Raw genomic sequence first — 53,426 nt, forward strand, 5'->3', positions numbered from 1 at the left:
TTGGACAGATTCGAGGCCCTAAGGTATTAAGGCAATTGCTTGGGCCTCGGTGAGCGGGCGACAGGAGACGAGCATCCACCGCCCGCAAACATGCTTTTAGAAGCCTTGAGGCTTAGAGCTGCTCGAGAGCCTCGAGAGCGGCGTGGAGCTCAGCCTTGGCGGAGTACTCGACACCCTCGTCGTTGAGCGGAGTGCGCTTGCCCAGGGCGGCAAGGAGAGCACGGATGGAGTGCTTGCGGTTCTCGGCCTCGACCCAGCACAGGGAGCGCTCGGGATCGTCCATGACCTCGTCGACGACTTCCTCGCCACGGGTGGCCGGCAGGCAGTGCATGAACTTGGAGTTGGGGCCGGCGAAGTTCATCATGTCCATGGTGACCTGATACTTGGGATAGAACACGTCCATGTAGTTCTCGCCCGAGACCTCCTCGTCGTACAGGCCATACCACACGTCGGTGTAGATGAAGTCGGCGCCCTTGATGCACTCGATGTCGTCAGAGATGACAACCGAGCCGCCGGAGACCTTGCAGTTCTCCTCGGCGATGGCCATCATCTGCTTGCCGAACTCGGCGCGCTCCTCGACGGTGCCAACGTGCAGGCCGCCGTCGGGAATCTGGTGGCCCTTAGGTCCAAACTGGACAAACTTCATGCCGACCTTGGAGGCGATGAACATGAGGGAGACGCAGACCTGGGTGGCATCGCCGATGAAGGCCAGGGTGCAGTCCTCGATCTTCTTGCCCTCGGGGAGGTTCTCGAGCATGGTCATGAGGTCGCCCATCTCCTGCGTGGGATGGTTGAACTCGGACATGCCGTTGATGACGGGCACAGCGGAGCCCTCGGCGAGGCCGACGACGTCCTTGTGACGGTCAACGCGAGCCATCATGATGTCGAGCAGCGAGCCCATAACGCGAGCGGTGTCGCCCAGGGACTCGTGACCGCCGAGCTGGATGGTGCCAGGGCCATAGAACTGAGCATGGCCGCCGAGGTCGGTCATGGCCGTCTCGAAGGAAAGACGGGTGCGGGTGGAGACCTGCTGGAAGATCATGCCAAGGCTCTGGTTGCGGAGCAGGTGCGGATAATAACCGTCAACCTTGATGGCCTTCTTCATTGCCAGGCCAAGATCCTCGATAGCCAGGATCTGCTCTTTGGTGAAGTCGTTGGTGTCGATGAAATCCTTAGGCAGTGCCATATCGATTTCCTTTCCGCCGGTCTTGCCGACTTATTAACTGTGAGGCGCTCGTACATCACACCTCGTGTTGACAAGACCATCATTCACCCGTGTGCAATTTTTACCTAGTTTATTCGGGATTAAAGACCGTTCACGGAGTTACACCCTCTATAAACCAATATAAACCCGCAGGCAGCGGGCTTGCAGGGGGTTTACCGTCTGGAACCGCGAACGGTATACGGCTATGCTGTATCAGGTCTCTAATCCGCAATGGAACGACCGGCTGAGACAAGTATACCCGTGGGAAATAGCGGGCTCCATAAGAGTTTAAATGAGGCAGGACGGTGACAAATGGACACGCTCATGTTCTTCTATACCTTAGCGATACTCGTAATCTGTATTGTGACGGCAGTGCTTTCGCTTGCCGCCTACGCCTCGTCCCATCGACGCTTCTTTATCTATGGCAGCGGCGTTTTTATTTGCTACGCCATCGAGATGACCGAGATCTTCTTTTTTGAATACACGTTGCAAAACGAGACTTTTCCGGCCAGCGACTATTACGCAATTACCATGCCTGCGTTTCGGACCCTTGTGGCGACCATTTCACAGGCTTTTATTTGGCTGATTGCCATGGACTTGCTCGATAAGCATTCAAAAAAGCAGTTCACTATCCCCGTCTTAATGTTTTTGCTGTTAGAGTCGCTGACTATCGTCGCTGTCCCCTCCGGCCCCATGCGTCAGTGGCTCTACTACACGATGCGTCAGGTATTCCTTCTCTTTGTGGGACTGTATATCTTTTGGACGGCTCATAAAAGTACGGAGGTTGAGCTGAAGGCACGCGTTAACAACCAGCGAAAGCACCTGATTATCGGCGCTATTCTGGTCGGTTGCATCGTTGCCGAAGATTTCTACAACATCCTTGTCATCCCCATGAGTCTGGCACCCTCTTGGCTGCAGCTTTATCTATCTGAGCGCAACTTTAGCGAGAACGTCTTTGCGTGCTACTTTGCGATTCTGCTGATCATCTACTCATACCACGTGCTTTCAATTCGCATGGAGAAGGCGCCCGAGGAAAAGAACGTCAACGATCTTGATCGACACATCGAAGAGCAAATGCCCTTCTATCGCAACGCCTACAGGCTCTCCAACCGCGAGGCCGAGGTTTTGCGTCTGGTTGTGCTGGGCAAGTCGAACCAAGAGATTGCTGACGAGCTATTCCTTGCCGTGGGCACCGTCAAGACCCACATCCACAACATCCTGGTCAAAACCGAGCAGCAAAACCGAACCACGCTCATCCTCCACTTTTGGAAGCGTTAACCTGCCAAAAAGGGACAGGTTTATTTTGGTAGGTTTTATCTGGGCAAACGCCAGCCGCCGCAAGAGAGCTGCCTTCCCTTGTGGCGGTCTTCTAGCAGTAAGACCAAGTGAGTAGACTTTTTGCAGGAGGTCGAGCACGGCCCAAAACGCCGCGGCTCTGACCTGCGATTTTATTGAACATTTGTCGCGATGTGCTCGGCATATCTAAATAAGTCTACTCACTTGCATCCGAGACACACCAGATAGGCAAAAAACCGCCGCGAAGGAAGGGTTACGCGGTTTTACCAAACCGCATAACGGCTCGACGCTGCAAGCGCCCCTGAGCGAGCAATCTGACGTTCAGTCGTCGGTCGCGTACAAAAGTACGCTTCCCTCCTCTTTCACGTCACCTTACTCGCTTAGGGGCGCTTTCGCTGACTTATGCTCAACCTACAATGATTCCAAACTGGATGAGTTACTCGCTGTAGCGGGTGGCTATGGCAGCTCGCACCATTCCGGCGCTCATGAGGTACGTCACCAGGAAGTAGCCACCGTATGCTGCCAGGAAGATTGCACAGGTGAGGCCCACGGTGCCGCCGATGCTCATATTTCCGAATATGCTCACCAGCTCGATAATCACCTTAAGTGCCACAAAGGAGTGCGCCAGACCCACTGCCAGCGGGAACAGGAAGAATACCGCCTGCTGCGCCATCACCGAATGGCGAATCTGGCGGTCGTCGCAGCCGATCTGTGCCAGCACACGATAGCTGCGGCTGCCGTCGGCCACGTTGGAGAGTTGCTGGATCGACAGAATCGCCGCGCATGCAACGACCAATACAAAGCCGATGTAGATGGCTAGGTAGCTAATAAGACCGTTCATTTGCGCTGCTTGCGCGTACATCTCGGAGCGTGTGATGAAGATTCCCCACGATCCCGGCTCCTTGCCGTCAACGAGCAGATTGTCGAGCACAGTGTATTTAATGCTCTCGTCTGCCTCGGTCGTATCCATCCCCTGTTTGTAGTTAACGAGCAGGCTACTGGAATACGGCTGCAGATTAAGTTGGGACAACAGTTCGTCGGCAACGACGACGGTACCCGGATTACTGCCCATCGCCGAGTTGGCGATGGCCGCCGTATCTTCGTCCGACTTATCGGTTGCGGGTTTGAGCGTATGCCCGCCCAAGGTAAGGGCATGGCCGCCGGCCATATACTTGGTGTACAGGTCGATCAGCTCACCGCCCATATCACACGTAAGCAAGTACTGGTCGCGGCCAATGCTCACCGGCTCCTCGCCCATCATCTGACGCAGCTTGTTGTACTGGCTCGCCGGCGTCACAAACAGACCTATCGCATCGGGCTTGCTGCCCCCGAACGCCTTGGGAAGCTTTTCGCCCATGGTCTTGCACATCTCACCCGCAGACACCGAAGGGCTCGAACCGCCAAACGGGTAACTTAGATACGAATCAATCTGCACATGCTCACCGGCAACATCGGCGATATTGACCTTCTTGCCGGTCTCGTCGTTGTTGTCCGCCGACTTGTCCTTACCGTGCCATGCGGGGTACAAATCGACCGTTGTATCGGCCAGCACCATGCGATCGGCCTCAGACGGATTGACATACTCTTTGTAGTAGTCGAGCGTATCGGGCGTGTAATAGACATACGTCTGCGACATATCGGCCGGCGTATAGCGCTCCAGATTCTCGTTCATCACATTGGCAATCGACATACCGCACGTCACCGAGGTGATGGCCAAAAACAGGAGCATCGCGATGACGCCCATCGAAAAGCACACCGTGTTGACCTTGGCCGCAAGCTGGCGCACGATAAACATGTTGAGGCCGCGCCAATACACGCCGCGCAGGCTCTGCAGCAGCTTGATAAGCATGCCCGAGAGTCCCCAAAACAGGGCAAAGGTACCCACGGTAACCATAGCGGTCGTAATGCCAAACTGGTTCATGGCCTCTTGCAGCTTGCTGTCCGTCGCGGTTAGCGGGAACCCATCACGTAGCAGACGGTAATAGGCCACGCCCACAAGCACCACGCCCACGGCAAAGATGGCAATCGCGATCCAGGGGTTGCGTGTCTTGATGCTCTCGTTGCGACGCTCGGCACCCATAAGCTCGATGAGTTTGGTACGACGCACGGCGCGAAGGTTCAGCAGTAGCGTGAGCACAAACATTACGAGCATGCAGGCAAGGGTCAGGTTGAACGCATGCACCGAGAAAAAGAAGTGGAAATTGGCGATCTGTGTCTTAAAGAGCGAGGCCGTAAAGAACGTCATGAGCTGGGAGAGTCCCACACCCAACACAATGCCGGCGACAAAGGCCACAACCGATACTATCACGGTCTCGAGCGCCATGATCGTGGCGACGCGCCCGCGCCCCATGCCGAGTACCTGGTACAGGCCAAACTCCTTCTTGCGGCGTTTCATGATGAAGTTATTGGCATACACCATCAAAAAGGCCATGACACCGGCCAAAAAGTACGTCAGGTAGCCGAGCATGCTGCCCATAACCTGCGCCAAGCCCTCTTCATCGATTCCGGCGATGTCGACCTGCATCGAGATGGTGTTAAAGGCATAGAAGACCGTGACGCCCAGGGTGAGCGTCAAAAGGTAGACGAGGTAGTCGCGGCCGGCGCGGCGGACGTTGCCCCAAGCGAGTTTACAGAGCATCGGAGCCCTCACCGCCCATCATGGCAACGACCTCCATAATGCGGTCGAAGAACTCGCGGCGGTCGGTGTCTCCGCGGCGCAGCTCGGTGAAGATCTTGCCGTCGCGAATAAACAGCACACGGCTCGTGTAGCTGGCGGCAAAGCTGTCGTGCGTGACCATGAGCACGGTGGCGCGCAGGCGGCGGTTAAGGGCCTCCAGGCTCTCGAGCAGCAGGCGAGCGCTCTTGGAATCGAGGGCGCCGGTGGGCTCGTCGGCCATGATCATGGTGGGGTCGGTGACGAGCGCGCGAGCCGCGGCAACGCGCTGCTGCTGACCGCCGGACATTTGGTAGGGATACTTGTCGAGCACCTGACTGATGGACAGGCGCGCTGCCACATCCTGCACGCGGGTCGAGATCTCTGCCGAGCTTGTGCGGGCGATGGTGAGCGGCAGGGCGATGTTCTCGCGTGCCGTGAGCGTATCGAGCAGGTTGGAGTCCTGGAAGATAAAGCCGAGCTCCTCGCGGCGGAACTGCGAAAGCTTAGCCTGCTTCATGCGCGTCACGTCCTGGCCGTTGATGCGGATCGTGCCACTTGTGGCACTATCGATGGTCGACACGCAGTTGAGCAACGTCGACTTGCCCGAGCCCGAAGCGCCCATGATGCCAACGAATTCGCCGCGGTTGACGGTAAAGCTGACGTCGTTGAGCGCGCGGGTCACGTTGCCCAGCGCTCCGTATACCTTTTCGAGATGCACGACTTCCAGTACCGGGGTCGCCATGTGCGTGGTTTGCATACCGAGTCCTTTCTTGCGATTAGTCTACGGCATCTATAGTCGCAAGAAGCCGAGTCGGCTACCATCGATATCGCTTACGCTTGCCTTACCGTTGCGTAAGGTAGGGGTAGTCTTTTTGGGACGGGGCTTTTTTAGCTACCCTATCCGTAGCCTTCGAAGCATGAGGCCGCATTTGACATAGGGCAGCTAAAAAAGCCCCGTCCCAAAAAGACTACCCAAATGAGCTGCCTTGTCATGTGTCGATGTTGAGAGAGGACTCCTGTTGAAGACTGTTCATGTTGCCGCTGGGATTATTCGCAAGGAAGGATCCGATGAGCTGCTTGCCGTGCAGCGCGGCTATGGCGACATGCGGGGACTTTGGGAGTTTCCCGGTGGCAAGCTCATGCGCGGCGAGACGCCCGAGGACGCCGTACGCCGCGAGCTCATAGAAGAGCTGCAGGTAAAAGTCACCAACCTGCGCGATTTCTATACCGTTGAGTACGACTACCCCGATTTTCATCTCTCCATGGAGTGCTACTACTGCTCGCTCGCCGATGACTCCGATGAGCCCCAGAAGCACGACCGCCAGCTCGATATCCGCTGGATTCCGCGCACCTCGCTTGCTACGGTGGAATGGATGCCCGCCGACAAAGGGCTTATCGATGCTCTGATTGAGCTGAAGGAAGACCGGCTTGAGGCTAACGCCGCCAACGATGCCAAGGCCACCACGTCCGACGAATCTGCCGCCAAACCCAAGCGCGCACCTAAGCGCCGCAGCAAAAAGCGTCCCAAACCAGGTCTGCTCGACGGCATCGATACCTCGGACCTCTCCGCTGACGAGCGCGAACTGGTGCGCCGTCGCGCCGCTATAAAAAAGTCCATGAAGGGCAACAAGCGCGCCAACACCAAACCCGAGCTGCTCGTTCGCCAGCGCCTGCGGGCAGCGGGCCTTACGGGATACCGTCTGGAATGGAAGGTACCCGGCAAGCCCGACATCGCCTTTCCCGGGCGCAAGATCGCCATTTTCGTCAACGGCTGCTTTTGGCATCGCTGCCCTAAGTGCAATCCGAGCCAGCCCAAGCGCAATGTTGAGTTTTGGGAGGCAAAGTTTCGCCGCAACGTCGAGCGCGACCGAGCCGCCATCGACGCGCTTACCCAAATGGGCTGGACGCCCATCACCGTCTGGGAATGTGAGCTCAAGAAAGACCGCATCGACGCCACCATGGAAAAGGTCATCGAACAGGTACGCGCCGCCGCACCGCAGCGCTAACAGCGATCAGTCACACGCTCCGCACGTCCGCGCCACATCCGAGCCGCAAACCTTAGAAAGCCCTTAAGCTCAAAACCTTTCAAGAGTGTTATTCGATACCTTTGACCTGCGGTTTCATTGTTGTAACAAACCTGATTAAGCCTTTCTTTAGCGCTTCTTTGCAGCAGCCGCGGCATAATACTGCCAACGAACGGGACCTAGCAGCACACCCCGTGCGCAACCTTTTGGTGGACATCGAGACGGAGGAAGCCCCGCAGCGCGTGCGCGCAGCGGGGCTTCCGACATGTCCGAGGACGTTCTGAGAGATAGGCCCTTTTCCGTTTCCGGACGGCCCGGTGGGATCAGAGTACCCTTGCTGTTACTCTGCTTTGCCCACAGAGTTGAGGTTGGTCATGCGGATCTTAACCAGCTCGGTGATCTCACGCATGCCCTCCTTGGCCGGCTTCTTGGGATCGAAGCAGGCGGGGTTCTCGGCCATGTAGGCCATGAAGCCCTTGGTGTAGGCCTGACGCAGCTCGGTAGCGTAGTTAACCTTGCAGATGCCGTTCTTCACAGCCTCGGCAACCTGCTCATCGGGCACACCGGAAGTGCCGTGCAGAACCAGCGGCACGTCGACGGCGTCGCGGATGGCCTTGACCACGGACTGCTCGATGTGCGGATCGCTCGTGTACACGCCGTGGCTGGTGCCAACGCCAATGGCCAGCGAGGTGCAGCCAGTGCGCTCGACGAACTCCTTGGCCTCGGCAGGATCGGTGTAGGGGCTCTCGCCCTCAACCGCGGGACCGTCGTCCTCCTTGCCGCCAACCTTGCCGAGCTCGGCCTCGACGGGCACGCCCATGGCGCGGCCAGCGTCGGCGACGGACTTGGTCAGGGCAATGTTGTCCTCGAAGGACTCGTGCGAGCCGTCGATCATGACGGAGGTGTAGCCCGTGCGGAAAGCCTGCATGCAGCGGTCATAGCCATCGCCGTGATCGAGGTGCAGAGCGACGGGCACGGAAGCGCGCTCGGCAGCGGCCTTCACCATGCCGTAGAAGTAGTCCAGACCAGCGGTCTTGATGGTGCCCGGGGTGGTCTGCATGATGACGGGGGACTTGGTCTCCTCGGCAGCGGCCAGAACGGCCATAACAAACTCGAGGTTCTCGACGTTGAACGCGCCGACGGCGTAGTGGCCGGCCTGAGCGTCCTTGAGCATCTTTTCGGTGGTAACAAGTGCCATGAGCGTTTGCTCCTCTCCCTCGCCCGCATCTGGACATCGGGCGTAGTTGTTCACAAGGCGTTTTACCTTGCGTTTTACTGCGTTCATTGTATGAAATTCAGCGGCTTTGCACGTGCGAGATATTGAGTCCATGCAGGCCAATACAGTCGTTTTTGAAAAGTAAACGGAAGGAATTGGAACCGAGTGGGCGTGTTCGATATTGTATTTTGAGCGTTTAGCGTCTTTCTTTTATAGAAAAGATAAGTAATCGAAAGGTGTTTTCTTACTCAAAAAGAAAATGAACGAAAATAGAGTCAACACAATTCCTGCAAATATAGCCGAGAATGGAGCAAACATGGCCCAAGCTACCAACCGTGCTTTTGCTGACGAGCGCCGTACCGCCATTATGGAAATACTCGAGCATAACGCCTCGGTGCAGGTAGCAGAAATCGCCCAGACCTTTGGCGTGTCCTCCGTCACCGCCCGCGCCGACCTGGACGCGCTCGCCGAAGCAGGCAAGCTGCGTCGCACACATGGTGGTGCCGTATCGCTCCACAAACGCCTGACCGTCTCCACGCAAGATCGCCGCATCAATGTCAACGTCGCCGCCAAGCAGGCCATCGCGCAAAGCGCCATCGAGCTCGTTAATGACGGCGACACGCTGCTCGTCGACTCGGGCACCACGGCGCTCGAATTCGTCCGGCTCCTCGATCAGCGCGACGGCATCACCGTTATCACGGCCGACATTACCATCGCCGATTATATTGACGAGAGCATGCCCTCGGTCGATGTCGTCATGCTGGGCGGGGCACTGCGCAAAGGTCATCGCTATCTGTACGGCCCACTTACCATGCAGGCGCTCCAAATGGTCCACGCCGACCTTGCCGTCATGTGTCCTGGCGCTTTTGTTCCCGGCTGCGGCTTTACGACCGACTTTCCGCAGATGGCCGAGACCAAAGCGGCTATGGTCGGTGCCGCCCGTCAAAGCGTCGCCCTCATGGACGCCAGTAAGGTCAACGGACGCGGCATGTACCGTTTTGCCGAGCTTGCCGACGTCGACATCATCGTGATGGACAGCGACCCCGACGCCGCCGTCGCCACCTCAATCGCCGAGGCCGCCGACAGCGCACGTCCAGCCCTCATCATCGCCGGCGCTTAAACAAAAACCACCACAAAGGTGCCTGTCCCCTTTGTGGTGGTTTTGCCCGTTAAAAGCGAAATATCGCTACTTGGAAAGCTCGTCGGCGAGGGCCTCGATCTGGGCGCGCGATGTGTCGTTGAGCGAGCCCAGGACAGTCACCTTGTTCTGCGCCAGGGTGATGTCCTTCATGCCCTCGAGCTCCTTGGTCATAACCTTGGCAGCGGCGGGCGTCCAGGAACCGGCCTCGACGAGCGCCACGGTGCGGTTCTGGTAGGCATGCTCGGCGAGCGTGTGGATAAAGGTGCTCATGAACGGGAAGATCTCGCCCTGATAGGTGATGGAGGCGAGCACCAGGCGGTCATAGCGGAACGCATCCTCAACGGCCTCGGCCATGTCGTCGCGAGCCAGGTCAAAGACGGAAACCTTCTGGCCGCGAGCCTCGAGCGCTGCGGCGAGCTCCTCGACGGCAGCCTTCAGATGTCCATACACACTCGCATAGGCAATCGTGATGCCCTCGTCCTCGGGCTGATAGCTCGACCAAGTGTTGTAGGTGTCGAGGTAATAGCCCAGATTCTCGGTAAGGACAGGACCGTGGAGCGGGCAGATGATCTGAATATCCAGATCGGCAGCCTTTTTGAGCACGGCCTGCACAAACTTGCCGAACTTACCGACGATGCCAAAGTAGTAGCGGCGAGCCTCGCAAGCCCAGCCCTCGGGATCCTCGATGTCGTTGGCGCCAAACTTGCCAAAGCCGTCGGCGCTAAAGAGCACCTTGTCGGTGGCCTCATAGGAGAAGAGCACCTCGGGCCAGTGAACATTGGGGGCGCCGATAAAGGTCAGGCTGTGGCCGCCCAGGTCGAGCACATCGCCCTCTTTGACAACCATTTTGCGCTCGGGGAAGTCGGTGCCAAAGTAGTTGACCATCATGCGGAAAGCACCCATGCTGGCCACAATCTGCGCCTGGGGATAGCGCTCCATAAAGGCGGCGATACCGGCGGAGTGATCAGGCTCCATATGATGGATGACCAGGTAGTCGGGCGTACGGCCATCGAGCGCGGCCTCGAGGTTGCCAAGCCACTCGTCGACAAAACCACCGTCGACCGAATCGGCGACAGCGATTTTATCGCCCAAGATAACGTAGCTGTTGTATGCCATACCGTTCTCGGACACATCGTACTGGCCCTCGAACAAGTCAATGTCGTGGTCGTCGACGCCAATGTAGCGGATATCCTTGGTGATCTCCATCAGACAAAGCCTCCTAGATAGACAAAATAACTTGTCTATCATAGCACTTGGCAGCATTCCAACTGTTATCTGCCGGCATCCTTACCGATTGTTATTGAAATACGATAAATCGTCGTTTACCTGCGCAAACTATGAGCGTGACATCGCCGTGCTATGTCGAATAATGAGCTGGCCGGGAATACGGATAGCAACGGTTTTGCCCGCCGTACCCGCCTCGGGAACCGCGTGCTCAAACACCTCGCGTCCACGCTGATGTAAATCAAACCGAACGGTCGTGAGCTCGTTATGCGCGACAAAGTCGTCGAGCGAATCGTCGACGCCCACCACGCTTACGTCCTCGGGCACGCGCAGGCCGCTATCACGCAACGCGGCAATCGCGCCATTTGCCATCTGATCGTTTGCCGCATAAATCGCCGTCATGGTGCGATCGTGCTCGGCCAGGTACCTGCCGGCCTCGTAGCCGCTGTTGGCAGACCAGTCGCCCTCGAGCGGCGCCTGCGGCTTAATGTGCTTATGCTCGAGCGCATCCTGCCAGCCGGCGCGACGAAATTGCTCGTCGACCGAGAACGACGGGCCGCCAATATAGCGAATTTGCTCGTGCCCCAGCTCAAACAGATGATCCATAAGCAAGAGCGAGCAGCCGTAATGGTCGGAATCGACCGTGGTCACCCGCGGGTGCGCGTACATGGTAACAATAACCGTGCCAATGCCCGGCAGCGGATCAAACGTCTCAAAATCGGGCGCCATGCGGCTCATGCCGATGATAATGCCGTCCACCGGCAGCGCAGCCATACGACGCGTGGCCTCGGCAAGCGAAAACTCCTCGGTCTTGGACATCTCGACCAGCGTGATGGCGCAATTATGCTCGCGAGCAGCGCTGGCGATGCCGTCGATCATTGAGAGGTTGCCAAACTTGGTGATATCGTTGACGCACAGACCGACCGAATGGTAACGGCCGTCGCGCAGCGAGCGGCCGGCATAACTCGGACGAAAACCGAGCTCTTGCATAGCGGCCTGCACGCGCTGGCGCGTCTGCTCGTTAACGTTGGGCAAGCCGTTGGCGACGCGCGAAACCGTCTGCTGCGAAACGCCAGCAGCGCGGGCGACGTCGGCCATGGAGACCGGACGCGTACCTGTATCGTTGGACGAGCGCCTTGCCACAGAATCACCTTCACCCTTGCGAGATCTGAATAGCGTGCATGCCGGCCCGGGCAGAAATACACCCCGCGCCGAGGCCCGCTATCGTCGGACGCATGTTAACGTACTCTACTTTTTCTATCTGTATCTCTTCTGCTTTATAAGTCCATACGGCGGTACCGTTCACGGCTGTAATTCTACCGACTACCGGATTCTCAAAAAGTGGCAAGCGATCTGTTATGAGTACGTTAACATAGCCCGTAACGTGCGGCATCGTGAACACTTGGTTCATGCCGCTTCAAGTTGTTAACGTACTCATAGCGACGCAAAACTCACCCGTGCGCGCCAAGGAAAGGACTCCCATGACCACCCCCGACGAAAAGACACTCACCATGCTCACCAAGCTGTTTGAGGAGGAGTTTGGACCCATCGGCGACCGCCAGGTGCTCTACGTGCACGCGCCCGGGCGTTCTGAGATCAGCGGCAATCACACCGATCACGAGGGCGGCCATGTTATCGCCGGCTCGCTCGATGTCGCCGTTGACGGTATCGCCGTGGCAACCGACTCCAACAAGATCCGCGTCGCCGACGAGGGCTATCCTACCTTTGAGATCACGCTCGACACGCTGGATATTCAAGAGCCCGAGAAGGGCACGTCCGCGAGCCTCGTCCGCGGTATGGCCCACGAAATCGCCGCTCTGGGCGTTGAGCCCCAGGGCTTCGACTTCGCCTTCACCTGCTCCGTCCCCTCGGGCGGCGGCCTTTCGAGCTCTGCCGCCGTCGAGGCGGCGTACGGTCGTGCCATGGAGGCGCTCTGGGGCGCACCCGCCATTGAGCCCGTCGCGCTCGCCCAGATGAGCCAGCGCACCGAGAACAACTATTACGGCAAGCCCTGCGGTCTGATGGACCAGGCCGCCGTGTGCCTGGGCGGCCTCGCCTACATGGACTTTGAGGACCAGGCTCAGCCTAAAACCCAGAAGCTCGAACTCAACTTTGAGGATCACGGCTATGCGCTCGTGCTCGTTAAGGTTGGCGCCGACCATGTGGCAGCTACCGACGACTACGCCGCCGTTCCGCGCGAGATGCAGGACATCGCCGCCGAGTTTGGCAAGACACGCCTGTGCGAGGTAAACGTGACGGATTTTGACGCCAAGCTCCCTGAGCTACGCGCCAAGCTGGGCGACCGTGCCTGCCTGCGCGCCGTTCACTACTGGTACGAGAACGGCCTGGTCGATAAGCGCTGGGCAGCCCTTAGCGCCGGCGACATCGACCAGTTCCTGGTCCTGACGCGCGAGTCCGGTGCCAGCTCCGCCATGTACCTGCAGAATGTCGTCGCCAAACTGGGCTCCGAGCAACCTTCCATGTATGCCTTGGCGCTGGCCGAGCATGTGCTCGACGGCCGCGGCGCCGTCCGCATCCACGGTGGCGGCTTTGGTGGCACCATCCAGGCCTTTGTGCCACTCGACCTAGTCGACACCTTCATCACCAAGATGAACGGCTGGCTGGGCGAGGGCTCTGCCCGCCACTACGCAATTTCTGACAAGGGGGCTTACGCGGCATGGCTGTAATGACTGATGTGCGCGAGGCCGCGCAGGGCCTGATTGAGTATGCCATCCATCGATCCATGATCGGACAGGATGACCGCATCTGGGCCTACAACACCATTCTCGAGTGCATCGGCGCCACGGGTCCTGCGCTCGACATGGCTTGGGCGATGCAGAACGAGAAGCTCTCGCTCTTGCACCCCGATACGCTCCCCAATTTTGATCTGGAGGGCACGCTTGCCGCGCTTTCCGAGGACGCCGTTGCCAACGGCGCTGCCGAGGACACGGCGTCGGGCCGTGACCGCATCGCCATGCGCATCATGGGCGCGCTCATGCCGAGGCCTTCGGTTGTAAACGAGGAGTTCAACGGACGCATGGGCGTCAACGAACCCCGCGCCGCGACCGACTGGTTCTATGGTCTGTGCTGTGACGCCGGTTACGTGCGCCGCGCCGCCATCGCGCGCAATATCAAATGGAGCACCCCCACCAACTGGGGCGACCTGGAAATCACCATTAACCTGTCGAAGCCCGAGAAGGACCCGCGCGACATTGCCGCGGCCGGCGCCGCAAAGAACACGGGCGAGAAGTATCCCGCCTGTCAACTGTGCATCGAGAACGAGGGCTACCCTGGACGCTCCGCCGCAGCCGACGGCGGCGCCCATCCCGCTCGCCAGAACCTGCGCGTTATCCCCATCCAGCTCAACGGCGAGCGCTGGGGCTTCCAGTACAGCCCGTACGCGTACTTTAATGAGCACTGCATTGCTATGAGCTCCGAGCATCGCCCGATGCACGTCGACCGTAAGGGACTGACCTGCCTGCTCGATTTTGTGGACCTGTTCCCGCACTACTTTATTGGCTCCAACGCCGACCTGCCCATCGTGGGCGGCTCGATTCTGTCGCACGACCACTTCCAGGGCGGCGCGCACGAGTTCCCCATGATGCATGCCGCCGAGGTCTCGCAGTTTAACGTGCCCGGCTTTGACCAGGTCAGCGGCACCGTGTTGCAGTGGCCGCTTTCGGTGCTGAGACTGCGCTCGCACGACCGCACCCAACTGCTCGACGCCGCCGAGAAGATTATCCTCGCCTGGCGCGAGTGGACCGATGAGTCTGTGGGCGTCATCGCGCACACAGCCGACGGCGTGGCGCATAACACTGTGACGCCCGTCATCCGCCGCGTCGACTCTCGCGGCAATGCCGGCGGCGAGATCTACGAGGCCTACCTGGCGCTTCGCTGCAACATCACAACCGACGAGCATCCGCTGGGCGTATTTCACCCGCATGCCGAGTACCACCATATTAAGAAGGAGAACATCGGCCTGATCGAGGTCATGGGCCTGGCCATTTTGCCGCCGCGCTTGGTTCCCGAGCTCGGCGCTGTCCGCGAGCACTTGCTGGCAGCCAAGGCCGATGTCAGTTACGACCTTGCCGGCGCGCTCGAGGGCGACGACCTTTGCCGCAGCCACGCCGCATGGGCCAAGGATGTCTTTGCCCGCCGTGCCGACGAGCTTACGGCCGACAACGCCATCGACATCCTGCATGAGGAGGTCGGCATGGTGTTTGGCCACGTGCTCGACAACGCCGGCGTCTTTAAATGGGACGAAGCCGGTCGCGCCGCCCAGCAGCGCTTTATCGACTCGCTGTAATGATCCCTTGGGGACGGAGGAAAACGGATCATTTCGTCTTCAAGACAACGGCGCCCGCCGGCAACATCGCCGGCGGGCGCCGTTTTTGGTGCAAGGGCAGCTAATTTGGGACGGGGCTATTTTGACTACTTTGCATCTAGAAGTAGTCAAAATAGCCCCGTCCCAAATTAGCTGCCTCTCATGAGAGTGGAAAATCTCCCACTCTAAGCCCGCTTGCGAGCCCAAAATGGGAGATTATCCACTCTCGTTTTGTTCGGTACGCCGTAACTCTAAAGTTCGGTTACCTCTACGCTGTTGTAGACCTCGTCCCAGCGGTCCATGACCAGGTGGCCGGTCTTGGGATCCATGGCGTTGAGCTTGCCGCAGGTATTGGCGGTCTTGAGCACCGTGACGTCGTCGGCACCAGCAGCAATGGCATGCGCAAAACCGGCGATGGTCGAGTCACCGGAACCCGTCGCGTTCACAGCCGCAATCGCGGGCGTCTTGGCGCGGAACGCGCGACCCTCATGGAAGCCAACCGAACCGGCAGCGCCCATCGAAACGACAACCCAGGGGATACCGGCAAAACGGTCATCGGCGGCAAGCGCCTCGCGCAGGGCATCGACATCATCGGTCGTAAAGGACGTACCCAGCAGGCCGTTAATCTCGGTCAGGTTGGGCTTTACGAGCTCAGGCTTAGCGTCGGACTCCAGCGCGGCCTCCAGCGATGCACCCGAAGTGTCGAGCAGCACCTTGGCACCCGCCTCCTCGGCGATCTTGACGAGCTCGGCATAGTAGCCGGCATCGACGCCACGCGGCAGCGAGCCCGAAAGCGTCACAACGTCCGCCTTCGCTGCAAGCTCGGCAAACTTGGCCGTAAAGGCCTCGAGCTCGGCCGGAGCGATCTGCGGGCCGCTCTCCAGCAGCTCGGTCTGATTACCCTCGTGCAGAATATTCAGGCAAATGCGCGTCTCACCGGCGATGGGCACAAAGTCGTTCTTGACGCCGTCGGCATCCATAAGCTCGGCCATATAGGCACCCATGTGTCCGCCGAGCAGACCGGTCGCGAGCACATCGTCGCCCAACTGCAGCAGCACACGGCTCACGTTGAGGCCCTTGCCGCCAGCGGTCTTTTCGGGCGTCACGCGGTTAACATCGTCGATGATCAGCTTGTCGAGCTGATAGCGCGTATCAATCGACGGGTTCATGGTAACGGTCAGAATCATATTGAACTCCTGTTTCCGGGGCACGACACGCGCGACCCCAAACATACGATAGCTCGTTAAAGGATCTCGATCTCAAAGCCGCGGGTGACGGTCTCCCCCGGCTTGGCCACCAGGCAGCCGCGCTTGTGCTCCAGAATATCGTCCTCGTCGGAGCAGGTGGACAGGCCGCCCCACGGTTCCACGGCCACAAAGTCACCCTCGGGCTTGCTCCACACAATCAGGTACGGCATATCGGGGAACGTCAGGCGCACGCCCTTGTCCTCGGTCTTCTTGGTCAGCGTAACCACGCGGCTCTCGAGCACGTCAAAGATGGTCTCCGCGAAGTCAAAGAGTTCGTGGGTCAGCGGCAGGTCATGGCCAACCATCGGGTTCTTGCTGCGATGCTCAACATCAATCAGGCCCGTCGAGGGAACGGCAGTGCAGAGGTCGGTGGCCTCACGCTGCTCAAAACGAAGCTCGTAGTCGTCATAGGACTCGCCCTCGTCGAGCGGGCACTTAAAGCCGGGGTGACCGCCCACAAAGAACGGCATGTCCTCGGTGCCCTCATTGGTCACCTCGTACGACACGTCAACCTTTTCCGAATCGATCGTGTAACGAGCAACGATCTTAAACGGATACGGGTACTGCTCGAGCAACTCGGCATGGTCGGCAGAGCTTAAGCTCAGCGCAACCATGTTGTCGCTCTGTTCCTCGAGCTTCCACTCCTGCTTGCGCGCAAAGCCGTGGCGGGCGAGCTTTACCTCGCGGCCGCCCATGGTCATTGCGTGGCCGTCACGAAGGCCACCGCAGATCGGGAAGCAAATGGGGGCCTGGCCCGACCAGACTGCCGGATCACCCTGCCACAGGTACTCACGGCCGTTGGCCGCAATAGAAGTGAACGACCCGCCCGCCGTGCTCAGTGCCACGCGGATAGAACCGTTATCAAGAACAAACTCCATAGGAGCCTTCCCTTTCTTACGACAGCCCACCAAGTCAATAGGGCTGATAGAAAACCGGCCCGCGCCCCCTCACAGAAACGCGAGCCGTCAATTGAAAAGCTGCAGAATGCCGGGTACCGCCAAGAGCGAAGCACTCAAGCCAAGCAAGCAAACGTGTTATCGGAGCAGCTTACTGAACCAGAAAGCTTCGCAACAACAGCGGTAACCCCACAGGTGCCCCCAACGTCAGCGAGCGGCGATCAGGTGCCCCAGGTCGCCGCGAAAGAGGAGCGACGCGTACTTCATGTACGCGAGCGACGGTTTGAGTGGCGAGATGGGGTGCCTGGGCGTCGCGCAGCGTCGACCCGTTACGCGGTTTGGCAAAACCGCGTAACCCCACTAGTCGTGGTATTCGCCGCGGTCCCACTTCTCCAGGAACTCATCAAAGAAGTGCGGGTCAGTCTGAGCCTCGGCGTCGGCCTTATTGCAAGCATCGATCTTGGCGATCAGGGCATCGTGCTCGGGGGTCTTCTCGTAAGGCTCCTCCAGGAAGGCAAGCATGATGTCGGCCATCAGGAACTCGCCGGTGATCTTGCCGCCAAAGCCCACGATGTTGGCGTTGAGCTCGCGACGGGCATACAGGGCAGAGGTCATGTCGCGAACCAGGGCACAGCGGGCGCCGGGAACCTTGTTGACGGCGTTGGTGATGCCGATGCCGGTGCCGCACAGGGCCACGCCAAAGTCGGCCTTGCCGCTGGCAACAGCCTCGCCCACGGCCTTGCCGTAGATGGGATAGTGCGTACGGGTGTGGCTGTAGGTGCCGCAGTCGAGCACCTTGTAGCCAGCCTGCTCCAGGCGGTCGGCCAGATAGATCTTCTCGTCCGTAACGATATGGTCGCAACCGATTGCGATGGTCTTCTTCATCAGAACGTCCTTTCGTCTGAATTCACAAGTTGAGATAGAAGTTCGAGTTCTCGGTGGCTCTCGTTAGGCCATCTTGTTGAGCATGTCGACACGGATCTGGTGACGACCGCCGGCGTACTGTGCACGCAGGAACTCGCGGGCGATCTTCTTGGCGACCTCGGTGCCCACAACGCCCGGGCCCATGGTGACCATGCGTGAGCCGTTGTGCTCGCGGGTCATGTAGGCGGAACGCTCGTCGGAAATGTTAGCGACGACCATGCCCTTGATCTTGACGGCGGCCATATAGGAGCCGACACCGTACTTATCGAATGCGAAGCCCTGGGAATCCTTGTGCTCCAGCAGGTCCTTGGCAACGGCGGTCGCGGAATCGACAAAGTCCGCGGCAGGGGTCTCGGAATAGTCGACGACCTCGTGACCATCGGCGATGAGCATCTCCTTGATGGACTCCTTCATCGACATACCGTCGGCATCGGAAGCGATTACAACCCTCATGACATCCTCCTTGAGAGATACGCAGGTGCGTTGTTTCTGTTTGGAAGTGTTGAATCGCGTTCAGGTCCGGGCATCTGAATGTGCGATTCTTCACTGTTCATGTTTATTTGAACACATTCGAACACTAACTGCAACAACTATTTGTTTATCTTTGTTCTTTTTTGAACAAATACCGTTCACGGATGATTGCTGACCGTTTGGACCGGGCGCGGGCGTAGCGACCATGTGTTCAACAAACAAAAGGGCGGCCGAGAACGTGTCTCGGCCGCCCTTCGGCGGTATTCCCCGGTATATACAGCTGTTTTAGCTACTAGGACTGCCCGCCCTTCTTGGCATGCTTGGACGGAGTGCCCAGAAAGCGGCCCGTCAAATAATTCGTCGGACCGGAAATATCAATCCCCAGCAGTGTGTGCCCCAGCCACAAAAACGCCGCGAGCACCAGCAATGGGATAACGCACGAGGTCACTATCATCACAATGACGCCTTCGATCAGATCGGTCACCTGCTGCACAATTTCATCGGTCATCTGCTTGGCGCCGCTGGTCACCGTCGTGACAAGACCCGAGGCACCGTCGGCAAGCTGTTCAAGCACGTTCTTGGACTCTGCGGACTCAGTCTTTTTCTTGTTTGCTTTGGAGCTATCGCTATCTGCCGCACTCGCAGCGTCAGTCGCCTTTTGCTCGGCCGCCTCGATGCTCACTCGATACGTTTCATCAACCTTCTGCGACACCCATACGCTCGCGGGCACCAACACCATGCTAATGATGGCGACCACCAGCACACGCGTTGCCACGCGACGAATGACCGTGCTCGTGCTCCAGCGTCCGTGAATGCCAAGCGACGCTGCAAAGAGCACTAGCGCAAACGGGATCAGGATGCCCAGGCCAACCGACCACAAAATCGTGAGTAAATATTTCTCTAGGTATAGCACGGCAAGCACGATACCAAGATTACCCGAAAGCTGTGCGAGCTGCTCGGCAACCGGCGTTCCCGTATCGCCCGGCAGCGCAGTGATACCCGCAGATAGGGCGACGCACGAGGTCGTGAGCGCCAATACATTGCCCTTCTTTTGATCGATGACCTCGATGGTGGAGTCCCAAGTCTTGGTATCGGCAAAATGCGGACGAGCCACAAACCCCGACAGCAGCGCCAGTACCACAAGCGCAACGATGAGGCCAATCTGCAGTTTTTTGTTTGCGCACACGACATCGGATAGGCTGGGCTGCAGCTCGGTCACCGTTGTTTGCTCGGTTATCTGGACAGGACGCCCATGAGCCATCTCGCTCGCGTCTCTCTTTTGAATCGATCCGTTGTCCGGCATTTGGATACCTCCTCATTCCGGCCTGTATTGCGGATGGAAGTATACCCACCCAGCGAAAAACCGAACGGCAAGAGGCGCAACAGACTGCTGCATGGCCTGCCCGCCATGAAATGGGCCCATCTACTACGTTTAACCGCCTATCTCCGACCATGCCCCGTGGCGTAAAAACAAAACCACAGGTAGAACGCTTGCAGTTTTTCATGAAACGCAGGTGTGTTCGGGGGTATCGGGTTAAACGTAGTAGATGCGCCAGTTTCGTGGCGACGCTGCCAACCGATCCCCTGGGGACGGAGGAGAACGGATCATTTTGGGCCGTCAGCCCCTATTTCACCGCAACTTGGAGGAGGACAGAAAAAGCCCTGCTGCGGGTAGCGGCAGGACTTTTGGAAGGGGCTTGGTTGTGAGGGCTCGTTAGGCGAGCTTGGCCTCGAGCTCGGCGATGCGCTTGTAGGCATCGATGGTAAAGCGGGCCTGCTTCTCCAAGATCATAGTGGTCATGAGGGTGTCCTGAGCGTGAGCCATGATGAAGGTCATCTCCATCTCGCCGCCGCCGGCCTCCTGCGAAAGCAGCTTGGTCTGCGTGTCGTGGGCGCCGATAAGTGCATCGCTGGCATCCTTGTGCAGCTGTTCGGCCTTCTCAAAGTCACCCTCGCGAGCAGCATCGAGCGCTGCAAGCAGATCGGTCTGGGCGTCACCTGCGTATGCGACAATCTCGAATCCAACCATCGAGATTTCTTCTTTGGTTGCCATATTGCGTTCCTTTCACATATGAACCAATGGAGAGCATCGCGTCCGGGCATACGCGCTGCGCTGTGTATGACAGAAACAATAACATTCAAACAAAAAAGAACAATACAAAACGTAATTTCGAGCTATGAACGGTCACTTTTAACCCGCGAACGGTTTCCAAACCATTTCGAACAATATCAAACATGATTAACGGAAACCCAAACAGGACCGCGCCCTAACGCAAATCGCGCACCGTATCGCCCTCTACGAGCACGCCGGGGATCAGCATGTGCTCCACGCCAGACGCAACTCCCTCGGCGCCGGCGATCTTGTCGACTGCCCACATGCCGACACGCTTGTTGTCAAAGCGCACGGTGGTCAGGCGACGATCGGGCACGATGTCGCCCAGACTATCATCAACCCCCACCACGCTCACGTCCTCGGGCACACGCCTTCCGCGCGACTCGAGTCCGCGAATGCAGCCGTAGGCCATGGCGTCATTGGAGGCATAGATGGCAGTACAGGTCGGATCGTCCGCCAGAGCCTGGCCTGCGGCATATCCACTCTGCGCCGTCCAGTCGCCACGGATGAGTCGCGGCAGCTCAATACCATGCGAGCGCAATGTCTCGCGCCAGCCCTCCTCGCGCTGCATGCCCGAAAGCGAGCGTTCGGGACACGAGATAAAGTGCACGGTCTTGTGCCCCTGCCCCAGCAAGTACTCGACAACCTGGCGCGAACAATCGAACTGATCGTTATCGACCGTCGAGCACAGCGGGTGCTCCAGCATGGTAACGAGCACCGTCTGCATACCAGGCAGCGGCTCAAAGGTGCCAAAGTCCGCCGGCATGCGATTCATGATCACGACCATGCCATCCACCGGCAGTGCGCTCATGCGCGACGATGCGCTCTCGAGGGTATACGGATGTCCATCTACTTTAGTGAGGGTAATGGCGTAGCCGTGCTTATCGGCGGCGGCGGCAAAGCCCTCCATACGGTCGAGGTTGCCGGTACCGGTAATGTTGAACATGGCGACGCCGACGGTCTTAAACTTGCCGCGGCGCAGCGATCGACCGGCAAAATTGGGGCGATACCCCAGCTCGCGCATGGCGGCACGCACGCGCTCCTTGGTCTCGGGGCGCACGCTGGGCGAATCGTGGACGGTGCGCGAGACCGTCTGTTCTGAGACGCCCGCGAGGAGCGCCACATCCTTAACGGAAACCGATTTTTTAACAGCGGCCATAGGTCGATCTTTCTATGTCAACGATGCCATTGGTGGCACCCTACGCAGTCAAATGAAACATCTTCAAGTATATCTAACGCCTCCCCCACCATACGCTCACCACCCAAAACCTACCGTTCACCGACATTTTTGCTTCCCCGAACGGCTTTTATCGCCCAAATGTTAACGTTGCCATTGCGCAAACACAGAGCCACCGGGCGGCTCAAACGTTTACGCGCAAGAAATCGACGGTCCGCAGGCACAGGGGCCATCGGTTCGCGTCTTATTTTGTGTCACAAAATGGCAACGTCAACATTTTGGCAACCAAACGTCAAAAGCTACCATCGTTGCTAACCCACCGACTCTTAGGAGCTTTGCATGGAGCAACTCATCGCCACCATCGAAAAGGGCCAGCCCTTTTTCAACGCGATCGCCCGCAACAAGTACCTCAAGGCGATCCGCGACGGTTTTATCTCCGTCATCCCCATCATCATCTTCTCGTCCATCTTTTGCCTGGTAGCCTCGGTCCCCAACATCTGGGGTTTCTACTGGCCCGATGACATCAACAACGCCCTGTGGAAGTGCTACAACTACTCCATGGGCATCCTGGCCATCGCCTGCGCCGCTACCACGGCCAAGCATTTCGCCGACGCCCAGAACCGCGATCTGCCCAAGAATAACCAGATCAACTTTATCTCGTGCATGTGCGCGGCCATCATCGGCTTCTTGCTCCTTTCGAGCGACACCATCGCCACGGATGCCGCCAGTGGCTTCAACACCACCTACCTTGGTTCCAAGGGCCTGCTGACCGCCTTCATCGCTGCGTTTGTGACCGGCATCATCTACAAGTTCTTTATCAAGCGCAACATCACCGTCAAGATGCCCGAGCAGGTTCCGCCCAACATCTCGCAGACCTTTAAGGACATCATCCCCTTCTCCGTCTGCATCACCGTCTTTTGGGTCTTTGACATCGTCTTCCGCGCTGCCTTTGGCTTCTGCTTTGCCCAGGGCGTCATCCAGGTGTTCCAGCCCCTGTTCACCGCTGCCGACGGCTACATCGGCCTTGCTGTGATTTACGGCGCCATGAGCCTGTTCTGGTTCGTGGGCGTCCACGGCCCCTCGATCGTCGAGCCCGCCATCGCCGCCGCCCTCGTTGCCAACATGACCGACAACCTGGCTGCGTTCCAGGCCGGCCAGCACGCTTCCGCTGTCCTGACCCAGGGTGCCCAGTACTTCGTCGTCTGCATGGGCGGCACCGGCGCCACGCTCGTCCTGGTCTTTATGTTCTGCTTCCTGGCCAAGTCCCAGGAGATGCGCGCTGTCGGTAAGGCCGCCATCGTCCCCGTGTGCTTTGCCGTCAACGAGCCGCTGCTGTTCGCCGCGCCTATCGTGCTCAACCCCGTCTTCTTTGTCCCGTTTGTCTTTGCCCCGATCGCCAACATCTGGATCCTCAAGATCTTTATCGACTTCTTGGGCATGAACGGCTTTATGTACACCCTGCCTTGGACCGTCCCCGGCCCCATCGGCACCATCATGGGCCTGGGCTTCCAGCCGCTCGCCTTTGTGATGCTCGCCCTTATCCTGGTCGTCGACTTCGTTCTGTACTATCCGTTCTTCCGTGCCTATGACGCCCAGAAGTGCGCCGAGGAGGCCGAGATTTCCCAGGAGGAGCTCGCCGCCAAGAACGCCGAGAAGGCCGCCAAGCTCAACGATGCCTTCCAGGGCAAGGCCGACGCCAAGAGCGTTGCCGCCGGCGCTGCTGCCGAGGCCGTGGAAGCCGGCGCTCCCGCCGCTTCCGCAGCACCCGCTGCCGAGGCAACGGCCACCAGCGACCTCAACGGCAAACGCGTGCTCGTGCTCTGCCAGGGTGGCGGTACCTCGGGCCTGCTCGCCAACGCGCTGGCCAAGGCCGCCAAGGAGCGCGGCATCAATCTTGAAACCGCTGCCGAGGCCTATGGCAACCACGTGGACATGCTCCCCGACTTCGATCTGGTCGTCCTGGCCCCGCAAGCCGCAAGCTACCTGGCCGACCTGCAGAAGGACTGCGAGCGCGTGGGCAACAAGTGCGTCGCCTGCCGCGGTAAGCAGTACATTGAGCTTTCCCAGAACGGCGATAAGTCTCTCGCCTTCGTAAGCGAGCAACTCTCGAAGTAAGTAACGCACAGGGCCAGCCGACCATCCAAGACCGGCTGGCCCTTCGCTTTAGACGATTGGATCATCATGTCCGTTAACCCTGCTAGCGTCACCAACCCGCCTGCGCAGTTTCCCGAGGACTTTGTCTTTGGCGGCGCCACTGCTGCCTACCAGGTAGAGGGCGAGACCCGCACCCACGGTAAAGGCAAGGTTGCCTGGGACGACTTCCTGGAGGCCCAGGGGCGCTTTTCCCCCGATCCCGCTTCGGACTTCTACAACCAGTACCCCGTCGATCTGGAGCTGTGCGAGGAGTTCGGCATCAACGGCATTCGCCTCTCCATTGCCTGGAGCCGCATCTTCCCCAACGGCACCGGCGAGATCAACCCTGAGGGCGTGCAGTTCTACCACGATCTCTTCGCCGAGTGCCACAAGCACCACGTTGAGCCGTTTGTCACGCTGCATCACTTCGACACGCCGCTTGCCCTCTTTGAGAAGGGCGACTTCCTCAACCGCGAGACCATCGATGCCTTTGTGGACTTTGCCACCTTCTGCTTTAAGGAGTACGCCGACCAGGTGACCTACTGGTTCACCTTTAACGAGATCTGGGCCGATGCCTCCAACACCTACATCGAGGGCACCTTCCCCGGCGGCGTCAAGGCGCATCTGGCCGAGGCTTTCCAGTGCGAGCACAACATGATGCTCGCCCACGCCAAGGCCGTACTGGCCTTCCACAACGGCGGTTTTAAGGGCAAGATCGGCGTCATTCAGTCGTTGGAGTTTAAGTATCCGCTCAACGAGAACGACCCCGCCGACATCAAAGCCGCCAACAACGAGCACGTGTTGCAGAACCAGTTCTTGCTCGACGCCACCTTCCGCGGCGACTACGCGCCCGACACCCTCGAGTGCGCCAACCGTCTGGCTGCCGTCTCGGGCGGCACCATCGAGATCCTGGACGAGGACCTCGAGATTATGCGCGAGGCCGCGCTCTACAACGACTATCTGGGCGTCAACAACTACCAGTGCCGCTTCTTGAAGGCTTACGACGGCGAGAACGACCTGCACCACAACGGTACGGGCGAGAAGGGCACCGGCCGCTGGCGCGTTAAGGGTATTGGCGAGCACGTGAACAAGCCTGGCATCCCCACCACCGACTGGGACTGGATCATCTATCCCGAGGGCCTGTTCGATCTGCTCGTCTACATTAAGCAGCGCTACCCCAACTACAAGCAGATCTTCATTACAGAAAACGGCATGGGCTACAAGGACCCCTACAAGGACGGTTTTGTGGACGACCAGCCGCGCATCGACTACATCGAGCAGCACTTGCGCTGGCTGCTCAAGGCCATGGAGGTGGGCGTCAACGTGGGCGGCTACTTCCTGTGGAGTCTGCAGGATCAGTTCTCCTGGACCAATGGTTACAACAAGCGCTATGGCTTCTTCTACGTTGACTTTGAAACCCAGAAGCGCACGCCCAAGGCAAGCGCCTACTGGTACAAGCACGTGGCGCAGACCCGTCGTCTGGACTAGCGGCTGGCGACCAGCGGAATTGCCCCGCTCACATAACCTGTCCCCATTTCTCAGCCGGGGGTGGCACGTCACACGGCGCGCCGCCCCCGGCCTTTTGTTTTTGTTCGGCTGGGGGGCCGTTTGTCTCGATCTGTAACATCTAGCCGAGTTTTTGGTCCGTAGCTGTTACAAATCAAGACAAACCGGGAAGACGGGGCCGTTTGTCTAAATCTGTAACACTAAAACCGGTTTTGGACGTCTGGTTGTTACAGATTGAGATAAACGCACAGGACAATCCTCTCAATCTCGATCTGTAACATCTAGCCGAGTATTTCGGTCCTACCTGTTACAGATTGAGATGAACGAGCTGAGCACGTCTACGCCCGCAGGTCTTTCACGCTGGAACGCTCGATCAGCACGCCCGACACAAGCGTGCGGCTTCTGGAGCTCGGAGCCTCAAGGCCTGCGACGACCTCGTTAAGTGCACGGATGCCCAGCTCGCGGTGGCGAAACTTCACCGACGTCAGAATCGAGTTGGGAATCGTCTTGTAGAGCTCATCGTCGAAGCCGATCACGGACACGTCGTCGGGCACACTGAGCCCTTTGTCACGTAGAGCCATCATAACGCCGTTTGCCATGCAGTCGTTAGCAGCGAGGACCGCCGTGCAATCGGGTTTATCGGCAAGCACAAGGCCCGCGGCATAGCCACTATCCGCATTCCAATCACCTTGCAGAGGCTCGGGCGGCTCAATGCCACGCGTCTCGAGTGCTGCACGCCAACCTTTCATACGGCACTGGCTCGACAGCGACTCTTTTTTACCAGAAACGAAATACACGTTCTTGTGCCCGCGATTTAAGAAGTACTCGCACGCCATGCGCGCACCACCCTCTTGATCGTCACTAACGGTAGAGCAGGTAGGATGTTCCATCGGCGTGATAATCACCGTCTTGAGGTCTTTCGGCGCCTCAAAGGTATCAAAGTCATCGACCATTTGACGCAGGTTGAAGATCATGCCGTCGACGGGAAGCTGCGACATCCTGCGCGCCGCTTCGGCAAGGGTCATCTTCTCCCCCGCCCGCTTTTTGATCATCGTGAGCGCAAAGCCTCGCTCTTCGGCTGCATCGGCGATTCCGTCAATCATGTCCACGGCGCCGCCCGACAAGTGGAACATCACCACGCCGATGCACCCGTAACGGCCCAACTTGAGTGAACGCGCGGCAAAGTTCGCCCGGAACCCAAGCGCCTCCATGGCAGCATGGACCCTATCGCGCGTCGACTCGCGCACGCTATCGGGCTCGTTGATCACACGCGAAACCGTCTTGAGAGAAACACCCGCGGCAATCGCCACATCGTTCATCGAAACATTCTTCTTGTCCATCGTTGCCACTGCTTCTCCACTCGGTTCTCTATCGCTTGTTTTTTGCGTTCTAGCATACACTACCTGCCCGACTGACAAATCAGCCGTTTATCGGACAATATCGACCGTTCACCCGTAAATCCTTGTTGCTCTTCCAAAAATGTCTTACGTTGTCATTAACGAAATGACAACGTTGTCATTTCGCAATGCCTTCCTTAAGCGGGAAGGTTTCCGGGCAGTCCTGACCATCCATCGACGACCAGTTCCATCCACATGCATCGCGCATCAAGTAACAAAGGAGCTTTATGGACGCCATCGTAAAGATGCTCGAAAAGCATCAGCCGTTCTTTGAGAAGATCTCGAGAAACATCTACCTCCAGGCCATCAAGGACGGATTCCTTGGGTGTATGCCCATTGTCCTCACCTCTTCGATCTTCCTGTTGATTGCCACCCTTCCCGGCGTAGTTGGCATCACGCTGCCCCAGCCGCTCATCGACTGGTGCAATAAGCTGTACAACTTCACCATGGGCGTTATGGGCATCATGGTTGCCGGCACCACCGCCAAGAACTTCACGGCCTCCATGAACCGTCGCATGCCCGCCGGCAAGGTGCTCAACGACGGCTCCACCATGGTGGCCGCCCAGTGCAGCATGCTGCTGCTCGCTGTTACGCAGTTCACTACCAAGTTCGACGGCTCCGAGCTTTCGGTCTTCGATTGCACCAGCATGGGTACGCGCGGTCTGTTCTCGGCCTATATCGCCGCGTTCATTACCGTTTGGGTTTATAAGTTCTGCGTCTCGCGCGATCTGACCATTAAGCTGCCCAAGGAAGTCCCGGGCGCCATCGCTCAGAACTTCCGCGACATCATCCCCTTTGGCGGCGCCGTCATCATCTGCGGCATCATCGATGTCGTCGTGCGCAACCTCATGGGCGTTCCGTTCTCCGAGCTGCTCATCAAACTGCTCTCCCCGCTCTTTACCGCTGCAGAAACCTATCCTGGCCTTATCCTTATCCAGGCAGCCACCGCGTTCTTCTGGTTCATCGGTGTCCATGGTCCTTCGATTGTCCAGCCGGGCATCGACCCCATCCGTCTTGCCAACCAGGCCGAGAACCTGCAGGTTCTGCTGGCCGGTGGTCACCCCGCCCATTCCCTCACCTTCAACATGTCGCTCGTGGGTGAGTTCGGCGGCACCGGCGCCACGTTCATCGTGCCGCTTCTGCTGATTCTCTTCATGAAGTCCAAGCAGCTCAAAGCCGTCGGTAAGGCCTCGATCGTACCGGTCGCCTTCGCCGTCAACGAACCGCTGCTCTTTGGCGCGCCGATGATCCTTAACCCCTACATGCTCATCCCCTTTGTTGCCGCCGGCTGCGTCAACGTGAGTGTTGCCAAGTTCTTTATCGATAACGTGGGCATGAACGGCTTCTCCTTCGTGGTGCCTTGGGCTACCCCTGCCCCCATCGGCATTTTCATCACCACGAACTTCCAGCTTATCGCCCTGGTATTTGTCGCGATCATCATCTTGCTGGACGCCATCATCTACCTGCCGTTCTTGAAGGCGTACGATAAGCTGCTCTGCGACCAGGAGGCCGAGCGCGCCGCCGAGCTGGGTCTTGAGTCCGATGGTGCTGCCACCATCGCCGCCAGCACCTCTGAGCCCGCCGTCGAGCCGACCGCCGCTGCCGCCGACAGCAAGCCTGTCGCCGATCAGCCCGAGCCCGCCGCCGACGCATCCGCCAAGAAGGATGTCGATGGCCTGAAGGTCCTCGTCCTGTGCGCCGGTGCCGGCACCTCTGCCATGCTTGCCAACGCCATCAAGGAAGGTGCTGCGCAGACCGGAGAGAACATCGCTTCCTCCGCGGGCGCCTATGGTCAGCACACTGCCATCATGGATCAGTACGACGTTATCGTGCTTGCCCCGCAGGTTCGTAGCTACTACAACGACATGAAGGCCGACACCGATCGCCTGGGCATTAAGCTGCTCGCCCCGCGCGGTAAGGAATATATCGACCTTACTCGCGACCCCGCTGGCGCCATCAAGTGGCTCCGCGAGAACCTCGACTAGTTCCTCCCTCTGTTGGTGCCCGGATCCCCAGTTCGGGCACCTCTCCCTATTCGTATCCCGCAGAAAGGATGCCTCATGACCAACCCCATGCAGTTCCCCGACGGCTTTGTGTTTGGCGGCGCCACCGCCGCTTACCAGGTTGAGGGCGAGACCCGCACGCACGGCAAGGGCAAAGTGCCCTGGGACGATTTCCTGGCAGCTCAGGGTCGCTTCTCCCCCGATCCTGCAAGCGACTTCTACAACAAGTACCCGGTCGATATCGACCTGTGCCAGCGCTTCGGCATCAACGGTATCCGCGTCTCCATCGCTTGGAGCCGCATCTTCCCCAACGGTACTGGCGAGATTAACCCCGAGGGTGTTGCCTTCTATCACGAGCTCTTTGCCACCTGCAACAAAGCTGGCGTTATCCCCTATGTCACGCTCGATCACTTCGATACGCCCGAGGCCTTTTACCAGAACGGCGGCGAGGGTTTCCTGACGCGCACGACGATCGACGCCTTTGTCGAGTACGCCAAGTTCTGCTTTGCCGAGTTCACCGAGGTCAAGCACTGGTTCACGTTTAACGAGATTCCCGCAACCGCCGAGGGCAGCTTTATCGTCGGCAACTGGCCGCACGGCGAGAAGTACCGCCTGGACAAGGCCTTCCAGCTCATGCACAACATGATGGTGGCCCACGCCAAGGCTGTCGTCGCCTTCCATGAGGGCGGCTTTGAGGGCGAGATCGGCATTGTCCAGAACCTGGAGCCCAAGTATCCCCTCGACCCCAACAACGCTGCCGACTGCGAGGCAGCCCGCATGGCCGACGTCATCAACAACCGCTGGGTACTCGACGCCACCTTCCGCGGCCACTATGCCGCCGACACCATGGAGGCTGCGACCAAGCTGGCCCATATCGCCGGCGGCGAGCTCGACGTCCGCGACGAGGACATCGCCGCGCTGACCGCCGCGCTCCCCTACAACGATTGCCTGGGCGTCAACACCTACAAGTGCCAGTTCCTTCGTGCTGCCGAGGGCGAAAACGACATCAACCACAATGGCACCGGCGACAAGGGATCTTCGCGCTGGTTCCTCAAGGGCGTGGGCGAGTCGTGCGTGCGCGAAGGCGTTCCCACCACCGATTGGGACTGGATCATCTATCCCGAGGGCCTGTACGACCTGCTGCTGCGCATTAAGAACGATTACCCCAACTACAAGAAGATCTACATCACCGAGAACGGCATGGGCTATAAGGACGACTTCGAGGATGGCTTTATCGACGACGCCCCTCGTATCGACTACATGCGCCAGCATCTCGCGTGGATCCTCAAGGCGATCGACGGCGGCGTGAACGTCGACGGCTACTTTGTGTGGTCGCTGCAGGACCAGTTCTCCTGGACCAACGGCTACAACAAGCGCTACGGCCTGTTCTACATCGACTTTGAGACCCAGAAGCGCTATCCCAAGGCGAGCGCGTACTGGTACAAGAACGTCGCGGAGACCGGCCTGCTCATGGCCTAGTTTCCGCCGCATACCCCCTGTCGGCCGCATACGAATCCCTCCACGGGTTCGCATGCGGCCTTTTTGTTTTGGCTCGGCCCGAGCAGGTCGTTTGTCTCGATTTGTAACATCTAGCCGAATATTTCGGCCCTAGCTGTTACAAATCGAGACAAACAGAACGCCCGAGCAGAAATATCTCGATCTGTAACATCTAACTCGCTTTTAACCGTCTAACTGTTACAGATCAAGACAAAGGTGATGGCTGGGTAGACAAAATCTCGATCTGTAACACCTAGTCGAGTTTTTAGGTCCTAGCTGTTACAGATTGAGACAAACGGAATAGGCTGAGCCAAAAATCTCGATCTGTAACATCTGACTCGCTTTTGGCCGCCTAGATATCACAGGTTGAGACAATTTGATAGCGAAGTCCCCATTTGCGCGTCATATCGCGTAGCGCTGACGCGCTGGTTTCCACAATGACAGGAGGTAAAAGTCCTCCCGCATCGCCTGTTAGCAATCCAATAGCGTTAGCTAGCAGATGACCTGCGTGTGTTCCTCGATGGCGGCACGATCCTCGGCGGTAATACCCGGCTCGCACACCACGGCATCCAGGCTGTCCAGGCGGCAGAAGGTGTAGAAGTCGCGCTTGCCGATCTTGCTGGAGTCGGCGATCAGATAGCGCGAGTCTGCCTTGCTAAAAGCGAGCTGCTGGATACGGCCCTCGTCCATGTTGGACGTAGATACGTCACCGTCCAAGATGCCGTTGGCGCCGATAAACGCCGCATCGATACCCAGCGCACGCAGGGTATCCTCGGCCGTTGGTCCCACAAAAGCGGCGGTGCGGCGACGATACATGCCGCCCACGAGGCACAGGTCGCAGTCTTCGCGCGCCTCGAGCAGGCTAAACACCGAAAGCGAGTTGGTCACAATGCGCAGGCGGCACGCCGGCAGCATCGAGGCCATCTGCTCAACCGTGGTGCCCGTACCCAAAAAGATGGTCGAACCTTCCTCGATAAGCTCCACGGCGCGGCGCGCAATCTGCAGCTTTTCCTCGGCATGCTTGGTGCGCTTTTCGCTGTGCGAGTACTCGTGGCGCAACATAGCGTGGGGACGACCCTGCGCACTGCGGGCGCCGCCGTGCACGCGCTCGATCTCGCCCAGGCTCGCAAGCTCCTCAAGATCACGGCGGATCGTCATATCCGAGACGCCCAGCACGTCCGAAATCTCCTTGACCGAGACCGTGCCCTGCTCCTCGAGCAGCTGACGAACCTTATCCTGTCGCTCCGCTTTAATCACGATGAATCCTCGCCGTTCTTTGCGCGCATATCATTCAAACAGTAACGAACAAATTGTATCAGACTCGTGCGCGTCAAAAATGAACGCCCGCACAGCTCCAATCATCACTTTTTTGAGAAAAATACCCCCTGCTTTAGTGGGGTGTAGTGATAATCTCGCCTGTTCGCGCTACAGTTTGTCGGAAATACCTCGATGTTAGGAACCAAATGATCACTTCTGAGCTTTTCGGCACCGCGCCGTGCGGTACCCCCGTTCATCGTTACACCCTCAACGGGCCCGAGATCTGCGTTCGCATTATGGACTATGGCGCCACCGTGCTGGGTATCGATGTGCCCGACATTCCCGGCAACGTGCGCGATGTGGTGCTGGGCTTCGATAAGCTCGAGGATTACTTTGACAACCCCGCCTGCTTTGGCGCGACCATTGGCCCCGTGGCAAACCGCACTGCGGGTGCAACGATCACCATCGACGGTACGGATTGGCATATGCCCGCCAACGAGGGCGCCAACAACCTGCACAGCGATCTTGAACACGGCCTGCACAAGCGCGTGTGGGATGTTGAGCTCGACGAGGCTCACAACGCCGTGCGCATGACCACCTCACTTGAGGATGGCGAGTTGGGCCTGCCCGGCAACCGCACCTTTACGGCCGTGTTTACCGTGACGCACACCGGCCGCTTCCGTATCGAATATGGCTGCGAGAGCGACCGCGCCACGTACGTGTCCATGACCAACCACACGTACTTTAACCTTGCCGGTCATAATGCCGGCATGGACTGCGAGCACTTCTTTGTTGCTAACGCTGCCCACTACCTGCCCATCGACGACCAGAACATTCCTACTGGCGAGATTGCTCCGGTCGAGGGAACACCGTTTGATTTTCGCGAGTTACGCCCCGTCGCGCCTGGCATGGAGGCCGACCATCCGCAGATTAAGCAGGCACGCGGCTACGACCACTGCCTGTGCATTGGCGGCTATCAGTACGGCCGCAATCTGCGCCGTGCCCTGCACGTCGAGGAGATGTGGACCGGCCGCGAGCTGGACTACTACACCACCGCCCCGGGCGTGCAGCTCTACACCGGCAACTGGCTGGGCGACGAGCACGCCAAGGACGACGCCAACTATGGTTGGGGCGCCGGCTTTGCCCTCGAAGCCGAGATGTACCCCGACACGCCGCACCAGCCGCTGTTCCCGCAGGGCATTGTGGGCCCGGGTCACCCCTACAGCAATGTGATCGAGTACCACTTTATGAGGCACTAAGCCCGCAACGCGACATATCGCACAGCAGCGCCCGCCGGCACACCGCCGACGGGCGTTTTTCTACCTAGTTGTAGGCAACCAGGCACATCCCGGCTTGAGTGATTAGTGCATTTAACGTGAGAAAAGCCGTCAGAACACTTGCGCGGATTTGCGATGTCCCGTATCATAGACAGCCGTTGACGCCTCATCTGCGTCACCACATGGCCGCCAGCGTAGCTCAGTTGGTAGAGCACCGCTCTCGTAAAGCGGGGGTCACCGGTTCGAGCCCGGTCGCTGGCTCCATCGCACAAGACAGCCGCCTTCGGGCGGCTTTTTTGTTTTCGATTTTGAGTGCGCGCGCCCACCCACGCATCGCAACAGCGTCAGCTCCCCTATTCAAAAACAGAAACCCCGTTAATCGTGATTCCCCTAGGGAAAACACGATTAACGGGGTCGTAGCGTGCTTCCCTTAGGGAAAACACGCCAGCATACGAACAGCTCAGTCGGGCAGTTCGCTACTCCTCCCAGTAAGCGTCTGCAAGCAGCTTAAAGCAGATCTTCTTGACCGGCTGTGCGCCATCGCCCGGGAACTCGAGCGTGGGCATGTGCGGCTCGCCGGCAACAAACAGCGCAAACTTGTCGTCGGCAAGATCGCCGGCGATCGAGGCGTCGGAATCGACCAGATCGTAGTCGTCCTTCTCGTCAAACTCCTGGACCAGCGTCAGGCTGCCCGTGGCGACCTTAAAGGCCTCGCGACCCTCGACGTCGATCTGCAGGTCGTGATAGCGCTGATGCGTCTCATAGTGAGCCTCGGCCTCGGGACGCGTCGTGGGAGCCATGACGTTCGCAAAGACCTTGTCGCCCAGAATCGGATGGCTGCCGACCTCGAGCTGCGCCGGGTCGTTCTCCTCGAGCCAGTCGATCAGCACGTCGAGGCCCTTGAGCATTCCGCGATACTCCTCGATATCGCCCAATGCACCGTAAATCATCTAAATCCCCTCTCGAATCGTTTCTTTGGCGGCTACTCGGCAAACGCGTTACCGACGCTGTTGCCACCCACATACGTCTCGACCAGGGTAAGGTCGGGATTGAACACGACAAAATCGGCATCGCGGCCAGGCATAATGCTGCCACATTTATCCTCGACGTGAGCAGAGCGCGCGGGCACCTCGGTCGCCATGCGAATTGCGATATCGGCGCTCGCGAGACCCCAGTCGACAATGTTCTTGACACCCTGTGCGAGCGTGAGCACCGAGCCGGCGATAGCAGAGCCATCGGCAAGCCAGCAAAGGTTGTCCTTCATAATGACATCCATGCCACCGCTGGTGTACTTGCCCTCGGGCATGCCGCCGCAACCCAGGCAGTCGGTGATCAGCACTGTGTGCTGCCAGCCCTTGGCCTGCAGCAGCGCCTTAATAGCAGCAGGGTTCACGTGTTTGCCGTCGCAAATGATCTCGGCATAGGTGTTGGGCGTGGTCATAGCGGCCCCGACGACACCGGGCTCACGGTGATGCAGACCGCGCTGGCCGTTGTAGGTATGCGTAAAGCAGCTGGCGCCAGCATTGATGGCGGCAGCACACTCATCATAGGTGGCATCAGAGTGGCCGATGCAGGTCACGACGCCCCTTGCGCTCAGAGCCGCGGCGTAAGCGGCGGCGCCGTCACGCTCGGCCGCCATAGCGCTCTTGACGATTCGACCGCCGGCGGCCTCCTGCCACTCGTCAAAAACTTTCTCGGACGGGCCGATCAGATAAGCAGGGTTCTGGGCGCCCACATGCTTCATGGTAAAGAACGGACCCTCCAGGTAGATGCCCTGAATACGAGCACCGCAGAACTCAGGTCCGCGCTCCTCGTCCGCCTGTGCAATGGCAGCGCAGGCGTCCTTGATCTGCTCCACGCCGTCGGTAAAGGTCGTAGGCAGCCAGCTGGTGGTACCACGACGAGCGAGCTCGGTCGAGCTGATGTTGATACCCTCGGCATCATTATCGGTCGTGGCATGGTTATAGAAGCCATGAATGTGGGTGTCCACCATGCCCGGCGCAATCCATGTACCCGAATAATCTTTGATCTCACAAGCGGGCTCATCGGCCTGCCAAGCGCCAAAGACGCCATCTTCGACCATGAGGTAGCCGCCCAGCTGCGGCCCCGCCGGCAAAAAGAACTTGTCGGCCTTGATAGCATACGTGCTCATCTATGCTCCCGTACCCGCAGTGCGTTTTAGGGCGGATCAAAAACCACTGCATTGTTAATTCGAGCGATTGTTCGTTGCCTTCTACCGCTTGGCGCATTTTGCACCCGCCGCAAAACACACCAAGCCGTTTATACCCAATAACTCTAGACTGCGCGGTTGTGGTAGACCTTGTATTTAAACTGGTCGGCGCGCGCAACCGAACGCGTATACTCGATAACCTCGTTGTTCATGTCATATGTGGTACGAATCAAATCCAGGACCGGTGCGCCTTCGGCAATCTCGAGCAGACGGGCGTCGGAATGGCGGGCGATACTCGCGTAGAATTCTTCCTCTGCCACGCGAACTTTCTCGTGAAAGTCCTGCTCGATCATGTCGTACAGCGATTTGTTCTCGATCATGGGGCGCTTAAGCGCAAAGAACTTGCGACTCGGCAGATATGTACACTCAATCATCAGCGGCACACAATCGGCAATACGCAGGCGCTTGATCTTGTACAGACGCTCGCCAAGACGCGCGTTCATCTCTACGGCAATATTCTTGTCAGCCTCGACCTCGGTAAACTCAAGAATCGTCGTCTTGGGCACACGGCCGATTGCCTTCATCTGCTCGGTAAAGCTATAGATTTGCGAGAGGTTTGCCGTTTGCAGAGAGCGGTCGCACACCATGGTTCCACGGCCGCGCTGACGAACCACCAGGCCCAGGCGCTCAAGCTCCTGCAGGGCAAGGCGAACCGTCGTACGCGAGAGCCCGTAGCGTTCCGACAGGTCACGCTCTGACGGCAAATAGTCGCCGGGTCGAAGTTCGTGATCGATTTTATCGGTCAGCAAATCGACGAGCTGATCGTACAGAGGCTGTTTGCGCGCTCCCATTGCCATGATGATACCTGCCGGATAAATGACTCGAAATTGGTTGTAACCAGACACCACGTACTATAGCAGTTTTAACGGAATAACAGCAGGTCAACCAGCACATTGCAATATTGTTTACCGGTTAATTGCCCGTGTACTGTAATACCAATCGCACCGCCTCATCAAGTACCGAGGTAGCAAAAAGGGCCGCCCCCGCGGAGCGGGACGACCCTTTGCAAGACACGTACGTCTCTAAGGCTTAGAGAAGCTTCTTGAGCTCCTCGGCAACAGCCTGGACCTGCGTACCGATGATGACCTGGGTAGCACCCTTGTCCATCTTCATAACGCCCAGAGCGCCAGCCTTCTTGCAGGCAGCCTCGTCGACCAGAGCGGAATCGCCGAGCTCGAAGCGAAGGCGAGTAGCGCAGCAGTCAACGGTCTTAACGTTCTCCTTGCCACCGACGGCAGCGAGAACAGCGGCGGCCAGAGCGGCGAACTTGTCGTCGCCAGCAGCGGCGGAAGCGGAGGTTTCCTCGACATCCTCATCCTCGCGACCAGGGGTCATGAGGTTGAACTTGGTGATGGCGAAGCGGAACACGAGGTAGAAGACCAGGAAGGCAGCGATGCCCATCGGGATGATCATCCAGGTGTTGGCAGCAGCCGGGAGGCTAGCGGAGAACAGGAGGTCGGTAGCGCCAGCAGAGAAGCAGAAGCCAGCACGGAAACCAACATAGTAGGTGATGATGGTGAAGATGCCGTACAGGGCAGCGTACACAACGTAGAGCGGGAAGCACAGGAACATGAAGCCGAACTCGAAGGGCTCGGTGACGCCACAGACGAAGGCGCAGATGGCGGCGGAGACAACCAGGCCGATAGCAGCCTTCTTGTTCTTAGCGGTCTGAACCATAGCCAGGGCAGCGCCCGGGATACCGAACATCATGCAGGGGAAGAAGCCAGACATGTACATGCCGAGGCTCCACTTGACGTCGGCAGAGGTCTCGCCAGCCCAGAAGTGGGTCAGGTCGCCAAGGCCGATGGTGTCGAACCAGAACACGTTGTTCAGAGCATGGTGGAGACCAGTCGGGATGAGCAGGCGGTTGAGGAAGGCGTAGATGCCAGCGCCGATGCCACCCATAGCAGCGATACCCTCGCCCAGAGCGACGAGCGCACCGAAGATGAGGGGCCAAGCGAAGAGCAGGACGACGGAAACGACGATGCAGATGACAGCAGTCATGATGGCGACGCAACGCTTGCCGGAGAAGAAGGCCAGCCAGTCGGGAAGACGGGTGTCCTTGAACTTGTTGTAGCAGGTGCCACCGATGATGGCGGACAGGATACCAATGAAGGAGTTACCAGCGATCTTGGAGAACGCGATACCCTCGGTAGTGGCGAGCCAAGCGGTCTGGGCGTCGGCATCCATACCACGGATAGTGCCAACAACGGCAGGGTTCAGGAGCTGCTGAATCATCAGGAAGGCGACGAGGCCAGCGAGGCCAGCGGTGCCATCGTGATCGTCGGCAAGGCCGACAGCGGCGCCGACTGCGAACAGCCAGGCCATGTTATCGATAAGAGCGCCGCCTGCCTTGATGAGCAGGAAACCGGCGGTATAGGCAAAACCGGTAGTGTCACCGGCAGCACCCATGACTGCGGGAGCGAGCAGGTAGCCCACGCCCATAAGAATACCTGCGACGGGAAGCGCCGCGACGGGAAGCATCAGCGCTTTGCCGAGCTTCTGGAGGTACTTCATCATATGGTATCTCCTCCAACCTTTCTTTCGTTGTTCACCAACGAGTTCCATGTCCGCGCCTTGTGCATACCGGCTTCTCCGCTTGCCGGCATTGGTGCGCTAACTTAGACAACCCAGTCCCTATTTGGGGTTGCTGGTATGTACGGTAGCACACACTCAATTCAAACGTCCACCACATTTCGTTCAAATTACTATTTCGTTGCCAAACGGTTATTTTTGGCCCGTAAACGGTAATTTACGCAGGTAAACGTGCTGCTTTTCTTTCATTACCAAACTAATTCTTAGCAATTTCCATTCGATTTCGAATCAAAATTGGTTACTACCAGATGAACAGTGGTACCACATTGTTACTACCAGTTTGGCCGAAATCGTTTTCACTTTACATGAATAAAGTCTCCAAGAATTTGTATATTAAACCCCTCCTACTCCCTCTTCCCCGCCCTTTCCTCCAACGCAAAAAGCCCCCTAGAACGATTTCCGTTCTAGGGGGCTTCATCAGATATTTCGGCTTCGTACTCGAAGGCTCAGGTAATCTTTACGCAAACAGGCCGTAGATGCTGATATTGGCCTTGGCGTAGAGGCCGTTGGCGTACTCGGTCCACTTGGAGCTGGCGCTCGAAGCCTGCGAAGAGTACTGCTGGTAGGCGGTGTAATAGGCGGTCATGGCCTGCTTATAGGTAGCGCTATCGGCCGTAAAGGCATCGTCGGCAAAAGCCTTAGCGTAGGTGCTATCGGCGTCCTTCCAGGTACCCTTCTTGCTATCCCACTCGTCACCGGCAAGGTTGATGATGTAGTCGGCGTAGTCCTTGCTCGCAGTGTCCTCGTTGCCGTCAGAAGGCTCGGTCGGAGCGATCGGCATGCTTGCGGAGCTATCGCCCACCTTCTTCTTGTAGAGCTTCTGCAGCGTCGCGGACTGGCGGACGATCTGCTTGGCCTGGTCCTTGGACACGCCATACTGCGTGGCCATGGTCTTGTAGTCCGAAGTGCCGATGGAATCCTCGGCGTACTTCTTCATCTCCTTAGAAGAGACGGTGATGCCCTCGTCCTCGGCGGCGTCGAGCAGGATCTTGTTGCGCACGTAGGACAGGATAACGTCGGCAGAGGGAGCGGTGTAGTTGCCATCGCTATCCTTGACGGTATCAAGGCTGTACTGACTCTCGATGGCCTCGCGCGCGGTGATGTCGCTCTTCTTGCCGTTGTAGCTGTAGCTTGCCACGGTCGAATCGAGCTGGTCCTCGGTGAGGGTCGCCGAGCCGACGCCCTTGCCGCCAAAACCACCGTTGCCAATAAAGAAGCCGACCACAGCAGCGATCACGATGGCGACCACAAAGGCGGCAATCATCGTCTTCTTGTGCTTGGATGCGCTGTCGTCCACGTCGGAGTCATCGTCCTCGTCCTGCTCCTCAGGCATGAGGTTCTCGTCGGCGGCATCCGCGGCAATCTGAGCCTCCAGGCGGGCGTCCTCCTCCTCGGCGGTCGTGCCGGCAGCAATGTGCTCGGCAGACGTACCTGCGACCAGATCGATCTTCTCGTCCTCGTCACCGTCGGGGCCTTCGCCGCGCTCGATGATCTGGATGCCGTCGATCTCGTCCTTTTCGTCCTTCTTTTGAATCAGACCCATATCAGTTACTCCTTGTTAAGAAACATAGTCCTCAATAGAATACGCCCGACAGAGCGCCGGGCGTATTCATTCTCAGGTTATCCGCAAACGTATAAGTACCGCTTAGGCGTTTGAAAGCCGTATCCCCTTAGGCAAGATGCGCGATAACGGCATCGGCAAAGGCCTGCGTGCCCACGGCGCCCTCAATGGAGCCGGTCTGGGCACGACGCACGTCACCGGTAACCTGCTCGCCCTCGTCGAGCGTGGCAGATACGGCGGCGCGAATGCGATTGGCAGCGTCGTTCTCACCCAGGTGATCGAGCATCATAGCCGCAGACAGAATCTCGGCCGTGGGGTTAGCGATATCCTGACCAGCGATATCGGGCGCGGAGCCATGCGTGGCCTCAAAGATGGCACAGTCGGCTCCGATATTGGAGCCGGGGGCCATGCCAAGGCCGCCTACAAGACCGGCGCACAAGTCGCTGACGATATCGCCATACAAATTGGGCAGGACCAGAACATCGAAGTCGTTGGGGTTCTGAACCAGACCCATGCAGGTGGCGTCGACGATCTTGTCGTTGAACTCGATATCGGGATAGTTGGCAGCTACCTCGCGAGCCACGCGCAGGAACAGGCCGTCAGTCGCCTTCATGATGTTGGCCTTATGCACGGCCGTCACCTTTTTGCGGCCGCAGCGGCGAGCATACTCAAAGGCGTACTCCACAATACGGCGGCTCTTGGCGATGGAGATGGGCTTGATCGAGATGGCGGAATCCGCGGCGAAGGTTTTCTGACCCGAGCGCTCGACAAGCTGTGAAAGCTCCTCGACCTCGGCAGCGCCTTCGTCGAACTCAATACCAGCGTAGAGGTCCTCGGTGTTCTCGCGCACGATAACCAGGTCGACATCGCGGAAGCGCGAGCCATCGCCCGGTTGCGACAGGCAGGGGCGCACGCAGGCGTACAGATCGAAGTACTTACGCAGGGCAACGTTGACGCTGCGGAACCCCGTACCGACCGGCGTGGTGATGGGGCCCTTGATGGCAACTTTGGTCTGGGCGACGGCATCGAGCACATGCTGGGGCAGCGGCGTGCCAAACTCGTCCATGACGCCGGCACCGGCCTCCTGGACGTTCCAATTGATCTGGACACCGGCGGCCTCGACCACGCGGCGCATGGCCTGCGTAATCTCGGGACCGATCCCGTCACCGGGAATCAGGACTACATCGTGCGCCATAATCTGTTACTCCTCGTCTTCGGCGTCGTCAGATTTTTTAACGCTAGCACGCTTCTTCTTTTTGGAGAGATCCAGGCCAAAACGTTTAACAAGCATTTCGCAAATCTCGCTCGAACGGGCCTTGAGATAGCTGCCCTTGCCGTTCTCGGCATCGAACTTAAGGCGCAGCGCAAGCTTCTCGGCGATCTCGGCATCGATCTCGCCTTTGCCAAACTCGTACAGGCAGCCGAGCATATCGCGATACTCGAGGTCACCGTGGTAGCACTGGATGGCCTCGTCCAGGATGGGCCAAGCCTCGCGCGAACGCTCGACGCTCGTGGCACCCCACACGCACAGCAGGCGGAAGGCGGCATAGCGCAGCGTGGAGGAAATCTCGTCAAACAGTGCGGTCTCGGCGCCCTCAAAGGCATCGCCCAGCTGGTCGGGGCAGGTGGTGGCGAGCGCCGCCAGGGCATCGAGGGCCTCCCAGCGAGTCTGAGCCTCGGGCCGGTCGAGCGCCTCGATCAGCGCGGGCACGCAGGGCACGACGCGCTGCGGGTCGCGCTCGGCAAGCAGGTGCAGCACGCGGGCGGCAAACTGGCGGATACGGCGCGTGGGGCAGCCGAGCTCCTGGACCAAGCGGTCGACGGTGTTCTCGTTCTCCTCTGCCAGCTGAAGCTGTGCCAGCTCCTCGTCGGTGAGCTGTTCGTCTTTGTTTTCTGCCATAGTTACCTCTTCTTACTATTTCTTAGTGTGCCTGCCAGCACCCTTGCTGTCATCGGTGACCGAGATGAGCTGTCGGTCAGCCGCGCCATTGCGACGCGCGCGGCGGCGCTCCTCGGCGTCTCCTGCGTCGGCGGCGGCGCGATGAGCCTGGTTGACGTTAAAGACCTCATCGTGCTTGCGCCACGGACCAACGGACTCGCCAAAGCTCATCTTAAGGCCGGCGATAAAGCCGCCAAGCCAGCCGATCGGCGCAAACTGCACCAGCGGGAACAGCGAGAACACCCAGGTCAGCAGGACGACTGCCGCCGCTCCTGCAAAGTTGGCAATCCAGTAGTCGCGCTTGGTGACGACGCGCTTTTCGCACGCCCACTGGCCGCACAAAAAGCCAATGTAGATCGCAAAGAGAAAGAGCACTAGTGCAAGCACCACGAACGTCCAGCTCATGGGCGCTACTCCTCGTGATGGTGGCCGCAGCAGCACTCGTGGCCGTCGTCATGGCCGTGGCCGCCGCAGCACTCGTGGTCCTCGCCATGGTGGTGGCCACAACCGCACTCGTGGTCGTCGCCATGCTCGCCGCAACCACAGCCTTCCTCGTGAGCACCATGCTCCTCGGGACGATACTGCGACCAGTCCAGACCGGCGGCAATGGCGTCGGCCTCCTCCTTATAGAGGACATTGATGGCCTGGGTACCCAGCTTGGCACCACCGATGGCGTCGAGCATGTCATAGAGCGTAAAGGCCACGTCGGCGCCGGGCAGCGCAAGCTCGCGGTCGTCGGCATAGGCGAGCGCCAAGCGCAGGTCCTTGATGAAGTGCTCCACCATAAAACCGGGCTTGTAGTCGCCGTCGAGCGCCTTGGGCGCCAGGCTCTCCATGGCACCGGACTTGCCGGTGCCGCCCAGGATCATCTGACGGGTCTTCTCCATATCAAGGCCGCTCAGCTCGGCAAACGCCAGCGCATCGGCCATGCCGACCATGCAGGCGCCCAGCGACACCTGGTTGGCGAGCTTGGCAGCCTGGCCCTTGCCGGCGCCATCGAAGCAGCAGATGGTTGCCGCAAAGGTGGAAAGGATATCGCGGACCGGGGCAATGTCGTTCTCGGTAGCGCCCACGATAGCCGTAAGCGTGCCGGCGATAGCACCCGACTCGCCGCCGGTGACGGGGCAGTCAAACGCCATGCGGCCGGAAACCTGGGCGGCCTCGGCAATGTCGCGCGCCAGCTCGGGCGAGCTCGTGGTGAGGTCGATCAGGACCGCACCGGGTTTAGTGCACGCGAGCAGACCGTCGCCCGCCAGGTAGAGCTCCTCGACCTCGGAGGGATAGCCCACCATGGTAAAGACGACGTCGGCGTTCGCCGCGGCATCTGCCGGCGTATCGGCCCAGACGGCACCGCGCTCAACAAGCGCTGCAGCCTTGGACTTGGTGCGGTTGTTGACCGTGACGGGATAGCCAGCGTCCAGAATGTGGCCGGCGATAGGGGCACCCATGATTCCGGTGCCGATAAATGCGACAGAGAGCTTGTTTGCCATGAAACCTTTCCTTTTGGCTTGGGTGTTATTACCAGGTTGAATACTCGTTGCCAGCGTTTGAGCTGTGAGTCGAGGGCGATTACGGACGCAGCGCTTGCCTACTGGCCGCGCACGCGGCGGGCGATGCGGTCGGAAAGCGACGCCTTGTCGGTGCGGTTCTTGCCCCAAAACGCGCAGGCCACCATGCCGGGGCCCACGTGCGAGCCGATGGTGGGGCCCACGGAGCTGCGAATGATCGTGACGTCGGCGCAGCCCTCCTCCTTGCGGATGGCGGCTTCGAGCCAGTCACCGTCCTTTTCGGCATCGGCCGTCATGATGGCGATGGGCATGGTGCGATCGGGCACGTAGTTCTCGCGGAACGACTTGAGGATGGACTTGAGCGCCTTCTTGCGGCCGCGGTTGACGCCGATCAGCGACAGCGAGCCGGCAAGGTCGTAGGAGAGCTCGGGCTTGACGTCGAGCTTTGCCGTGAGCTGCGCCGCCGCGGGCGGAATGCGGCCGCCGGCAGCCAGCGCATCGAAGCTCTCGAGCGTAAAGTAGCCGTGCACGTAGGTCTTGGCCTCGTTTGCCCAATCGACCAGCTGCTTGGCAGTCAGTCCCGCCGAACGCTGGCGCACGGCCTCAAGCGCCAGGAGCTCGCCGGTCGCGCAGGGCAGAGCGTTGTCGACCACGTAGAGCTCAAAGTTGGGATACTCGGCGCGCACGGCATCTGCCGCCTGGCACGCGGAGTTGTAGCTCGACGACAGCGCCGAGGTAAAGCACAGGTAAACCGTGGGCGTGCCCTCTTTGGCGCACTCGGTAAAGAACTCGATATAGCGACCGAGCGACACAGCCGAGGTGGACACGCGGGCACCGGCGCGCATGCGGTCGTAGAACTCCTTAGGGCTCATGCTCGACCAGATGTCGTCCGTGCGCTCCTCGCCATCGATAATGAAAGGGAAGCCCAAGATATCGACATCGAGGTTCGCGGCGACCTCGGGGTTAAAGTCGCAGCAGGTATCGACGACGATACGGCAACGGTCCGAATGACCGGCGGATGCGGCCTTGTCCATCAAAGCGACTCCTTACGTAAAAAAGGCGGCCACCCGCATGGGATGGCCGCCAACCGTTAACTCATGCAAGTTAACGTATTTTACTCGTCAAGTGTTTCGATGCGGGGCTTGATGATGCCATATCCACCATTCTTACGGTGATACACCACATTGATGAGGCCAGTCGTCGCGTTCTCGAACACGTAGAAGTCGTGGCCGAGCAGATCGGTCTGCACCAGCGCCTGCTCCTCAGTCATCGGGGTGACATCGATGACCTTCTCGCGGACGAGCAGGTCGTCGTCCTCCTCGGGCAGCAGCAGGTCGGCCAGATCCTCGACGCGCTCGACCGGTGCGACATCCGCGGCGCTGGCACCGCCCTGGCGGTTGTCCACAACCTTGGTCTTGAACTTGCGCAGCTGGCGGGTGACCTTATCGGCGGAGAGATCGATGGCGGCATACATATCTGCGCCGTGCTCGGCGACGCGAATCACAGAGCCGCGGGCACGAACCGTGACCTCGACGATTGCCGGGTTGGGGTTCGAGGGGTTCTTCTCATAACGAAGCACGACGTCGACTGTCATGGGCTCGATATCGAAAACCTTGAGCGCCTCGCCGATCTTCTCGTCCACATGCGCACGCAGAGCATCGGTTACCGTCGTCTTGCGTCCAGAAACCTTGATATCCATACGTGGCTCCAATCTGCCTCGGGGACTTACTGTACTGGCTATGTACCCATTGCCGTGCATTTAATCACCCGAATTCCCAAAGGCCCGAATAACGACTGCTTGATACCGCATACCGAAGTCTCGCACTTTTCCGCGGCAAAGTGCGCTATATGAGGGCGTCGGCGGAGTTGGTTTTTCTCCTGGAAATTGCCCTTGAGCTGCTGGTTTTATCAAAATTGAAAAGCCGGGCTCCCCTATGGGGGAGACCCGGCCATGCGTGTTGAAACCGTGAAGAAGCGCCTTGTTCAATGTATGGCAGGCGCCACCCCTACCAATAACTAGCTATTGAGCTTGTTGATGTCATCGTCGGTGATGGCGCCCTCCTGGCTAGACGACGGGCTGTCGCCGTTGTTATCGGAGGTGTCGCCATCGGAGGGCTCGGTCTCGTTGGACGTAGATTCGGATGCCTGCACATTGGCCCCCGAAACAGTCTTGGCGGTAAGGTCATAGGGCATTTGGCCGTACCAGACGCAGTGGACCGCCTCGAGCGTGCCGTCGACCGTGATGTCGTCGAGGGCATCGCTCACGGCACGGCACAGCTCATCGTTAGAGCTAAGGCCTGCGACGCCAAGCGTGGAGGGCGTCTCGAGCGTGCCGACACAGGAGATCTGGCTCATCAGGCGCGCGAGGTAACCACCGGCCGTGGAATCACAGATCACGTAATCGACCTCGCCCGACTCGAGTGCCTCGAAGCACTCGTTGATGTTGGAGAAGGTCTTTTGGTTGGCCGTGATGCTCTGCTTGGCGAGCGCTTCCTGCGAGGCCGAAAAGGTCTGAACGCCCAGGGTAGCGGTGTTAAGCATTTCGGTGGAAACGCTCAACGACTCGCCGTCACTGCTCTTGCCGAATACGGCGGGGGCGTCGTACAGACAGGTGCCAAGCGAGCTGATATCGCCGTCCGTAGAGCTGACGTCGCCAATGAAGATATCGGCCTTTTTATCGCTGAGCGCGGAATCGGCCGAGGGCGCATCGACAAAGGCGACCTTGAGACCCATGCGGCATGCGAGGGCACGAGCGGCATCGACCGCATAGCCCGTGAGGTTTCCGTCGGCATCCTGCATGGCTTGCGGGGCATCGGAAGTATCGAGGGCGACCGTCAGGGTTCCCGGCGTGACCAGGGCATCGTCCGATACCGTGGGGGTAACGGTCTCGCGCTCGATCTGGTCGATCGTGGGCGTCGTGAACGTGGACAGTGGATTGAACGCGCACCCACTCAGGCCCAAAACGGCAATGACCGCCGCGGTCCCAGCACCCAACCGAGCTGCATGCATCAAGCTGCCCCTCACCATGTCCGCTACCCTGCCTTCTGTGTCGTATACGATCCGTGCCCTGCACGGAATATCGGGTTGTTCCCACCAGCTGACCTGGTATTTGACCCCACACTTGCGCACCGGGGCGTTTGCTCGGGAGGCCGCAGCCACCTTCACGACTGGCCCGCTCGCCCGCGAGGCGGTATTGCCCCAAAGAAAGTAGAACGGACGGTGCGGCTTACATCTAGGACGCGCCATGATCGCGCCGCGCGCACGCGGTCGCTTACGTGGATCCCTTTGACCGCGTCTGTCTTGGACTTGGATGGGCGCATTGCCCGTCCGCAACCACAGCCTGGCGGGAACGTAGCGCATTATAGCTAAGTTCAAGCTAAAGTTTAAGGTTAGGTCGTCATTCGCACCGCGAGTACAGATTTCGCAGGTCGGAGCGGACCGTGCGTGTTCCCATGAAGCCCAGAGCTCCCCTACGGGGAGCTCCGGGGCGCCCGCCTCGGGGTGCCGTGGCCAAAAAATGGCAAATATGAGTACTGTTACCAATTTTGTAACAGGCAATTTTGGCCTCTCGGACAGATTTTGCGCTCAGTGTCGCCAACCTGATGCTTAGTTATTCTACATTTGTTTATTATCTTTTTACTTTACGACGCCGCCGAGTCCTAAATTCCTTGATTTTGCTGTTACTGATTTAGTGACAGTACTCATATTTGCCATATTTTGGCCAGGGCATATGATTAACCCCCTATTTTCGACGCGAATTATACCGGCTTAAGCCCAAAACACGCCCGCAGCGTGTTAAGCAACGCCTCTTGCTTCTTCCTGCGGGCATCGACACGATTCCGGTACCGCTTTCGCATACGCTGGTGGATGCGCCATGCGAGTGCCTCCATTGCCTCCATGTCGCAAAGTATCTCGTTATTGACCGTCGCGACCTCGACTCCCATAGTAATCAAGCCCGTGTTGCGTTTTTCATCATGGACACGTCCCCTTCGAGAGGAATGACCAAGCTCACCGTTGTATTCCAGGTCAAACCGGGCTGTTTCCTGATACGCATCGCAAACTGCATACGGCATCCCCGAGATTGCCTGCGCGCGGTCATCGAACTCGATCTTGTAGTCGGTCTTAAAGGGACCGCAGGCAAATCCGCCATAGGAAAACGGAAGCGAAAACATGGCAAGCATGATGCACTCCAGGGGTGAGCGCAGGTTTTCTGACAGGTAGGGACACAGGCGTAGCAGTTGTTTGGCCGCACTCCCCTTGCATGCCGCAAGGTAATCTGCCAGGCGATCGGGCGTCAACACCGGCTCGACTTCAAAGTAGCCCACGTCTGCCGGTTGGTCCTTGTCCTTTGCAAGTCTATTCGCAACAGGCGAAGTATAGGGAGGTAGATACTTCCCGCGATCGCTTAGTGAAATCTTGGAACACAGTTCCTGGGCCAGGGCAAACGCCTGGATACAGCCGACCTCGCGGGCGACGGCAACACAAAGGGCCTCGGGAGATAGGCTGTACACCCCCGGTTCCACCTCTAGAATCGAGCCGACAGGCAACCCGGAGCACACGGACCAGCCCACGCCAGGCATGCGGCGGCGCTGCGCCGCAGATCCCACCAGCAAGCACAGATCTTCTTGCACCTCGCCGCTTTTGGCTCCAATTCGCACCAGGTCGGGAAGATAGATATCCTCGGTCGAAGGCGATGACGTACACAGCACGCGGCGCTCCTCCTCGGGCTCAAGGTCCTTCCAGCCGATGTAGCCCATCTGCCGGCGCTCGGCTCGAATCATACGCAACGCCGAGGCGCCCGTCAGGATCACGGAAGCCGCTAGCTGCTCTTTTGTCGGTTTGTCACACTGCCTGATTGTTACCGCCACACGAATCACCCCTACCAAACGCGTGCGATAGCGAGGCCATCGACGGCTTTGGCGCCGGCGCGCTTAAGCTCCGCCGAGGCCGCTGCCATTGTCGCGCCCGTGGTAATGACATCGTCGATGAGCAGCAGACGGCAGCCACGTACATCCTCGACCGTCTCGTACATGTCCCGGGCATGTTCCCGGCGCTCGGCGCGACCGAGTTCGCGCTGGTCGCCATGACCGTATTTGACCAAGGCGTCCAACAATGGCACGCCCGAAAGATCGCAAAACGAGCGCGCGATTGCTTCCATGTGATCAAAACCACGCCGCCGAAACGCCGCCGCAGTCGCGGGCACAAATACCACCGCGTCGACACCGGACAGCACGCCGCCGTAACGGTCGGGGGCTGCTACCTGGGCATGCAAGGCGGTGTCGTAGAGCAGCTCTGCCAGATACGGTGCCAGACGGCGCTCGCCCGCATCCTTGTATGCCTTGATGATGCGCGGCAACGGATGTGCATAGACAGCGCACACCAGGCAGCGATCGAGGGCCTTAGCCACCGTCGAAGACGCACCCTCGACCGAGCACTCGGTACACAGCAGGCCTCCAAACGGAGCGCCGCACCTCGTGCAGCTGTGGCGCGGATCGACAAGCGTGAGCGACGCCAGGCACTCCTGACAAATAAGCGCACCGGCACACTCGCAACCGGCGCATCGCGTGGGCGAAAGAACCTCGAGTGCCTCATGCGCCGCGCGCTCGGCAAACGGTAGCAATTCATCCGCAAACGGCAAGATGCCGGCACTCCGTAAGCGGCTCAAACCATTCAGACAGTTATTTATGACAAAACCCTCCCTACGCTTGGGCGAAGGGAGGGTTGTCGATTCAGTGCCATGATACCCCGTTGCACTTGGGGTCAGACAAGTCGAATCCGCTTGAGGGCGCTATTCGCCGGCAGGCGGTTGCGGTGCGGACGAGGTGTGGGTCGAGCCTTCGCCACCATCCTGGCGCGGCTTGCGGGAACGGCGACGGCGACGGCGCTTCTGACTCTGGTCGGCCGAACCCTCGCCACTGCGATCCTCACGCGGCTCGCGCTCGTCGCGAGCACCGCCGCGCGAAGCCTTGGCGGCAGCTCCTCCGCCATCGCCGGGGCGACGGCGCGTGACCTTGACTTCACCATCCGAAACCTGATCGGCCACAGAAGGAACCGAGGGTTTCTGCTGCGTGCCCGAGGAATGGCGACGGCGCGGACGCGGCGCACGCTCCTCCTCGCCACGTGGCCTGCCAGCCTTGTCGGCAGGCGCGTCGGAGGCCGAGGCACCCTTGGGAGCGGCACCGGCCTCGCGAGCGGCTGCGGCGCGGAAGGCGTCCTCGCGCTCCTCGCTCGACAGGTGGCGGCGACGACGGCGCGTGGGGTTCATGCCGCCGCCGCGGTTTTGCTGCTGGGGCTGCTGAGCCTCGCGCTCGCGAGAGGCGTTCTTGCCCGCGGTCTCGCCGTTGTCGACGGACGCCGCGCGCTTGCGGCGACGACGGCCGCCGGCCGCCTCCTCGGCCTCGGAAGCCTCGGCCTTGCCGCGGCCCTTTCCGCGGCCACGACCCTCGCCCTGGGCCTGACCGGCACAAGCATCGGATTCGGCATCGCGACGACGGCGCTTGGGCATCGACGTGCCGGCCAGACGGTCGGCACTCGACAGGCCATCGCCCACGTCGACGCCGTTCTCGCGATCGAGCTCCATGAGCGCCAGGCGCATCTCGGGCGACTCGATGCGCTCGAGCACATCGCGCGTCACGCAGTCGGGGCGGCAGCTGCAGCCCTGCTCGGCGGCCTTCTTTTTGCAGCCCTCCGAGCACGTCATATCGGCCAGGTTGACCTTAAAGACTTTACCGTTCTCCAGGCGCAGCACCAGCTGCTCACGTGGCGTGTCATATTCCTGGATACGCGCCTTGCCGAGCGGCGTATCGATGAGCGTCTTCTTTTTGGGCGCACGACTCTTAAAGTCCTTGTACGCCTCGAACTCATAGCGCAGGCAGCACATCAGGCGGCCGCACACGCCGCTGATCTTAGACGAATTGAGCGGCAGGTCCTGCTCTTTTGCCATGCGAATCGAGACGGGCTCAAACTGTCCGCCAAAGCGCGTGCAGCAGAGCTCCTGTCCGCATTGGGCATAGCCGCCCACCAAGCGAGTCTCGTCGCGCACGCCAATCTGGCGCATGTCAACGCGAATGTGCAGCGTCGAGGACAGGTCCTTGACGAGCTGACGAAAATCGACGCGCTCCTCGGCCGCAAAGTAGAACACGGCTTTCTCGCCGCCAAACAAGTATTCGACACCCACCGGCTTCATCTCGAGATCGAGATCTTTGACCAGACGGCGGAAATCGACCATGGCCTCATCGCCCTGGATGGCCAGGTCGTCGGCAAGCTGCAGGTCGATATCGCTCGCCACACGCAGCACGGGCTTGAGCGGCTGACCGATCTCGTCTTGCGGCACCTCAAAGGGATCGGCCGTGACCAGGCCGATCTCGGTTCCGCGCTCGGTGGAGCAAATGGCATAATCGGCCTCGAGGATATCCAGATCCTGCGGGTCAAACCACAGGTCGCGCGAGGCGTAGGTAAACTTAACGGGTACGACTAACGGCATTTCAGTGCCTTCCTAATATCGAACAGCATGACCTCGATGACCAGCTGGGGAGTAACGTTTCTGGCAATGTTGCGCTCGGCGGTCGCGACCGCCTCGAGCGCCCGGGTGGCACCCGCAACATTCGTCGCGGCGGCAAGCCGCCCGATCGTGTCGCGCACGTCCTCGTTCACAATGTCTGCCGCCTCATCCTGAAGCGTCAGCAGCACGTCGCGCATGAGCGTCCGCGCGCTCGCCAGCGCTTCCATGATACCCGAACGCTCGCGCGCATTGAGTTCGCGCTTGTTGCGGTCCTCAAGCTGCTTCAATGCTCCACGCGACAGATAATCGGCGTTTTGCTCGAGCACCTTTTCCTGCGTGGACTTGACCTCGGCGAGCGGAGCCTTAACGGCGACGATGAGCGACTTGGCGCGGCTGAGTACATCGGCCTCGTCGGCAGCGATGAGCGAATCGATGGCGCGGATCATCTGGCGGCGAGCATCCTGGCGCTCGGCGCTCTTAAGGAACTCGATGCCGCGCGTGGGGCTCCCCGCCACGGCGACCGCCATGCGACAGCGTGCGAGATCCTGGCCCGTCGCGCGGCTCACGGCCTTCGTGGCCACGGCGGGCGACACCAGCCGAAACGGCACGCACTGGCAGCGGCTCACGATGGTGGGCAACATCACGTCTGCCGAGGTGCCCAGCAAGATAAACATAACGCCCTCGGGCGGCTCCTCGAGCGTCTTGAGCAGTGCGTTGGCGGTGTTGGCGCGCAGCTGCTCGGCACGGTCGATGATGTAGACCTTGGCCTTGGCACGGATGGGCGCCAGCGGCACGTCGTCGAGCAGCTCGCGGGTCTGGGCGATGAGGTAGCCCGTGGCGCTCTCGGGCGTGTAATAGTGCACGTCGGGGTGCGTATGGCGGGCGACACGCACGCAGCTATCGCATGAGCCGCAGCCGTCCTGCTCGCACAGGAAGGCTTGGGCGAGCGCCCAGGCGGCATCGAGCTTGCCGGCACCGGGAGCGCCCAAAAACAGGTAGGCGTGCGATGCGCGGCCGCTGGCGACGGCGTTGGTCAAAAAATCGCGTACGCGCTCTTGGGTGTCGAGCTTGGCCAGCAGGCTTGCCTGAGCGGGGGCCATGTTACTCGGCCTCCTGGGCAAGCGTGGCGGTGACGGCGTCCTGGGAAATGTCGAGACCGTACGCGCGAACCCGCTCGACCGTCTGCGCGAAGACGTCCTCGATGGAAGCGGTGGCGTCGATGAGCTTCACGCGATCTGGCTCCTCGGAGGCAATGGCACTAAATCCCTGGTAAACGCGCTCCTGGAACGCCATGCCCTTGGCCTCCATGCGGTCGACCGCACCACGGGCGGACATGCGCAGCGCCGCCTGCTCGGGCGTGATGTGATAGACGAGCGTGAGCGCCGGGTGCGTCCCCGTGACAGCAAGGTTGTTGGCGTCGCGTACCATCTGGCGATCGAGGCCGTCGGCAAACGCCTGGTAGCAGGTCGTGGAATCATAGAAGCGGTCACACAGGACCACCTTGCCGGCCGCAAGGGCGGGAGCTATGACCTCGTGCACCAGCTGGGCGCGTGCGGCCTCGTAGAGCAGCAGCTCGCAGGTATCCCCCATCGCCGTATTGGCGGGGTCGAGCAGCAGGGCACGGATCTTTTCACTAATGGCGGTACCACCCGGCTCACGCAGGGTCACGACCTGGTAGCCAGCGAGCTCGAGCGCACGGGCCAGCAGGCGCGCCTGCGTGGACTTACCGGCACCATCGACGCCCTCGAGCGTGATAAAGCTATGTTGAGCGGGCTCAAAAGCCATGGGCGCAGTCCCTTCCTACAAGGCGCGTAAATGCAGATATATCAACCAAATCATGATACCCCAGGGGCAGGCGCACCCCAAATCCAACCTAGTCATTGGGGACGTTCTTAATTGACTGGTCGTTTAAGAACGTCCCCAATGACTAAAGGTGCCTTTCCAAAGTTGCGGTGAAATAGGGACTGACTGAAGCTCTAAGACCGCCAAACAGTCCCTATTTCACCGCAACTTATGATGGGGAATTTTGGATGCTTGGTATAATCGTCGTATGGCATTGAAATGTGGCGAAAGGAGTGGCAATGTCTCGGTATTGCGCCTCGTGCGGCAAGCTTCTTGCAGATAATGCCAAGTTCTGCACCTCGTGCGGTGCACCCGTTGAGCAAATAGCCGCGAGCGATAGCCAGCCCGCTTTTGAGCAGACCGGGCCCCTTGATACGCCGCAAGCCAAGGCGGACGATCCCCTCGCTTATCGCCCCGACCCCGCCGCAAGCCCCGCGGCCGTCGAGACCACGCAGTGCATACCCGTCGCGAGTGGCTCGCCCCAACAGCAGCCGGCTCCCGCATACGCGCCTGCTTCGCCACAGACCCCCGCTCCCAAAAAGAGCGGCACCGGGGCGCTTGTCGCCGTTATCGTTGCGCTGGTGGCAATCATCATCGCCCTGGTCATCTTCTTTGTGATCAAACCGTTCGACAACTCTGCCACGCAGACGACTGCCGAGGTTACCAAGCTGCACCACGATGTTGACGATGATGACCTCAAACCTCTCGGCGACCCCAATAGCCTTTACGACGATGACGATGACGACGAGGACGAGGCTGGCGGCGAAGCAACCCTCTCCGAGCAGAACCTCTACCGTCGCCTGAGCGAATACTACGACCTGCTCGAGGACCTCGATAGCCAGGTCCGCGCCTGCGCGCAGGACTTCAATGGTAGCTATCTGGAAGAAGATCGCACCACCCGTCAAAATCTCGCCGACGTCGCCGAGCGCACGGAGGAGACCATCGAGCAGTATTACGATACCGTCGAGGACCTGGACGTCCCCATGAGCTCCAAGAACTACCACTCCTGGAAAGACATCATTGCCCTGTATGACGACCTGGATCACCGCATCGACGCGATCTGCGATGCCTGGGAGATCAGTCTAAAGTACGCAAAGCCCTCGGACCATAAGGACGAAATCGTGGCGCCGCTGGCACGCGACAACGAGCCGGGAACCAGCAGCAACAAGTATCGCTTGGACTTTGAGGACCGCTATCCCAGCGCCAAACCCGTCGAGGTGAACTAGCGTTTTGTCGTTCCCGAGCTGGCAGTTAGGGACGTTCCTAC

General features: G+C 59.3%; 43 protein-coding genes and 1 tRNA gene. 12 read left to right on the forward strand and 32 right to left on the reverse strand.

Going from position 1 to position 53,426, the window contains the following annotated elements; genetic code table 11:
- Positions 1-112: 112 nt before the first annotated feature.
- The gene (gene ptcA, locus ACQRC0_RS05870; RefSeq protein ID WP_427728553.1) at positions 113-1,186 is read right to left on the reverse strand and encodes a putrescine carbamoyltransferase; all 1,074 of its coding nucleotides are present in this window, start codon (positions 1,184-1,186) and stop codon (positions 113-115) included.
- Between the two features lie 330 nt (positions 1,187-1,516).
- Here ptcA and ACQRC0_RS05875 point away from each other — a divergent pair, with 330 nt between their 5' ends.
- Positions 1,517-2,482, forward strand: a complete 966-nt coding sequence (locus ACQRC0_RS05875) for a response regulator transcription factor (protein ID WP_427728556.1) — start codon at positions 1,517-1,519, stop codon at positions 2,480-2,482.
- 454 nt (positions 2,483-2,936) lie between these two features.
- On the opposite strand, the gene ACQRC0_RS05880 is transcribed toward ACQRC0_RS05875, so the two are convergent.
- Both ACQRC0_RS05880 and ACQRC0_RS05885 read right to left on the reverse strand, forming a co-directional pair.
- Positions 2,937-5,138: an FtsX-like permease family protein gene (locus tag ACQRC0_RS05880; RefSeq protein WP_427728559.1), complete on the reverse strand. Its 2,202-nt coding sequence runs from the start codon at positions 5,136-5,138 to the stop codon at positions 2,937-2,939.
- Positions 5,128-5,913 (reverse strand): ABC transporter ATP-binding protein, encoded by a 786-nt coding sequence (locus ACQRC0_RS05885; RefSeq protein ID WP_427728561.1) that lies wholly within the window; start codon positions 5,911-5,913, stop codon positions 5,128-5,130. Before ACQRC0_RS05885 ends, ACQRC0_RS05880 begins: the two co-directional genes overlap by 11 nt.
- Before the next feature lie 262 nt (positions 5,914-6,175).
- On the opposite strand from ACQRC0_RS05885, the gene vsr reads away from it, so the two are divergent.
- Positions 6,176-7,162, forward strand: coding sequence for a DNA mismatch endonuclease Vsr (gene vsr, locus ACQRC0_RS05890; RefSeq protein WP_427728564.1), 987 nt, complete (start codon positions 6,176-6,178; stop codon positions 7,160-7,162).
- 358 nt (positions 7,163-7,520) lie between these two features.
- On the opposite strand, the gene ACQRC0_RS05895 is transcribed toward vsr, so the two are convergent.
- The gene (locus ACQRC0_RS05895) at positions 7,521-8,378 is read right to left on the reverse strand and encodes a class II fructose-bisphosphate aldolase (RefSeq protein ID WP_022095149.1); all 858 of its coding nucleotides are present in this window, start codon (positions 8,376-8,378) and stop codon (positions 7,521-7,523) included.
- Positions 8,379-8,712: 334 nt separating this feature from the next.
- On the opposite strand from ACQRC0_RS05895, the gene ACQRC0_RS05900 reads away from it, so the two are divergent.
- Positions 8,713-9,516 (forward strand): DeoR/GlpR family DNA-binding transcription regulator, encoded by an 804-nt coding sequence (locus ACQRC0_RS05900; protein ID WP_427728567.1) that lies wholly within the window; start codon positions 8,713-8,715, stop codon positions 9,514-9,516.
- A 66-nt stretch (positions 9,517-9,582) separates the two neighbouring features.
- On the opposite strand, the gene ACQRC0_RS05905 is transcribed toward ACQRC0_RS05900, so the two are convergent.
- Together ACQRC0_RS05905 and ACQRC0_RS05910 are read right to left on the reverse strand one after the other, a co-directional pair.
- Positions 9,583-10,743 carry an FprA family A-type flavoprotein gene (locus ACQRC0_RS05905; RefSeq protein WP_427728570.1) on the reverse strand — a complete coding sequence of 387 codons (1,161 nt, stop codon included), beginning with the start codon at positions 10,741-10,743 and terminating at the stop codon, positions 9,583-9,585.
- A gap of 129 nt (positions 10,744-10,872) precedes the next feature.
- Positions 10,873-11,859 carry a LacI family DNA-binding transcriptional regulator gene (locus ACQRC0_RS05910; RefSeq protein WP_427728619.1) on the reverse strand — a complete coding sequence of 329 codons (987 nt, stop codon included), beginning with the start codon at positions 11,857-11,859 and terminating at the stop codon, positions 10,873-10,875.
- A 383-nt stretch (positions 11,860-12,242) separates the two neighbouring features.
- Between ACQRC0_RS05910 and ACQRC0_RS05915 the strand changes: the two genes are divergently transcribed.
- Together ACQRC0_RS05915 and ACQRC0_RS05920 are read left to right on the forward strand one after the other, a co-directional pair.
- Entirely contained in the window at positions 12,243-13,448 is a 1,206-nt protein-coding gene (locus tag ACQRC0_RS05915) for a galactokinase (protein WP_427728572.1), read from the forward strand.
- Entirely contained in the window at positions 13,439-15,067 is a 1,629-nt protein-coding gene (locus tag ACQRC0_RS05920; RefSeq protein ID WP_427728575.1) for a UDP-glucose--hexose-1-phosphate uridylyltransferase, read from the forward strand. The genes ACQRC0_RS05915 and ACQRC0_RS05920 overlap by 10 nt, the downstream gene beginning before the upstream one ends.
- Positions 15,068-15,336: 269 nt before the next feature.
- Here ACQRC0_RS05920 and ACQRC0_RS05925 read toward each other — a convergent pair whose 3' ends face one another.
- The 7 genes from ACQRC0_RS05925 to ACQRC0_RS05955 form a co-directional block, all read right to left on the reverse strand.
- Positions 15,337-16,272 carry a hexose kinase gene (locus ACQRC0_RS05925; protein WP_195535118.1) on the reverse strand — a complete coding sequence of 312 codons (936 nt, stop codon included), beginning with the start codon at positions 16,270-16,272 and terminating at the stop codon, positions 15,337-15,339.
- Between the two features lie 56 nt (positions 16,273-16,328).
- Positions 16,329-17,210 (reverse strand): aldose 1-epimerase family protein, encoded by an 882-nt coding sequence (locus ACQRC0_RS05930; protein ID WP_427728578.1) that lies wholly within the window; start codon positions 17,208-17,210, stop codon positions 16,329-16,331.
- Between the two features lie 378 nt (positions 17,211-17,588).
- Positions 17,589-18,113, reverse strand: a complete 525-nt coding sequence (gene lacB / locus ACQRC0_RS05935; protein WP_196032983.1) for a galactose-6-phosphate isomerase subunit LacB — start codon at positions 18,111-18,113, stop codon at positions 17,589-17,591.
- 63 nt (positions 18,114-18,176) lie between these two features.
- Complete coding sequence (lacA, locus tag ACQRC0_RS05940; RefSeq protein ID WP_006234830.1) at positions 18,177-18,605, reverse strand: galactose-6-phosphate isomerase subunit LacA; 429 nt, start codon at positions 18,603-18,605, stop codon at positions 18,177-18,179.
- Positions 18,606-18,915: 310 nt separating this feature from the next.
- Positions 18,916-19,926, reverse strand: a complete 1,011-nt coding sequence (locus tag ACQRC0_RS05945) for a hypothetical protein (protein WP_427728581.1) — start codon at positions 19,924-19,926, stop codon at positions 18,916-18,918.
- 411 nt (positions 19,927-20,337) lie between these two features.
- Positions 20,338-20,676, reverse strand: a complete 339-nt coding sequence (locus tag ACQRC0_RS05950) for a PTS lactose/cellobiose transporter subunit IIA (RefSeq protein WP_055252615.1) — start codon at positions 20,674-20,676, stop codon at positions 20,338-20,340.
- A gap of 214 nt (positions 20,677-20,890) precedes the next feature.
- The gene (locus tag ACQRC0_RS05955) at positions 20,891-21,895 is read right to left on the reverse strand and encodes a LacI family DNA-binding transcriptional regulator (RefSeq protein ID WP_427728584.1); all 1,005 of its coding nucleotides are present in this window, start codon (positions 21,893-21,895) and stop codon (positions 20,891-20,893) included.
- 357 nt (positions 21,896-22,252) lie between these two features.
- On the opposite strand from ACQRC0_RS05955, the gene ACQRC0_RS05960 reads away from it, so the two are divergent.
- Together ACQRC0_RS05960 and lacG (ACQRC0_RS05965) are read left to right on the forward strand one after the other, a co-directional pair.
- Positions 22,253-24,028 carry a lactose/cellobiose PTS transporter subunit IIB gene (locus ACQRC0_RS05960; RefSeq protein WP_427728585.1) on the forward strand — a complete coding sequence of 592 codons (1,776 nt, stop codon included), beginning with the start codon at positions 22,253-22,255 and terminating at the stop codon, positions 24,026-24,028.
- A 66-nt stretch (positions 24,029-24,094) separates the two neighbouring features.
- On the forward strand, positions 24,095-25,534 hold the full coding sequence (gene lacG / locus ACQRC0_RS05965; protein WP_154514977.1) for a 6-phospho-beta-galactosidase: 1,440 nt from the start codon (positions 24,095-24,097) through the stop codon (positions 25,532-25,534).
- Between the two features lie 356 nt (positions 25,535-25,890).
- Here the strand turns inward: lacG (ACQRC0_RS05965) and ACQRC0_RS05970 are convergent, their stop codons facing one another.
- Entirely contained in the window at positions 25,891-26,892 is a 1,002-nt protein-coding gene (locus tag ACQRC0_RS05970) for a LacI family DNA-binding transcriptional regulator (RefSeq protein WP_427728588.1), read from the reverse strand.
- A 284-nt stretch (positions 26,893-27,176) separates the two neighbouring features.
- Between ACQRC0_RS05970 and ACQRC0_RS05975 the strand changes: the two genes are divergently transcribed.
- Positions 27,177-28,934, forward strand: a complete 1,758-nt coding sequence (locus ACQRC0_RS05975; RefSeq protein WP_427718981.1) for a PTS lactose transporter subunit IIBC — start codon at positions 27,177-27,179, stop codon at positions 28,932-28,934.
- A gap of 75 nt (positions 28,935-29,009) precedes the next feature.
- Positions 29,010-30,431 (forward strand): 6-phospho-beta-galactosidase, encoded by a 1,422-nt coding sequence (gene lacG, locus ACQRC0_RS05980; protein WP_260699522.1) that lies wholly within the window; start codon positions 29,010-29,012, stop codon positions 30,429-30,431.
- 510 nt (positions 30,432-30,941) lie between these two features.
- Here the strand turns inward: lacG (ACQRC0_RS05980) and ACQRC0_RS05985 are convergent.
- Positions 30,942-31,706 carry a DeoR/GlpR family DNA-binding transcription regulator gene (locus ACQRC0_RS05985; RefSeq protein WP_427728591.1) on the reverse strand — a complete coding sequence of 255 codons (765 nt, stop codon included), beginning with the start codon at positions 31,704-31,706 and terminating at the stop codon, positions 30,942-30,944.
- Positions 31,707-31,912: 206 nt separating this feature from the next.
- Here ACQRC0_RS05985 and ACQRC0_RS05990 point away from each other — a divergent pair, with 206 nt between their 5' ends.
- Positions 31,913-32,965 carry an aldose epimerase family protein gene (locus ACQRC0_RS05990; protein WP_427728593.1) on the forward strand — a complete coding sequence of 351 codons (1,053 nt, stop codon included), beginning with the start codon at positions 31,913-31,915 and terminating at the stop codon, positions 32,963-32,965.
- A 206-nt stretch (positions 32,966-33,171) separates the two neighbouring features.
- A tRNA-Thr gene (locus tag ACQRC0_RS05995) sits at positions 33,172-33,247 on the forward strand.
- Positions 33,248-33,459: 212 nt separating this feature from the next.
- Here ACQRC0_RS05995 and ACQRC0_RS06000 read toward each other — a convergent pair.
- The 17 genes from ACQRC0_RS06000 to tmk all read right to left on the reverse strand — a co-directional run bounded on the left by ACQRC0_RS06000 (position 33,460) and on the right by tmk (position 52,102).
- Positions 33,460-33,933, reverse strand: coding sequence for a YhcH/YjgK/YiaL family protein (locus tag ACQRC0_RS06000; protein ID WP_117654927.1), 474 nt, complete (start codon positions 33,931-33,933; stop codon positions 33,460-33,462).
- A gap of 32 nt (positions 33,934-33,965) precedes the next feature.
- Complete coding sequence (nagA, locus tag ACQRC0_RS06005) at positions 33,966-35,135, reverse strand: N-acetylglucosamine-6-phosphate deacetylase (RefSeq protein WP_427728596.1); 1,170 nt, start codon at positions 35,133-35,135, stop codon at positions 33,966-33,968.
- Between the two features lie 143 nt (positions 35,136-35,278).
- Positions 35,279-36,010 (reverse strand): GntR family transcriptional regulator, encoded by a 732-nt coding sequence (locus ACQRC0_RS06010; protein WP_427718969.1) that lies wholly within the window; start codon positions 36,008-36,010, stop codon positions 35,279-35,281.
- A gap of 232 nt (positions 36,011-36,242) precedes the next feature.
- Positions 36,243-37,733, reverse strand: coding sequence for a PTS transporter subunit EIIC (locus ACQRC0_RS06015; RefSeq protein WP_427728598.1), 1,491 nt, complete (start codon positions 37,731-37,733; stop codon positions 36,243-36,245).
- Between the two features lie 532 nt (positions 37,734-38,265).
- On the reverse strand, positions 38,266-39,351 hold the full coding sequence (locus tag ACQRC0_RS06020) for a hypothetical protein (protein ID WP_427728600.1): 1,086 nt from the start codon (positions 39,349-39,351) through the stop codon (positions 38,266-38,268).
- A gap of 127 nt (positions 39,352-39,478) precedes the next feature.
- Positions 39,479-40,564: an isocitrate/isopropylmalate dehydrogenase family protein gene (locus tag ACQRC0_RS06025; RefSeq protein WP_427728602.1), complete on the reverse strand. Its 1,086-nt coding sequence runs from the start codon at positions 40,562-40,564 to the stop codon at positions 39,479-39,481.
- 6 nt (positions 40,565-40,570) lie between these two features.
- On the reverse strand, positions 40,571-41,269 hold the full coding sequence (locus tag ACQRC0_RS06030) for a hypothetical protein (RefSeq protein ID WP_427718960.1): 699 nt from the start codon (positions 41,267-41,269) through the stop codon (positions 40,571-40,573).
- A gap of 15 nt (positions 41,270-41,284) precedes the next feature.
- Positions 41,285-41,713, reverse strand: a complete 429-nt coding sequence (locus tag ACQRC0_RS06035) for a hypothetical protein (RefSeq protein ID WP_427728604.1) — start codon at positions 41,711-41,713, stop codon at positions 41,285-41,287.
- Between the two features lie 5 nt (positions 41,714-41,718).
- The gene (locus ACQRC0_RS06040; RefSeq protein WP_427718955.1) at positions 41,719-42,798 is read right to left on the reverse strand and encodes an NAD(P)-binding domain-containing protein; all 1,080 of its coding nucleotides are present in this window, start codon (positions 42,796-42,798) and stop codon (positions 41,719-41,721) included.
- A gap of 98 nt (positions 42,799-42,896) precedes the next feature.
- Positions 42,897-43,850 carry a DegV family protein gene (locus ACQRC0_RS06045; protein WP_427718953.1) on the reverse strand — a complete coding sequence of 318 codons (954 nt, stop codon included), beginning with the start codon at positions 43,848-43,850 and terminating at the stop codon, positions 42,897-42,899.
- Between the two features lie 80 nt (positions 43,851-43,930).
- Positions 43,931-44,515, reverse strand: a complete 585-nt coding sequence (hpf, locus tag ACQRC0_RS06050; RefSeq protein WP_055285508.1) for a ribosome hibernation-promoting factor, HPF/YfiA family — start codon at positions 44,513-44,515, stop codon at positions 43,931-43,933.
- 317 nt (positions 44,516-44,832) lie between these two features.
- Entirely contained in the window at positions 44,833-45,825 is a 993-nt protein-coding gene (locus ACQRC0_RS06055; protein ID WP_427728621.1) for a substrate-binding periplasmic protein, read from the reverse strand.
- A gap of 749 nt (positions 45,826-46,574) precedes the next feature.
- Positions 46,575-47,684 (reverse strand): hypothetical protein, encoded by a 1,110-nt coding sequence (locus ACQRC0_RS06060; RefSeq protein ID WP_427728607.1) that lies wholly within the window; start codon positions 47,682-47,684, stop codon positions 46,575-46,577.
- A gap of 11 nt (positions 47,685-47,695) precedes the next feature.
- Positions 47,696-48,454 (reverse strand): ComF family protein, encoded by a 759-nt coding sequence (locus ACQRC0_RS06065; protein ID WP_427728610.1) that lies wholly within the window; start codon positions 48,452-48,454, stop codon positions 47,696-47,698.
- Positions 48,455-48,604: 150 nt separating this feature from the next.
- The gene (locus ACQRC0_RS06070; protein ID WP_427728612.1) at positions 48,605-50,299 is read right to left on the reverse strand and encodes a PSP1 domain-containing protein; all 1,695 of its coding nucleotides are present in this window, start codon (positions 50,297-50,299) and stop codon (positions 48,605-48,607) included.
- Complete coding sequence (locus ACQRC0_RS06075; RefSeq protein WP_427728614.1) at positions 50,290-51,417, reverse strand: ATP-binding protein; 1,128 nt, start codon at positions 51,415-51,417, stop codon at positions 50,290-50,292. Before ACQRC0_RS06075 ends, ACQRC0_RS06070 begins: the two co-directional genes overlap by 10 nt.
- Before the next feature lies 1 nt (position 51,418).
- Positions 51,419-52,102: a dTMP kinase gene (tmk, locus tag ACQRC0_RS06080; protein WP_427728615.1), complete on the reverse strand. Its 684-nt coding sequence runs from the start codon at positions 52,100-52,102 to the stop codon at positions 51,419-51,421.
- Between the two features lie 296 nt (positions 52,103-52,398).
- Between tmk and ACQRC0_RS06085 the strand changes: the two genes are divergently transcribed.
- Complete coding sequence (locus ACQRC0_RS06085; protein ID WP_427728617.1) at positions 52,399-53,385, forward strand: zinc-ribbon domain-containing protein; 987 nt, start codon at positions 52,399-52,401, stop codon at positions 53,383-53,385.
- Positions 53,386-53,426 lie beyond the last annotated feature (41 nt).

The sequence above is a fragment of the Collinsella sp. SGI.033 genome, assembly GCF_050315135.1.
In the GTDB taxonomy this organism is placed as follows: domain Bacteria; phylum Actinomycetota; class Coriobacteriia; order Coriobacteriales; family Coriobacteriaceae; genus Collinsella.

What these genes read in the sequence shown, in the direction of transcription:
- ACQRC0_RS05990 (WP_427728593.1), top strand. Translation starts at nt 31,913, where the DNA reads ATGATCACTTCTGAGCTTTTCGGCACCGCGCCGTGCGGTACCCCCGTT.
- ACQRC0_RS05970 (WP_427728588.1), bottom strand. Translation starts at nt 26,892, where the DNA reads ATGGACAAGAAGAATGTTTCGATGAACGATGTGGCGATTGCCGCGGGT.
- ACQRC0_RS06000 (WP_117654927.1), bottom strand. Translation starts at nt 33,933, where the DNA reads ATGATTTACGGTGCATTGGGCGATATCGAGGAGTATCGCGGAATGCTC.
- nagA (WP_427728596.1), bottom strand. Translation starts at nt 35,135, where the DNA reads ATGAGCACGTATGCTATCAAGGCCGACAAGTTCTTTTTGCCGGCGGGG.
- ACQRC0_RS05900 (WP_427728567.1), top strand. Translation starts at nt 8,713, where the DNA reads ATGGCCCAAGCTACCAACCGTGCTTTTGCTGACGAGCGCCGTACCGCC.
- ACQRC0_RS05910 (WP_427728619.1), bottom strand. Translation starts at nt 11,859, where the DNA reads ATGGCCGACGTCGCCCGCGCTGCTGGCGTTTCGCAGCAGACGGTTTCG.
- ACQRC0_RS05895 (WP_022095149.1), bottom strand. Translation starts at nt 8,378, where the DNA reads ATGGCACTTGTTACCACCGAAAAGATGCTCAAGGACGCTCAGGCCGGC.
- ACQRC0_RS05880 (WP_427728559.1), bottom strand. Translation starts at nt 5,138, where the DNA reads ATGCTCTGTAAACTCGCTTGGGGCAACGTCCGCCGCGCCGGCCGCGAC.
- ACQRC0_RS06085 (WP_427728617.1), top strand. Translation starts at nt 52,399, where the DNA reads ATGTCTCGGTATTGCGCCTCGTGCGGCAAGCTTCTTGCAGATAATGCC.
- ACQRC0_RS05875 (WP_427728556.1), top strand. Translation starts at nt 1,517, where the DNA reads ATGGACACGCTCATGTTCTTCTATACCTTAGCGATACTCGTAATCTGT.
- ACQRC0_RS05885 (WP_427728561.1), bottom strand. Translation starts at nt 5,913, where the DNA reads ATGCAAACCACGCACATGGCGACCCCGGTACTGGAAGTCGTGCATCTC.
- ACQRC0_RS05915 (WP_427728572.1), top strand. Translation starts at nt 12,243, where the DNA reads ATGACCACCCCCGACGAAAAGACACTCACCATGCTCACCAAGCTGTTT.
- tmk (WP_427728615.1), bottom strand. Translation starts at nt 52,102, where the DNA reads ATGGCTTTTGAGCCCGCTCAACATAGCTTTATCACGCTCGAGGGCGTC.
- ACQRC0_RS05930 (WP_427728578.1), bottom strand. Translation starts at nt 17,210, where the DNA reads ATGGAGTTTGTTCTTGATAACGGTTCTATCCGCGTGGCACTGAGCACG.
- ACQRC0_RS05905 (WP_427728570.1), bottom strand. Translation starts at nt 10,743, where the DNA reads ATGGAGATCACCAAGGATATCCGCTACATTGGCGTCGACGACCACGAC.
- ACQRC0_RS06070 (WP_427728612.1), bottom strand. Translation starts at nt 50,299, where the DNA reads ATGCCGTTAGTCGTACCCGTTAAGTTTACCTACGCCTCGCGCGACCTG.
- lacB (WP_196032983.1), bottom strand. Translation starts at nt 18,113, where the DNA reads ATGAAGAAGACCATCGCAATCGGTTGCGACCATATCGTTACGGACGAG.
- lacG (WP_260699522.1), top strand. Translation starts at nt 29,010, where the DNA reads ATGACCAACCCCATGCAGTTCCCCGACGGCTTTGTGTTTGGCGGCGCC.
- ptcA (WP_427728553.1), bottom strand. Translation starts at nt 1,186, where the DNA reads ATGGCACTGCCTAAGGATTTCATCGACACCAACGACTTCACCAAAGAG.
- ACQRC0_RS06040 (WP_427718955.1), bottom strand. Translation starts at nt 42,798, where the DNA reads ATGGCAAACAAGCTCTCTGTCGCATTTATCGGCACCGGAATCATGGGT.
- ACQRC0_RS05975 (WP_427718981.1), top strand. Translation starts at nt 27,177, where the DNA reads ATGGACGCCATCGTAAAGATGCTCGAAAAGCATCAGCCGTTCTTTGAG.
- lacA (WP_006234830.1), bottom strand. Translation starts at nt 18,605, where the DNA reads ATGAGGGTTGTAATCGCTTCCGATGCCGACGGTATGTCGATGAAGGAG.
- ACQRC0_RS05960 (WP_427728585.1), top strand. Translation starts at nt 22,253, where the DNA reads ATGGAGCAACTCATCGCCACCATCGAAAAGGGCCAGCCCTTTTTCAAC.
- hpf (WP_055285508.1), bottom strand. Translation starts at nt 44,515, where the DNA reads ATGGATATCAAGGTTTCTGGACGCAAGACGACGGTAACCGATGCTCTG.
- ACQRC0_RS06055 (WP_427728621.1), bottom strand. Translation starts at nt 45,825, where the DNA reads ATGCATGCAGCTCGGTTGGGTGCTGGGACCGCGGCGGTCATTGCCGTT.
- ACQRC0_RS05955 (WP_427728584.1), bottom strand. Translation starts at nt 21,895, where the DNA reads ATGGCCGCTGTTAAAAAATCGGTTTCCGTTAAGGATGTGGCGCTCCTC.
- ACQRC0_RS06010 (WP_427718969.1), bottom strand. Translation starts at nt 36,010, where the DNA reads ATGGCAATGGGAGCGCGCAAACAGCCTCTGTACGATCAGCTCGTCGAT.
- ACQRC0_RS05920 (WP_427728575.1), top strand. Translation starts at nt 13,439, where the DNA reads ATGGCTGTAATGACTGATGTGCGCGAGGCCGCGCAGGGCCTGATTGAG.
- ACQRC0_RS06030 (WP_427718960.1), bottom strand. Translation starts at nt 41,269, where the DNA reads ATGGCAGAAAACAAAGACGAACAGCTCACCGACGAGGAGCTGGCACAG.
- lacG (WP_154514977.1), top strand. Translation starts at nt 24,095, where the DNA reads ATGTCCGTTAACCCTGCTAGCGTCACCAACCCGCCTGCGCAGTTTCCC.
- ACQRC0_RS06020 (WP_427728600.1), bottom strand. Translation starts at nt 39,351, where the DNA reads ATGGGTCTGATTCAAAAGAAGGACGAAAAGGACGAGATCGACGGCATC.
- ACQRC0_RS05950 (WP_055252615.1), bottom strand. Translation starts at nt 20,676, where the DNA reads ATGGCAACCAAAGAAGAAATCTCGATGGTTGGATTCGAGATTGTCGCA.
- ACQRC0_RS06075 (WP_427728614.1), bottom strand. Translation starts at nt 51,417, where the DNA reads ATGGCCCCCGCTCAGGCAAGCCTGCTGGCCAAGCTCGACACCCAAGAG.
- ACQRC0_RS06025 (WP_427728602.1), bottom strand. Translation starts at nt 40,564, where the DNA reads ATGGCGCACGATGTAGTCCTGATTCCCGGTGACGGGATCGGTCCCGAG.
- ACQRC0_RS06045 (WP_427718953.1), bottom strand. Translation starts at nt 43,850, where the DNA reads ATGGACAAGGCCGCATCCGCCGGTCATTCGGACCGTTGCCGTATCGTC.
- ACQRC0_RS05945 (WP_427728581.1), bottom strand. Translation starts at nt 19,926, where the DNA reads ATGCCGGACAACGGATCGATTCAAAAGAGAGACGCGAGCGAGATGGCT.
- ACQRC0_RS05925 (WP_195535118.1), bottom strand. Translation starts at nt 16,272, where the DNA reads ATGATTCTGACCGTTACCATGAACCCGTCGATTGATACGCGCTATCAG.
- ACQRC0_RS06035 (WP_427728604.1), bottom strand. Translation starts at nt 41,713, where the DNA reads ATGAGCTGGACGTTCGTGGTGCTTGCACTAGTGCTCTTTCTCTTTGCG.
- ACQRC0_RS06015 (WP_427728598.1), bottom strand. Translation starts at nt 37,733, where the DNA reads ATGATGAAGTACCTCCAGAAGCTCGGCAAAGCGCTGATGCTTCCCGTC.